The organism is Pseudomonas sp. W2I6 (assembly GCF_030815935.1).
In the GTDB taxonomy this organism is placed as follows: domain Bacteria; phylum Pseudomonadota; class Gammaproteobacteria; order Pseudomonadales; family Pseudomonadaceae; genus Aquipseudomonas.
The window spans coordinates 5,042,300-5,099,970 of the sequence record NZ_JAUSXJ010000001.1 but is presented as its reverse complement, the minus strand read 5'-3'; the positions used below and the strand labels follow the sequence as shown (position 1 = coordinate 5,099,970).

Annotated in this window: 49 protein-coding genes, 1 other RNA gene and 3 pseudogenes (2 of these 53 running past the window's edge); 32 read left to right on the top strand and 21 right to left on the bottom strand. The window is 62.1% G+C overall.

Translation table 11 applies throughout. From position 1 onward, the window contains the following. The 3 genes from QF039_RS23475 to QF039_RS23465 all read right to left on the bottom strand — a co-directional run. A protein-coding gene (locus QF039_RS23475; RefSeq protein ID WP_003216190.1) for a phosphoheptose isomerase crosses the window boundary here: on the bottom strand, positions 1–590 show its 5' portion. Its footprint begins 4 nt before the window's first position; the window shows 590 of its 594 coding nt (coding positions 1–590); it begins with the start codon at positions 588–590; its stop codon lies off the left edge, out of view. 92 nt (positions 591–682) lie between these two features. Then, complete coding sequence (locus tag QF039_RS23470) at positions 683–1,054, bottom strand: YraN family protein (protein ID WP_076014393.1); 372 nt, start codon at positions 1,052–1,054, stop codon at positions 683–685. Beyond that, positions 1,054–2,865, bottom strand: a complete 1,812-nt coding sequence (locus QF039_RS23465; RefSeq protein WP_307520973.1) for a penicillin-binding protein activator — start codon at positions 2,863–2,865, stop codon at positions 1,054–1,056. The genes QF039_RS23470 and QF039_RS23465 overlap by 1 nt, the downstream gene beginning before the upstream one ends. A gap of 176 nt (positions 2,866–3,041) precedes the next feature. Here QF039_RS23465 and rsmI point away from each other — a divergent pair, with 176 nt between their 5' ends. The 18 genes and pseudogenes from rsmI (at position 3,042) to lpxC (ending at position 22,551) form a co-directional block, all read left to right on the top strand. Further along, entirely contained in the window at positions 3,042–3,947 is a 906-nt protein-coding gene (rsmI, locus tag QF039_RS23460) for a 16S rRNA (cytidine(1402)-2'-O)-methyltransferase (RefSeq protein WP_307520971.1), read from the top strand. A 95-nt stretch (positions 3,948–4,042) separates the two neighbouring features. Next, an RNA gene (gene rnpB / locus QF039_RS23455) (RNase P RNA component class A) lies at positions 4,043–4,396 on the top strand. Between the two features lie 355 nt (positions 4,397–4,751). Beyond that, on the top strand, positions 4,752–5,207 hold the full coding sequence (gene mraZ / locus QF039_RS23450; RefSeq protein ID WP_003171868.1) for a division/cell wall cluster transcriptional repressor MraZ: 456 nt from the start codon (positions 4,752–4,754) through the stop codon (positions 5,205–5,207). Then, positions 5,204–6,152: pseudogene (rsmH, locus tag QF039_RS23445) on the top strand (16S rRNA (cytosine(1402)-N(4))-methyltransferase RsmH). Before mraZ ends, rsmH begins: the two are co-directional and overlap by 4 nt. Beyond that, positions 6,149–6,442, top strand: coding sequence for a cell division protein FtsL (gene ftsL, locus QF039_RS23440; protein ID WP_003216203.1), 294 nt, complete (start codon positions 6,149–6,151; stop codon positions 6,440–6,442). The pseudogene rsmH and the gene ftsL overlap by 4 nt, the downstream one beginning before the upstream one ends. Continuing rightward, complete coding sequence (locus QF039_RS23435) at positions 6,442–8,184, top strand: penicillin-binding protein 2 (protein ID WP_166742205.1); 1,743 nt, start codon at positions 6,442–6,444, stop codon at positions 8,182–8,184. The genes ftsL and QF039_RS23435 overlap by 1 nt, the downstream gene beginning before the upstream one ends. Next, on the top strand, positions 8,184–9,647 hold the full coding sequence (locus QF039_RS23430; protein WP_177008738.1) for a UDP-N-acetylmuramoyl-L-alanyl-D-glutamate--2,6-diaminopimelate ligase: 1,464 nt from the start codon (positions 8,184–8,186) through the stop codon (positions 9,645–9,647). The genes QF039_RS23435 and QF039_RS23430 overlap by 1 nt, the downstream gene beginning before the upstream one ends. Continuing rightward, entirely contained in the window at positions 9,640–11,010 is a 1,371-nt protein-coding gene (gene murF, locus QF039_RS23425; protein ID WP_307520967.1) for a UDP-N-acetylmuramoyl-tripeptide--D-alanyl-D-alanine ligase, read from the top strand. Before QF039_RS23430 ends, murF begins: the two co-directional genes overlap by 8 nt. After that, the gene (gene mraY, locus QF039_RS23420; protein WP_008434230.1) at positions 11,010–12,092 is read left to right on the top strand and encodes a phospho-N-acetylmuramoyl-pentapeptide-transferase; all 1,083 of its coding nucleotides are present in this window, start codon (positions 11,010–11,012) and stop codon (positions 12,090–12,092) included. Before murF ends, mraY begins: the two co-directional genes overlap by 1 nt. 6 nt (positions 12,093–12,098) lie before the next feature. Beyond that, positions 12,099–13,445 (top strand): UDP-N-acetylmuramoyl-L-alanine--D-glutamate ligase, encoded by a 1,347-nt coding sequence (gene murD, locus QF039_RS23415; RefSeq protein WP_307520966.1) that lies wholly within the window; start codon positions 12,099–12,101, stop codon positions 13,443–13,445. Further along, complete coding sequence (ftsW, locus tag QF039_RS23410) at positions 13,442–14,665, top strand: putative lipid II flippase FtsW (RefSeq protein WP_003216215.1); 1,224 nt, start codon at positions 13,442–13,444, stop codon at positions 14,663–14,665. Before murD ends, ftsW begins: the two co-directional genes overlap by 4 nt. After that, complete coding sequence (gene murG, locus QF039_RS23405) at positions 14,655–15,725, top strand: undecaprenyldiphospho-muramoylpentapeptide beta-N-acetylglucosaminyltransferase (RefSeq protein WP_134327307.1); 1,071 nt, start codon at positions 14,655–14,657, stop codon at positions 15,723–15,725. The genes ftsW and murG overlap by 11 nt, the downstream gene beginning before the upstream one ends. Further along, positions 15,718–17,163 (top strand): UDP-N-acetylmuramate--L-alanine ligase, encoded by a 1,446-nt coding sequence (gene murC / locus QF039_RS23400; RefSeq protein WP_003216219.1) that lies wholly within the window; start codon positions 15,718–15,720, stop codon positions 17,161–17,163. Before murG ends, murC begins: the two co-directional genes overlap by 8 nt. Further along, a complete protein-coding gene (locus QF039_RS23395) occupies positions 17,160–18,116 on the top strand; it encodes a D-alanine--D-alanine ligase (RefSeq protein ID WP_307520963.1) in 957 nt (318 codons plus the stop codon). Before murC ends, QF039_RS23395 begins: the two co-directional genes overlap by 4 nt. A 4-nt stretch (positions 18,117–18,120) precedes the next feature. Beyond that, the gene (locus tag QF039_RS23390) at positions 18,121–18,987 is read left to right on the top strand and encodes a cell division protein FtsQ/DivIB (protein ID WP_023659197.1); all 867 of its coding nucleotides are present in this window, start codon (positions 18,121–18,123) and stop codon (positions 18,985–18,987) included. Positions 18,988–19,002: 15 nt separating this feature from the next. Beyond that, a complete protein-coding gene (ftsA, locus tag QF039_RS23385) occupies positions 19,003–20,265 on the top strand; it encodes a cell division protein FtsA (protein WP_003216224.1) in 1,263 nt (420 codons plus the stop codon). 65 nt (positions 20,266–20,330) lie between these two features. Next, positions 20,331–21,527, top strand: coding sequence for a cell division protein FtsZ (ftsZ, locus tag QF039_RS23380; RefSeq protein WP_003216225.1), 1,197 nt, complete (start codon positions 20,331–20,333; stop codon positions 21,525–21,527). A gap of 112 nt (positions 21,528–21,639) precedes the next feature. After that, positions 21,640–22,551, top strand: a complete 912-nt coding sequence (lpxC, locus tag QF039_RS23375; RefSeq protein WP_003216227.1) for a UDP-3-O-acyl-N-acetylglucosamine deacetylase — start codon at positions 21,640–21,642, stop codon at positions 22,549–22,551. 103 nt (positions 22,552–22,654) lie between these two features. Here lpxC and QF039_RS23370 read toward each other — a convergent pair whose 3' ends face one another. From QF039_RS23370 to QF039_RS23360, 3 genes are all read right to left on the bottom strand, one after another. Then, positions 22,655–24,160, bottom strand: coding sequence for a diguanylate cyclase (locus tag QF039_RS23370; RefSeq protein ID WP_003216229.1), 1,506 nt, complete (start codon positions 24,158–24,160; stop codon positions 22,655–22,657). A gap of 51 nt (positions 24,161–24,211) precedes the next feature. Further along, on the bottom strand, positions 24,212–25,705 hold the full coding sequence (locus QF039_RS23365; protein ID WP_307520959.1) for a sensor domain-containing diguanylate cyclase: 1,494 nt from the start codon (positions 25,703–25,705) through the stop codon (positions 24,212–24,214). An 86-nt stretch (positions 25,706–25,791) separates the two neighbouring features. Continuing rightward, positions 25,792–27,114: an OprD family porin gene (locus QF039_RS23360; RefSeq protein WP_307520957.1), complete on the bottom strand. Its 1,323-nt coding sequence runs from the start codon at positions 27,112–27,114 to the stop codon at positions 25,792–25,794. A gap of 351 nt (positions 27,115–27,465) precedes the next feature. On the opposite strand from QF039_RS23360, the gene QF039_RS23355 reads away from it, so the two are divergent. From QF039_RS23355 to QF039_RS23335, 5 genes and pseudogenes are all read left to right on the top strand, one after another. Then, entirely contained in the window at positions 27,466–28,440 is a 975-nt protein-coding gene (locus QF039_RS23355) for a D-glycerate dehydrogenase (protein ID WP_307520955.1), read from the top strand. 28 nt (positions 28,441–28,468) lie between these two features. Then, positions 28,469–28,567: pseudogene (locus tag QF039_RS23350) on the top strand (outer membrane lipoprotein carrier protein LolA); the annotation flags it as partial. 51 nt (positions 28,568–28,618) lie between these two features. Continuing rightward, positions 28,619–29,521 (top strand): chemotaxis protein CheV, encoded by a 903-nt coding sequence (locus QF039_RS23345; protein ID WP_102369883.1) that lies wholly within the window; start codon positions 28,619–28,621, stop codon positions 29,519–29,521. Positions 29,522–29,524: 3 nt separating this feature from the next. After that, complete coding sequence (locus QF039_RS23340) at positions 29,525–30,007, top strand: N-acetyltransferase (protein WP_307520952.1); 483 nt, start codon at positions 29,525–29,527, stop codon at positions 30,005–30,007. Positions 30,008–30,115: 108 nt separating this feature from the next. After that, positions 30,116–30,859 (top strand): YkgJ family cysteine cluster protein, encoded by a 744-nt coding sequence (locus tag QF039_RS23335; protein WP_008434199.1) that lies wholly within the window; start codon positions 30,116–30,118, stop codon positions 30,857–30,859. 3 nt (positions 30,860–30,862) lie between these two features. Here the strand turns inward: QF039_RS23335 and QF039_RS23330 are convergent, their stop codons facing one another. From QF039_RS23330 to QF039_RS23320, 4 genes and pseudogenes are all read right to left on the bottom strand, one after another. Beyond that, positions 30,863–32,002, bottom strand: coding sequence for a methyl-accepting chemotaxis protein (locus QF039_RS23330; protein ID WP_373462082.1), 1,140 nt, complete (start codon positions 32,000–32,002; stop codon positions 30,863–30,865). 153 nt (positions 32,003–32,155) lie between these two features. Then, positions 32,156–32,437 (bottom strand): annotated as a pseudogene (locus QF039_RS33820) (PAS domain-containing protein); the annotation flags it as partial. Between the two features lie 107 nt (positions 32,438–32,544). After that, entirely contained in the window at positions 32,545–33,336 is a 792-nt protein-coding gene (locus QF039_RS23325; RefSeq protein WP_008434195.1) for a transporter substrate-binding domain-containing protein, read from the bottom strand. A gap of 169 nt (positions 33,337–33,505) precedes the next feature. Continuing rightward, positions 33,506–33,748 carry a hypothetical protein gene (locus QF039_RS23320; RefSeq protein ID WP_003216247.1) on the bottom strand — a complete coding sequence of 81 codons (243 nt, stop codon included), beginning with the start codon at positions 33,746–33,748 and terminating at the stop codon, positions 33,506–33,508. Between the two features lie 214 nt (positions 33,749–33,962). On the opposite strand from QF039_RS23320, the gene QF039_RS23315 reads away from it, so the two are divergent. From QF039_RS23315 to QF039_RS23300, 4 genes are read left to right on the top strand one after another with little or no spacing between them, the layout of a single operon-like run. Continuing rightward, positions 33,963–35,129, top strand: coding sequence for an efflux RND transporter periplasmic adaptor subunit (locus QF039_RS23315; protein WP_003216249.1), 1,167 nt, complete (start codon positions 33,963–33,965; stop codon positions 35,127–35,129). Further along, complete coding sequence (locus QF039_RS23310) at positions 35,126–38,221, top strand: multidrug efflux RND transporter permease subunit (protein WP_008434191.1); 3,096 nt, start codon at positions 35,126–35,128, stop codon at positions 38,219–38,221. The genes QF039_RS23315 and QF039_RS23310 overlap by 4 nt, the downstream gene beginning before the upstream one ends. Positions 38,222–38,252: 31 nt before the next feature. Next, entirely contained in the window at positions 38,253–38,930 is a 678-nt protein-coding gene (locus QF039_RS23305; protein WP_003216255.1) for a heavy metal response regulator transcription factor, read from the top strand. Then, positions 38,920–40,284: a heavy metal sensor histidine kinase gene (locus tag QF039_RS23300; RefSeq protein ID WP_307520944.1), complete on the top strand. Its 1,365-nt coding sequence runs from the start codon at positions 38,920–38,922 to the stop codon at positions 40,282–40,284. Before QF039_RS23305 ends, QF039_RS23300 begins: the two co-directional genes overlap by 11 nt. A gap of 12 nt (positions 40,285–40,296) precedes the next feature. On the opposite strand, the gene QF039_RS23295 is transcribed toward QF039_RS23300, so the two are convergent. Then, positions 40,297–41,265: a LysR family transcriptional regulator gene (locus tag QF039_RS23295; RefSeq protein WP_003216257.1), complete on the bottom strand. Its 969-nt coding sequence runs from the start codon at positions 41,263–41,265 to the stop codon at positions 40,297–40,299. 182 nt (positions 41,266–41,447) lie between these two features. Between QF039_RS23295 and QF039_RS23290 the strand changes: the two genes are divergently transcribed. Genes QF039_RS23290 through QF039_RS23275 form a run of 4 tightly spaced genes read left to right on the top strand, consistent with a single transcriptional unit; the run spans position 41,448 to position 46,214 of the window. Then, positions 41,448–42,959 carry an efflux transporter outer membrane subunit gene (locus tag QF039_RS23290; protein ID WP_307520941.1) on the top strand — a complete coding sequence of 504 codons (1,512 nt, stop codon included), beginning with the start codon at positions 41,448–41,450 and terminating at the stop codon, positions 42,957–42,959. Positions 42,960–42,969: 10 nt separating this feature from the next. After that, positions 42,970–45,153, top strand: coding sequence for an FUSC family protein (locus tag QF039_RS23285; protein ID WP_307520939.1), 2,184 nt, complete (start codon positions 42,970–42,972; stop codon positions 45,151–45,153). After that, positions 45,143–45,343, top strand: a complete 201-nt coding sequence (locus tag QF039_RS23280) for a DUF1656 domain-containing protein (protein WP_003216262.1) — start codon at positions 45,143–45,145, stop codon at positions 45,341–45,343. The genes QF039_RS23285 and QF039_RS23280 overlap by 11 nt, the downstream gene beginning before the upstream one ends. A 10-nt stretch (positions 45,344–45,353) precedes the next feature. Beyond that, a complete protein-coding gene (locus QF039_RS23275; protein ID WP_087692839.1) occupies positions 45,354–46,214 on the top strand; it encodes an HlyD family secretion protein in 861 nt (286 codons plus the stop codon). Positions 46,215–46,316: 102 nt separating this feature from the next. Here QF039_RS23275 and QF039_RS23270 read toward each other — a convergent pair whose 3' ends face one another. Both QF039_RS23270 and QF039_RS23265 read right to left on the bottom strand, forming a co-directional pair. Then, entirely contained in the window at positions 46,317–46,715 is a 399-nt protein-coding gene (locus QF039_RS23270) for a hypothetical protein (protein ID WP_008434185.1), read from the bottom strand. Next, the gene (locus QF039_RS23265) at positions 46,712–47,902 is read right to left on the bottom strand and encodes an MFS transporter (RefSeq protein ID WP_177049049.1); all 1,191 of its coding nucleotides are present in this window, start codon (positions 47,900–47,902) and stop codon (positions 46,712–46,714) included. Before QF039_RS23265 ends, QF039_RS23270 begins: the two co-directional genes overlap by 4 nt. Before the next feature lie 111 nt (positions 47,903–48,013). Here QF039_RS23265 and QF039_RS23260 point away from each other — a divergent pair, with 111 nt between their 5' ends. Then, positions 48,014–48,877 (top strand): LysR family transcriptional regulator, encoded by an 864-nt coding sequence (locus QF039_RS23260; protein ID WP_003216270.1) that lies wholly within the window; start codon positions 48,014–48,016, stop codon positions 48,875–48,877. 161 nt (positions 48,878–49,038) lie between these two features. On the opposite strand, the gene QF039_RS23255 is transcribed toward QF039_RS23260, so the two are convergent. The 8 genes from QF039_RS23255 to QF039_RS23220 form a co-directional block, all read right to left on the bottom strand. Further along, positions 49,039–49,851, bottom strand: coding sequence for an SDR family oxidoreductase (locus QF039_RS23255; protein ID WP_307520935.1), 813 nt, complete (start codon positions 49,849–49,851; stop codon positions 49,039–49,041). 20 nt (positions 49,852–49,871) lie between these two features. After that, positions 49,872–50,336, bottom strand: a complete 465-nt coding sequence (locus QF039_RS23250) for a hypothetical protein (protein WP_003216273.1) — start codon at positions 50,334–50,336, stop codon at positions 49,872–49,874. 154 nt (positions 50,337–50,490) lie between these two features. Continuing rightward, positions 50,491–51,942 (bottom strand): mannose-1-phosphate guanylyltransferase/mannose-6-phosphate isomerase, encoded by a 1,452-nt coding sequence (locus tag QF039_RS23245; protein ID WP_003216275.1) that lies wholly within the window; start codon positions 51,940–51,942, stop codon positions 50,491–50,493. Positions 51,943–52,091: 149 nt separating this feature from the next. Further along, positions 52,092–52,739 (bottom strand): alginate O-acetyltransferase AlgF, encoded by a 648-nt coding sequence (locus QF039_RS23240; RefSeq protein WP_008434181.1) that lies wholly within the window; start codon positions 52,737–52,739, stop codon positions 52,092–52,094. A gap of 16 nt (positions 52,740–52,755) precedes the next feature. Beyond that, on the bottom strand, positions 52,756–53,943 hold the full coding sequence (locus tag QF039_RS23235; protein WP_177122283.1) for an alginate O-acetyltransferase: 1,188 nt from the start codon (positions 53,941–53,943) through the stop codon (positions 52,756–52,758). An 11-nt stretch (positions 53,944–53,954) separates the two neighbouring features. Continuing rightward, entirely contained in the window at positions 53,955–55,520 is a 1,566-nt protein-coding gene (locus tag QF039_RS23230; RefSeq protein WP_008434176.1) for an MBOAT family protein, read from the bottom strand. A gap of 190 nt (positions 55,521–55,710) precedes the next feature. Then, on the bottom strand, positions 55,711–56,820 hold the full coding sequence (locus QF039_RS23225; RefSeq protein WP_008434173.1) for a mannuronate-specific alginate lyase: 1,110 nt from the start codon (positions 56,818–56,820) through the stop codon (positions 55,711–55,713). An 8-nt stretch (positions 56,821–56,828) separates the two neighbouring features. Continuing rightward, on the bottom strand, positions 56,829–57,671 hold the 3' portion of the coding sequence (locus QF039_RS23220) for an alginate O-acetyltransferase (protein WP_076014451.1). Its footprint extends 606 nt past the window's final position; the window shows 843 of its 1,449 coding nt (coding positions 607–1,449); the start codon falls outside the window, past its right edge; it ends in the stop codon at positions 56,829–56,831.

Here is a 57,671-nt window from a genome sequence, read left to right as displayed (position 1 = left end):
TCTTCACTCCCGAACAGTTGGCTGTCGATCAGATCGCACAGGCAGTGGATCGCCAGCAGGTGGACTTCCTGGATACGTGCGGTGACATTGGCCGGGACGCGGATTTCCACGTCTTCGGGCAACAGCAGCGAGGCCATGCCGCCGCCGTCGCGTCCGGTCAATGCTACGACAATCATTTCACGATCATGTGCGGCCTGGATCGCTTGAATAATATTCGCCGAGTTACCGCTGGTGGAGATCGCCAGCAGGACGTCCCCCGGCTGGCCAAGGGCGCGGATCTGTTTGGAGAAGATTTCGTTGTAGCTGTAGTCGTTGGCGATCGAGGTGATCGTCGAGGTGTCGGTGGTCAGGGCGATGGCCGGCAGGCTCGGGCGCTCACGCTCGAAGCGGTTGAGCAGCTCGGAGGAGAAATGCTGGGCATCGCCGGCCGAACCGCCGTTGCCGCACGAAAGCATTTTGCCTTCGTTGAGCAAGGCGTTGACCATGACCTGACTGGCTTGCTCGATGTGCGGTGCAAGTACGTCCATCGCCTGTTGCTTGGTATCGATACTGGCCTGGAAAAGCTGGCGAATTCGGGATTGCATGTCCATCTGTGTGACCTTAAGTAGCGCGGCTGTTTGGCACAGGAATGTGCAGCCCGCAAAGCAAAGAGCAAAAGTGTGCGGTGTAGATGTCCGGCGAATCAGCTGTCAAAGGCATCTTGCAGCCAGTTCAGATCGGCTGTTCCCCGGGGAGTGCTTTCTATGGCAACCACATCGAAACGGCAGGGATGATCGGCCCAGCGACGCTCCTTGAGCAGGAAAAACTGCGCGGCGAGTATCAACTTCTGGCGCTTGCGCCCGTCGATACTGGCGAGCGCGCCACCCCATTGTGCGTGTTTTCTGTAGCGGACTTCGACAAATACTACTGTATCGCCGTCAAGCATGACCAGATCAAGCTCGCCGCGTTTGCATAACCAGTTCTGCGCCAGGAGGCGCAGACCTTGTTGTTGCAGGTACTCGAGAGCTTGAAGTTCGGCGTCCTTGCCGCTTTGTGCGCTTGACCGCTCGGGCATCAGCGCGGGGTATCAGGCAGGCGCTGGATCTCGCCACCGACGAACTTCGCCCATGGCATCTGGCGGTCGACACGCTGGCTGGCGCTGACGCCCAGGTTGCCCGACAGGCCGTCGACACGAGTGTCCGGCAGTGCCTTGAGCTGCCCCAGGCGCGGCGCCAGGCGGTAGGCATCCACACCCATCGCATAAAGACGGCCAAGGCTGCCGTTGGCTTGTGGCCATTGGGCAGCGACCTGGTTGCGCAGCGGATCGGTGGTGTTCAGCAGCCAAGGGGTTTCGCAGAACATCACGTTGGTCATGTCCAGGTACTGGTTCTTGTCGCCACTGGCGCTGAACACGTGGGACGTCGCATACACCGGCACGTCGCCAGCGTATTGGAAGTTCAGGGTCGGCTTGATCTGCTGGGCCAGTTGCGGAGTCACGGCCAGGAAGATGAACTCAATGTCCTGGCGGCGCGATGGCTGGGCGGAAACATCCGAACCTACCGTGCTTTGCAGGCTCTTGGCGCGGCCTTCGCTCTTGCGCAACTGGAACAGGTCGGCAATCTGCTGGGCCAGGGCTACCGGCTGGTCAACGTACTCGACGCCCACCACGGTGCCGCCATTGGCTTCCCAATCCTGACGGAATGCCTTGTAGACGCGCTCGCCCCATTCGCCTTTCGGCACCATGGCGGCGGCGCGGTGCAGGCCATCGGCGCGAGCACGACGGGACACTTCACGGGCTTCGTCTTCAGCGGCCAGGCCAAACTGGAACAGTTGCGCCGGGTTCTGGTCGGCTTCGCTGTAGTTCAGGGCCAGGGTGGTGATCGGCAATTGCGGGCGTGCGCTGAGTTGCTTGACCAGCGGTTTCTCCAACGGGCCGACCACCAGTTGCACGCCGGCGGCCTGGGCCTTGGCGTAGAAGTCGTCGATGGAGGTCAGGCGCGAGCTGTCGTAGAACTCGATCACCGGCGGCTTCTGCCCGGCTTGTTCAGCCTGGTAGTGCGCGGCCATGAAGCCTTCGCGCAGCGCCTTGGCAACGCCGGCCAGCGGACCTTCCTGCGGCAGCAGCAGGGCGATCTTGTTCAGCGGCTGGCTGGCCAGTTCCTTGAGCTTGGTCAGCGGCTGCGGCAATTGCGAAGCTGCCGGGTGGCCAGGGTTCTGGGCGCGCCAGGTGTCGATGGCCGCCTGCTGTTGCTCCAGAGTACCGGCGCCCTTGACTGCCTGGGCCAGGCTGATCCAGCCGTCCAGCGTCGGGTTGCCGCTGGCTTGCAGTTGATCGGCAGGCAAGGCGGCAATCAGTGCCCAGATGGCTTCGTGGTTGTTGTTGTAGGCATCGCCCGTCAGCAGCGGGGCCATGGCGACGCGCTCGCGGGCGGCGGCCAGGGTCTGGCCGTCGGCCTCATAGGCGCGGGCATGCACGGTGCCCGTGCGGATCTGCTGTTCAGGCGGCAGTTCCTTGAGGCTTTGCAGGCTCGGGTGATTCAAGGCCGTCAACGCTGCCTTGGGCTGGTTGCGGGCCATCGCCAGTTCAGCCGACAGGGTGCTGGCAAATACCTGCGCCGCCGGTTTCAGGACATCCAGTGGCACCTGGGCAAGAATCTGCGCCGAGCGTCCCGGATTGTTTTGGTGGAACGCCAGGTCAGCCGCACTCAAGCGCAACAGCGCGGCTTTTTCCGGAGTCTTGGCCGAAGTCGCCTGTTCGAGCAGTTGCTCGATGCTGGCATCCGGAGTCCGGGGGAGGTCGCCAAGGCTGGACGAGGGCGAGCTGGCGCAAGCCGCCAACAGGGCAGCGAGGCAGAGGGCAGAGAACAGCCGCAGGCAAGCGATCATGTAAGTGTTCCTGATACCGATCAAATTAGCGTGGAATTGTACCCAAGCACTGGCCGGGGCGCGATGTTACTGGCGTGAAACCGTCTATTTAGGTCGTGTAAATGTTGCAGGACCCAATAGGCGGCTGAAATCGAACCCGCCCCGAGGGCATATATTCAAGGCGTCTACGCGCTACAATGTGGCTTTTGCCAACCATCGAGGTGTGCGTTTTGACTGCTCCAGGTCCTTTGAATTCCACTGCAGGCTCGCTTTTTGTCGTGGCGACGCCCATTGGCAACCTGGACGACATCAGTGCGCGTGCGCTGAAAGTGTTGCGCGACGTAAAACTGATCGCGGCTGAAGACACTCGGCACTCCCAGCGGTTGATGCAGCATTTCGGTATTCCGACCCCCTTGGCCGCCTGTCACGAACACAACGAGCGTGAAGAAGGCAGTCGTTTTATCACTCGTTTGCTGGCGGGTGATGACGTGGCGTTGATCTCGGATGCGGGTACGCCGCTGATTTCCGACCCTGGCTATCATCTGGTTCGCCAGGCGCGGGCGGCTGGTATCAATGTAGTGCCTGTTCCGGGAGCGTGCGCGCTGATTGCTGCATTGTCTGCTGCCGGCTTGCCGTCGGACCGGTTTATCTTCGAAGGCTTCCTGCCTGCCAAGGCCGTCGGGCGCCGGGCGCGCCTGGAACTGGTAAAGGAAGAGCCACGCACGCTGATCTTCTACGAAGCCCCGCACCGCATCCTTGAGTGCCTGCAGGATATGGAGCTGGTGTTCGGCGGCGATCGCCTGGCACTGCTGGCGCGGGAAATCACCAAGACCTTCGAAACCCTCAAGGGCTTGCCGCTGCAGGAACTGCGCGAATTCGTGGAAGGCGACAGCAATCAGCAGCGCGGCGAGTGCGTGGTGCTGGTAGCCGGCTGGTCGGCGCCGGAAAGCGAAGATGTCGTGGGCAGCGAGGCAATGCGCATTCTTGACCTGCTGCTCAAGGAGATGCCATTGAAGCGCGCCGCTGCATTGGCCGCGGAAATAACCGGCGTACGCAAGAACGTCCTGTATCAAGTGGCGCTGGATAAACAAAAGGGCGAATAGTTCCGGGTTCCAGCCTGCACTCCGTCTGAACATGATGGCATTAGTGTCTTTTAATACTTGTTCTAACGCCGCCGTGCCGTTAACCTGCGCGGCGGAGAGTCGATTGGACAGTCGCTGCCCTCTATGAAAATTAGAGGGGGGAGGAAAGTCCGGGCTCCATAGGGCGAAGTGCCAGGTAATGCCTGGGAGGCGTGAGCCTACGGAAAGTGCCACAGAAAATAACCGCCTAAGTACTTCGGTACCGGTAAGGGTGAAAAGGTGCGGTAAGAGCGCACCGCACGACTGGCAACAGTTCGTGGCTAGGTAAACCCCACTTGGAGCAAGACCAAATAGGGTCCCAAGGCGTGGCCCGCGCTGGGACCGGGTAGGTTGCTAAAGATGTCCAGTGATGGCCATCGTAGACGAATGACTGTTCAAGACAGAACCCGGCTTACAGATCGACTCTCCACCTTTTTTCCTTCTGTCCGAATCTCGGGCAGGAACCTGGTAGTAACGCGAGAATCCCTCCCTGCTGAATCGTCAGCAGATGCGTCTTCGTAATACCGAAAAAATCTTACTCTTAATAAATTACTTTAACTTTAAGCCTTAGCTCTTTGAGCTATTTGGTGTTGTTGAGTCAAAATCGCCGTCAAACTCTCGTTTCTCCTCCCTTTACCTTCCTAAATCTCCGTTCTGTAAGGCTTTTCCTTGAATCCGCGCCTTGACGGTGTGGTGGGCGCATTCCTATAGTGTGCGCAAGTGGCGGAAAGTGGCACAAAGTGGGTTTTTTGAACGTAAAACGCTAAAATTTGGAGAAACGCATCTGTGTTTCGCGGAGCTAACGCTATCAGTCTCGATGCAAAAGGCCGTCTCGCCATGCCGAGCCGGTATCGTGACGAGCTCATTTCGCGAAGTTCCGGGCAATTGATCATCACCATCGATGCCGTTGATCCCTGTTTATGTGTGTACCCGCTCGATGAGTGGGAGCTGATTGAAACCAAGTTGCGTGCACTGCCTTCACTGCGTGAAGAGAACCGCCGCCTGCAACGCTTGCTGATTGGTAATGCCGTCGACCTCGAACTCGATGGCAGTGGTCGTTTCCTGGTTCCACCGCGTCTGCGCGAATACGCCAAATTGGACAAGCGCGCGATGCTGGTAGGCCAACTGAACAAGTTCCAATTGTGGGACGAAGATGCCTGGGATGCTGTTTCTGCAGCTGACCTGGCTGCTATTCAACAACCGGGCGCCATGCCTGATGAACTGCGTGATTTGATCCTGTGACTATTGATAGCGGCTTTAACCACATCACCGTACTGCTTGACGAAGCCGTTGAGGCTCTCGCCGTACGCGCGGATGGCTGCTATTTAGATGGCACCTTCGGCAGGGGCGGGCACAGTCGGCTGATCCTCAGCCAGCTGGGTCCGGACGGTAAGCTCCTCGGGTTCGACAAAGACCCTCAAGCGATTGCCACCGGGCAAGCGCTAGCGGCCGAAGAACGGCCGCTTTGTCGTTGTGCAGCGCAGCTTTGCCGAGCTCGGTGCAGAAGTCGCCGAACGTGGCATGGCGGGCAAGGTGGCCGGGGTTCTGCTGGACCTGGGCGTGTCTTCCCCACAGCTGGACGACCCTGAGCGCGGCTTCAGTTTCATGAACGACGGCCCGCTGGACATGCGCATGGACCCAAGCCGTGGCATCAGCGCCGCGCAGTTCATCGCTACCGCTCCCCACGAAGAAATCACCCGTGTGTTCAAGGAATACGGCGAAGAGCGCTTCGCTGGCCGCATGGCGCGTGCCGTGGTCGAACGCCGGGAAATCCAGCCGTTCGAGCGCACGGCCGACCTGGCTGAAGTGCTGAAAGTCGCCAACCCTGCATGGGAAAAGGGCAAGAACCCGGCAACCCGTGCGTTCCAGGGCCTGCGTATTCACGTCAACAACGAATTGGGCGACCTGGAAGCCGGCCTCGAAGCCGCCCTGGAAGCCCTGGAAGTGGGCGGTCGCCTGGTGGTGATCAGCTTCCACTCCCTGGAAGACCGCATCGTCAAATTGTTCATGCGTCGCCTGGTCAAGGGCGAGTCCGACAACCTGCCGCGCAACCTGCCGGTGCGTTACGAAGCTTTTGTGCCGAAAATCAAAATCCATGGCAAAGCGCAGTTCGCTTCCGAAGCCGAACTCAAGGCCAACCCACGTGCCCGTAGCGCTGTCATGCGCGTTGCGGAGAAGTTGCGGTGAGCAAGCTTTTCGCCAAGCCCCTCCCGGGCGGCAGCTTCTTTATGTTGCTGCTATTTGTTGGCGTGCTGGTGTCCGCGATTGCGGTGTCCTACAGCGCCCATTACAACCGCCAACTGCTCAATACCCTGTACGGGGAGTTGAGCGTGCGCGACAAGGCGCAGGCGGAGTGGGGCCGGTTGATCCTCGAGCAAAGTACCTGGACGGCCCACAGCCGCATCGAAGTGCTGGCCACTGAACAACTGAAGATGCACATCCCGGGCGCTGCAGAAGTTCGCATGGTGGCGCCATGATGAAACTCGAGGGCGCACTCTACCCGTGGCGTTTCCGCGTAGTGCTGGGGTTGCTGGCACTGATGGTGGGCGCGATTGCCTGGCGGATTATCGACCTGCAAGTGGTGGACCGTGACTTCCTGATCGGCCAGGGCGATGCCCGTAGCCTGCGGCATATCCCGATTCCTGCACACCGCGGCCTGATCACCGACCGTAACGGCGAGCCCCTGGCCGTCAGTACCCCGGTGACCACCCTGTGGGCCAACGCCAAGGAAATGCAGACCGCCAAGGACAAATGGCCGGAACTGGCTGCCGCCCTGGGCCAGGACCCGAAAGCCCTGAGCGAACGCCTCGAAGCCCAGGCCAATAAAGAATTCATCTACCTGGTTCGCGGGCTCACCCCCGAACAAGGCCAGCAAGTACTCGACCTTAAAGTCCCCGGTGTCTACGGCATCGAGGAATTTCGGCGTTTCTACCCGGCCGGCGAAACCACCGCCCATATGGTGGGTTTCACCGACATTGATGATCACGGTCGCGAAGGCGTGGAACTCGCCTACGACGAATGGCTGGCCGGGGTTCCCGGCAAACGACAGGTCATCAAGGATCGGCGCGGCAGACTGATCAAGGATGTCCAGGTCACCAAAAACGCCAAGGCCGGTAAGCCCTTGGCGTTGTCGATTGACCTGCGCCTGCAATACCTGGCCAACCGTGAGCTGCGTAACGCGATCATCGAGAACGGTGCGAAAGCCGGCAGCCTGGTGATCATGGACGTGAAGACCGGCGAGATTCTCGCCATGGTCAACCAGCCGACCTACAACCCGAATAACCGTCGCAACCTGCAGCCGGCGATGATGCGCAACCGCGCCATGATCGACGTGTTCGAGCCGGGTTCGACCATGAAAGCCATTTCCATGAGTGCCGCCCTGGAAACCGGGCGCTGGAAACCGGCCGATAAGGTCGAGGTTTACCCGGGCACATTGCAGCTGGGCAAATACACCATTCGTGACGTGTCGCGCACCGAAGGTCCGGTGCTGGATTTGACAGGTATCCTGATCAACTCCAGTAACGTGGGCATGAGTAAAGTCGCCTTCGATATCGGCGGCGAAGCCATCTACCACCTCGCGCAGAAAGTCGGCCTGGGGCAACCCACCGGCCTGGACTTCCCGGGCGAACGTGTGGGCAACCTGCCGAACTACCGTGACTGGAAAAAAGCCGAGACCGCCACGCTTTCCTACGGTTATGGCCTGTCGGTAACAGCCATCCAACTGGCCCACGCCTTCTCGGTGCTGGCCAACAACGGCCGCATGGTGCCGCTGAGCCTGATCCACCTGGACGAGGCGCCGCCTGCGACCCAGGTGATCCCGGAAAACGTCGCGAAGACCATGCAAGGCATGCTGCAACAAGTGATCGAAGCACCGCGTGGCGTGTTCCGTGCCCAGGTGCCGGCGTATCACGTGGCAGGCAAGTCCGGTACCGCGCGTAAAACCGCCGTGGGCACCAAGGGCTACGCCGAAAACTCCTACCGCTCGCTGTTCGCAGGTTTCGGCCCGATGAGCGATCCGCGCTACGCCATCGTCGTGGTGATCGATGAGCCGAGCAAAGCCGGTTACTTCGGTGGCCTGGTATCGGCGCCGGTGTTCAGCAAGGTGATGTCCGGGACGTTGCGCCTGATGAACATCACGCCGGACAACCTGCCGGCTACCCAACAAGCGAACGCCGGCCCGCCGGCCGCTGCTGTAAAAGCCAATGGAGGGCGCGGCTGATGTCTCTGAGCCTGAACAAGATTTTTGCCCACGCCGGCCGCGATCTGCTGATTCGCGAGTTGACCCTGGACAGCCGTAATGTGCGTGCCGGCGACCTGTTCCTGGCAGTGCCGGGTGGCAAGTTCGACGGCCGTGACCATATCGCCGACGCGCTGCAACGCGGCGCTGCGGCAGTAGCCTATGAAGTGGAAGGCGCCACCGTGCTGCCGATCACCGACGTGCCTTTGATTCCGGTCAAGGGCCTGGCTGCGCAATTGTCGGACATCGCCGGGCGCTTTTATGGCGACCCGAGCCGCACCCTGAACCTGGTGGGCGTGACCGGTACCAACGGCAAGACCAGCGTGACCCAACTGGTCGCCCAGGCGCTTGACCTGCTGGGTCAGCATTGCGGCATCGTGGGCACCCTGGGCACCGGATTCTACGGCGCGCTGCAAAGCGGGCTGCACACCACGCCTAACCCGATTGCCGTGCAAGCGACCCTGGCCGACCTGAAAAAGGCCGGTGCCAAGGCGGTTGCCATGGAAGTCTCGTCCCACGGTCTGGACCAGGGGCGCGTGACTGCCCTGGCGTTCGACGTGGCGGTGATGACCAACCTGTCCCGCGATCACCTGGATTACCACGGGACCATGGAGGCCTACGCCGCCACCAAGGCCCGGCTGTTTGCCTGGAATGACCTGAAGTGCCGGGTGGTCAACCTGGACGACGAATTCGGTCGCCAACTGGCCGCCGCCCAAGGCGACGGCCGCCTGATCAGCTACAGCCTGGAAGACTCCAGCGCCTACCTGTATTGCCGTGAAGCCACCTTTGATGACGAAGGCGTGCGCGCCACGCTGGTTACGCCTCAGGGCGAGCACCATTTGCGCAGCACGTTGCTCGGGCGTTTCAACCTGAGCAACGTGTTGGCCGCTGTGGGTGCCTTGCTCGGCCTGGATTACGCCCTCGACGAAATCCTGCGGGTGTTGCCGAAGCTCGAAGGCCCGGCCGGTCGCATGCAGCGCCTCGGCGGCGGCTCCCAGCCGCTGGTGGTGGTCGATTACGCCCACACGCCGGACGCCCTGGAAAAAATCCTGCAGGCCCTGCGCCCCCACGCCAAGGGTAAATTGCTGTGCCTGTTCGGCTGTGGCGGTGACCGCGATCGCGGCAAGCGCCCGCTGATGGCGGAAATCGTCGAGCGCCTGGCCGACGGTGTGCTCGTGACTGACGACAACCCGCGCAGCGAAGACCCAAGCCAGATTTTCGATGACATTCGTGTCGGCTTTAAAGATGCGTCCAAGGCGACGTTCGTTGCCGGTCGCGGTGCAGCCATCGCCCAATTGATCGCCGGCGCAAGTGCTGACGACGTGGTGGTGCTGGCCGGTAAAGGCCACGAGGACTATCAGGAAATCAACGGCGAACGCCACGCCTTCTCCGATCTGGTCGAGGCTGATCACGCCCTGACCGCGTGGGAGGTGGCCCATGCTTAAGCCGCTTAAATTCAGCGAACTGACCCAGGCCTTGTCGGCGCGCGTGCTGTCGGCTGATTGCAGCTTTGATGGCGTCAGCATCGACAGCCGGACGATCAAGCCCGGGCAACTGTTTGTCGCCTTGGCCGGCCCGAGTTTCGATGGCCATGACTACCTGAATGACGTCGCTGCCAAAGGCGCTGTCGGCGCTCTGGTGCAGCGCGAAGTCGCTGACTCGACGCTGCCACAATTGCTGGTCGCCGACACCCGCCTGGCCCTCGGCCAACTGGGGGCGCTGAACCGTGCCGCCTTCACCATGCCTGTTGCGGCGATCACCGGTTCCAGCGGCAAGACCACGGTCAAGGAGCTGCTGGCCGGCATCCTGCGCACGCGCGGCCCGGTCCTGGCGACCCGTGGCAACCTGAACAATGACTTCGGCGCTCCGCTGACCCTGCTCGAACTGGCCCCGGAACACACGGCGGCCGTTATCGAGCTGGGTGCTTCGCGCATCGGCGAAATCGCTTACACCGTGGCCATGACCAAGCCTCACGTCGCGGTGATCAGCAACGCCGGTACCGCCCACGTCGGCGAGTTTGGCGGCCCTGAAAAGATCGTCGAAGCCAAGGGCGAAATCATCGAAGGCCTCGACGCATCCGGCACTGCCGTGCTGAACCTCGATGACAAGGCCTTCGAAACCTGGCGCGTACGTGCCGCCGGTCGCAAGGTTTTGAGCTTCGCGGTGCACAACGCCGCTGCCGATTTCCATGCCTCGAATATCAAGGCCGACGCCCGTGGCTGCCCGTCCTTCACCCTGCATACCCCGCAAGGTGACGAGCACGTACAGCTGAACCTGCTGGGCAACCACAACGTCGCCAATGCCCTGGCTGCCGCCGCCGCCGCCCACGTGCTGGGCGTGTCGTTGTTTGGCATCGCCACCGGCCTTGGCGCCGTGCAACCGGTCAAGGGCCGCACCGTCGCGCAACTGGCCAGCAACGGCATGCGCGTGATTGATGACACCTACAACGCCAACCAGTCCTCGATCTGTGCCGCCATCGACCTGCTGACCGGTTTCGCCGGTCGCAAGGTGCTGGTACTGGGGGATATCGCCGAGCTGGGCGAGTGGGCCGAACAGTCTCACCGTGAAGTCGGCGCGTACGCAGCCGGCAAGGTCGATGCCCTTTACGCCGTTGGCCCGAACATGCTGCACGCCGTGGACGCCTTCGGGCCGGGCGCCAGGCATTTCGCCAGCCAGGCCGAACTGATCCAGGCACTGAGTGCGGCTGAACAAGACAAACACACCACTATTTTGATCAAGGGATCGCGCAGCGCGGTGATGGAAAACGTCGTCGCGGCCTTGTGTGGCTCAAGTACGGAGAAACATTAATGCTGCTGCTGCTGGCTGAGTATCTGCAACAGTTCCACAAAGGCTTCGCGGTCTTTCAGTACCTGACCCTGCGCGGGATCCTGGGTGTGCTGACCGCGCTGTCGTTGTCGCTGTTCCTCGGGCCATGGATGATCCGTACCCTGCAAAACCTGCAGATTGGCCAGTCGGTACGCAACGACGGCCCGCAGTCGCACCTGTCCAAATCCGGCACCCCGACCATGGGCGGTGCGTTGATCCTGTCGTCCATCGGCATCAGTACGCTGCTGTGGGCTGACCTGCATAACCGTTATGTCTGGACCGTGCTGCTGGTGACCCTGCTGTTCGGCGCCATCGGTTGGGTAGATGACTACCGCAAGGTGATCGAGAAGAATTCCAAGGGGCTGCCAAGCCGCTGGAAGTATTTCTGGCAGTCGGTGTTCGGCCTCGGCGCGGCGATCTTCCTGTTCATGACTGCGCCAAGCGCGGTGGAAACCACCCTGATCATCCCGATGCTCAAGGACGCCAGCATTCCACTGGGCGTCGGCTTCGTGGTGCTGACCTACTTCGTGATCGTCGGCTCCAGCAACGCGGTCAACCTGACGGACGGCCTCGACGGCCTGGCGATCATGCCGACGGTGATGGTGGGCGGTGCCCTCGGCATCTTCTGCTACCTGTCGGGTAACGTGAAATTCGCTGAATACCTGCTGATCCCTTATGTACCGGGCGCGGGCGAACTGATTGTGTTCTGCGGTGCGTTGATCGGTGCGGGCCTGGGCTTCCTGTGGTTCAACACCTACCCCGCACAAGTCTTCATGGGCGACGTCGGCGCACTGGCGCTGGGCGCGGCCCTGGGCACTATCGCGGTGATCGTCCGCCAGGAAATCGTCCTGTTCATCATGGGCGGTGTGTTCGTGATGGAAACCCTGTCGGTGGTGATCCAGGTTGCCTCCTTCAAATTGACCGGGCGCCGCGTATTCCGCATGGCGCCGATTCACCACCACTTTGAACTCAAGGGCTGGCCTGAGCCGCGGGTGATTGTCCGTTTCTGGATTATCACCGTGATTCTGGTTCTGTTCGGCCTTGCCACCCTGAAACTGAGGTAGAAACGAGTGTCCCTGATCGCTTCAGACCACTTCCGCATCGTTGTCGGCCTCGGCAAGAGCGGCATGTCCCTGGTTCGCTTCCTGGCGAACCGGGGCACGTCGTTTGCCGTGGCCGATACGCGGGAAAATCCACCGGAGCTGGTCACGCTGCGCCGTGACTACCCGCACGTGGAAGTGCGTTGTGGCGAGCTGGATGTCGAGTTTCTGTGCCGTGCCGATGAGCTCTACGTGAGCCCCGGCCTGGCCCTGGCGACCCCGGCCCTGCAAGCGGCGGCGGCCCGTGGCGTGAAGTTGTCCGGCGACATCGAGCTGTTCGCGCGTAACGCGAAGGCGCCGATCGTGGCCATCAGCGGTTCCAATGCCAAAAGTACCGTGACCACCCTGGTGGGCGAGATGGCGGCTGCGGCCGGCAAGCGCGCGGCCGTGGGCGGCAACCTCGGCACGCCGGCGCTGGACCTGCTCAACGACGACGTCGAGCTGTACGTGATGGAGCTGTCGAGCTTCCAGCTGGAAACCACTGACCAGCTCAACGCCGAAGTGGCCACCGTGCTCAACGTCAGCGAAGACCACATGGACCGCTACAGCGGCCTGCCGGCGTATCACCTGGCCAAGCACCGGATCTTCCGTGGCGCGCGGCAAGTGGTGGTAAACCGTCAGGATGCCCTGAGCCGTCCGCTGATCGGCGAAGGTCTGCCGTGCTGGACCTTCGGCCTGAACAAGCCTGACTTCAAGGCCTTCGGCCTTCGGGAAGAGAACGGCGAGAAATACCTGGCCTTCGAATTCCAGAACCTGATGCCGGTGCGCGAACTGAAAATCCGTGGTGCCCACAACCAGGCCAACGCCCTGGCGGCGCTGGCGCTCGGTCACGCAGTTGGCTTGCCGTTCGACGCCATGCTCTCGGCCCTGCGCAGCTTTGCCGGCCTTGAGCATCGCTGCCAGTGGGTTCGCGAGCTGGATGGCGTTGGCTATTACAACGATTCCAAGGCCACCAACGTCGGTGCGGCACTCGCTGCCATCGAAGGTTTGGGTGCCGACATTCAAGGCAAGGTCGTGCTGATTGCCGGTGGCGACGGCAAGGGTGCCGACTTCAAGGACCTTAAAGGCCCGGTCGCCGCCAACTGCCGCGCCGTGGTGCTGATGGGCCGTGATTCCGGCTTGATCGCCGATGCCCTGGGCGACGCCGTACCGCAGGTGCGCGCGCAGTCCCTGGACGATGCCATTGCCCAATCCAAAGCCTTGGCTCAGCCGGGCGACGTGGTGCTGCTGTCGCCTGCCTGCGCCAGTTTCGACATGTTCAAGAACTACGAAGAGCGCGGCCAGCTGTTCGCCCGCGCCGTGGAGGCCTTGGCATGAGTATCAATTTCCGTAACATCATCAAGCCGTACCCGTCGCCGATCATTACCGGGCGCGGTATCGACCTTGATTTCCCGATGCTTGCCGGTTGCCTCGCGCTGCTGGGCCTGGGCCTGGTGATGATCACCTCGGCCTCCTCGGAAGTGGCCGCGGTGCAATCGGGCAACACCCTGTACATGATGATCCGTCACCTGGTGTACCTGGTGATCGGTCTCGGTGCCTGCATCGTCACCATGATGATCCCGATTGCCACCTGGCAGCGCCTGGGTTGGCTGATGCTGGTGGGCGCCTTCGGCCTGTTGGTGATGGTGATCCTGCCCGGCATCGGGCGTGAGGTGAACGGTTCGATGCGCTGGATCGGCTTCGGTGCGTTCAACGTGCAGCCCTCGGAAATCGCCAAGGTGTTCGTGGTGATCTACCTCGCTGGCTACCTGGTGCGGCGCCAGAAAGAAGTACGCGAAAGCTGGATGGGCTTCTTCAAGCCGTTCATCGTGCTGCTGCCCATGGCCGGCCTGTTGCTGATGGAGCCGGACTTCGGTGCCACCGTTGTAATGATGGGCGCGGCGGCGGCGATGCTGTTCCTCGGCGGCGTCGGCCTGTTCCGCTTCACCTTGATGGTGGTGCTGGCGGTGGCCGCCGTGACCATTCTGGTGCAGGCGCAACCCTACCGGATGGCCCGTCTGATTACCTTTACCGACCCGTGGTCCGATCAGTTCGGTTCCGGCTACCAGTTGACCCAGGCGTTGATCGCCTTTGGTCGCGGCGAGTGGCTGGGCGTGGGCCTGGGCAATAGCGTGCAGAAGCAGTTCTACCTGCCGGAAGCCCACACCGACTTCGTGTTCTCGGTACTCGCCGAAGAGCTGGGTGTGGTCGGTTCGCTGTGCACCGTCGCGCTGTTCGTGTTCGTGTGTGTTCGCGGCATGTACATCGGCTTGTGGGCCGAAAAGGCCAAGCAATATTTCGCCGCCTACGTGGCGTACGGCTTGTCGTTCCTGTGGATCGGCCAGTTCCTGATCAACATCGGGGTGAACGTCGGCCTGCTGCCGACCAAGGGCCTGACCTTGCCGTTCCTCAGTTACGGCGGCAGCTCGTTGGTGATTTGCTGCGCCTGTCTCGGGTTGTTGCTGCGTATCGAGTGGGAGAGTCGGACCCACCTGGGCAGCGAAGAGATGGAGTTCAGCGAAAGCGACTTCGCCGAGGAGCCGAACCATGGGCGCTAACGTGCTGATCATGGCAGGCGGCACCGGTGGCCACGTGTTCCCGGCGCTGGCCTGTGCCCGCGAATTCCAGAACCGCGGCTACAGCGTGCATTGGCTCGGTACGCCGCGCGGCATCGAAAATGATCTGGTACCGAATGCCGGCTTGCCGCTGCATTTGATCAACGTCACCGGCTTGCGTGGCAAGGGCAAATTGTCCCTGCTGAAGGCGCCGTTCGTGTTGCTCAAGGCCGTGTGGCAAGCGCGCAAGGTGATCCGCGAAGTGAAGCCGGTATGCGTGCTGGGCTTTGGTGGCTACGTGACCGGCCCGGGCGGTGTTGCGGCAAGACTCGCCGGCGTGCCAGTGATCGTCCACGAGCAGAATGCCGTGGCCGGCACTGCCAACCGCCTGCTGGTGCCCTTGGCTGCACGGGTATGCGAGGCGTTTCCGAAGACCTTTGGTGCCGCGGACAAGTTGCGTACCACCGGCAACCCGGTGCGTACCGAACTGTTCATGGACATCGCCCGCCAGCCATTGGCCGGTCGCAAGGCGCACCTGTTGATCCTGGGCGGAAGCCTGGGCGCCGAACCGTTGAACAAATTGCTGCCTGAAGCGGTGTCACAACTCCCCGTGGAGCTGCGCCCGGAGATCTTCCATCAGGCCGGCAAGAACCACGATGAAGTGACCGCCACGCGTTATCGCGATGCGGGTGTGGAGGCGAATGTGCAGCCCTTCATCAAAGACATGGCCCAAGCCTATGGCTGGGCCGACCTGGTGGTCTGTCGCGCAGGTGCGTTGACCGTCAGTGAACTGGCCGCCGCCGGTCTGCCGTCCTTGCTGGTGCCTTTGCCCCACGCGATCGACGATCACCAGACCCGCAACGCCGAATATTTGGCCGGGGAGGGCGCTGCCTTCCTGCTGCCGCAAAGAACGACTGGCGCCGCCGATTTGGCCGCACGCCTGACCGAGGTTTTGATGCAACCGGAACGACTGAACAGCATGGCGAGCACCGCAAGCCGCCTGGCCAAACCTGACGCAACCCGCACCGTGGTCGATATCTGCCTGGAGGTGGCCCATGGTTGAGAATCAGAAAGCCATGCCGCAACCGGAAATGCGCCGCATCCGTCGCATCCACTTCGTCGGTATCGGCGGCGTGGGCATGTGCGGGATCGCCGAAGTGTTGCTGAACCTGGGTTACCAGGTGTCCGGCTCCGACCTGAAAATGTCGCCGGTCACCGAGCGCCTGGAATCGTTTGGCGCAAAAATCTTTATCGGCCACCGCGCCGAGAACGCTGCCGAAGCCGACGTGCTGGTGGTCTCCAGCGCTGTGAACACCTCCAACCCGGAAGTGGCCACCGCCCTTGAACGCCGCATTCCCGTAGTGCCGCGTGCCGAAATGCTGGCTGAGCTGATGCGCTACCGCCACGGCATCGCCGTCGCCGGTACCCACGGCAAGACCACCACCACCAGCCTGATCGCCTCGGTGTTCGCCGCCGGTGGCCTGGACCCGACGTTCGTCATCGGTGGCCGCCTGAATGCAGCCGGCACCAATGCACAACTGGGGACCAGCCGTTACCTGATCGCCGAAGCCGATGAAAGCGACGCCAGCTTCCTGCACCTGCAACCGCTGGTGGCCGTGGTGACCAACATCGACGCCGACCACATGGCGACCTACGACGGTGACTTCAACAAACTGAAGAAAACCTTCGTCGAGTTCCTGCACAACCTGCCGTTCTACGGTCTGGCCGTGGTGTGCCTGGACGATCCGGTGGTGCGCGAAATCCTGCCGCTGGTGAAGCGTCCGACCGTGACCTACGGCTTCAGCGAAGACTGTGACGTGCGCGCGATCAATGTGCGCCAGCAAGGCATGCAGACTTTCTTCACCGTGCTGCGTCCTGACCGCGAGCCGCTGGATGTCTCGGTAAACATGCCGGGCAACCACAACGTACTCAACTCCCTGGCGACCATCTGCATCGCCTCCGACGAAGGCGTCAGCGATGAAGCCATCGTCGAAGGCCTGTCGGGTTTTGCCGGCGTGGGCCGTCGCTTCCAGGTCTACGGCGAACTGCCGGTGGACGGCGGCAACGTGATGCTGGTGGACGACTACGGTCACCACCCGACCGAAGTGGCAGCGGTGATCAAGGCCGTACGCGGTGGCTGGCCGGAACGCCGCCTGGTGATGGTGTACCAGCCGCACCGCTACAGCCGTACCCGCGACCTGTACGACGATTTCGTCAATGTGCTGGCGGATGCCAACGTGTTGCTGCTGATGGAAGTCTACCCGGCCGGTGAAGAACCGATCCCGGGTGCCGACAGCCGCAAGCTGTGCAACAGCATCCGTCAACGCGGCCAGTTGGACCCGATCTACATCGAGCGTGGTGTGGACCTGGCGCCGATCGTCAAGCCGCTGCTGCGTGCCGGCGACATCCTGCTGTGCCAGGGTGCCGGTGACATCGGTGGCCTCGCCCCTAAATTGCTGGCAAGCCCGCTGTTTGCCGCCGCACAGGGGAAGTCGAAATGACCACTGACTACGGCTCCCTGTTCTCGACCATTCAACCTGCCGACTTCGGCCGGGTTGCGGTGCTGTTCGGTGGCAAGAGCGCTGAGCGTGAAGTGTCGCTGAAGTCCGGCAATGCCGTGCTGGAAGCGCTGCAAAGTGCCGGTGTGAATGCGTTCGGCATCGACGTGGGAGATGACATCCTGTCGCGCCTGCAGGCCGAGAAGATCGACCGCGCCTTCATCATTCTTCACGGCCGTGGCGGTGAAGACGGCAGCATGCAGGGCCTGCTGGAGTGCCTGGGCATTCCGTATACCGGCAGCGGCATCCTCGCTTCCGCCCTGGCCATGGACAAGTTGCGCACCAAGCAGGTGTGGCACAGCCTGGGTATTCCGACCCCGCGTCACAGCGTGCTGTGCAGCGAAGACGATTGTATTTCTGCAGCCAAGGAACTGGGCCTGCCTTTGATCGTCAAACCAGCCCATGAAGGCTCCAGTATCGGCATGGCTAAAGTGAACTCAGCCGCCGAATTGATTGACGCATGGAAAGCGGCCAGTACCTACGATTCGCAAGTGTTGGTGGAACAGTGGATTCAAGGTCCCGAGTTCACCATCGCTACTCTGCGTGGCCAGGTATTGCCGCCCATCGCATTGGGCACGCCCCACACCTTTTACGACTACGACGCCAAGTATGTGGCCTCCGATACCCAGTACCGGATCCCGTGCGGCCTCGACGCAGCCAAGGAACAGGAATTGATGGACCTCACGGCGAAAGCCTGTGAGGCGCTGGGTATCGCCGGTTGGGCGCGGGCAGACGTGATGCAGGATGACCAGGGGAACTTCTGGTTCCTGGAAGTCAACACTGCACCCGGGATGACCGACCACAGCCTGGTACCCATGGCCGCTCGTGCCGCCGGCCTGGATTTCCAGCAGTTGGTGCTGGCGATCCTGGCAGCAAGCATAGAGCCACGAGGCTAAGACCATGAACGGCGCATCGCTTCGTCATCAGCAACCCGCTCCCGGCCGCAAGCCGGTGCCGCGTGGTGCCAGCCGAATGGTGGCTAAAGAGCCGATGTCGGCGCGCATGCCGAAAGCCAACTTTGGTTTTCTCAAGGCGCTGTTCTGGCCGGTGATCCTGGTGGCCCTGGGGTTTGGTACGTATGAAGGCGCCCAGCGCCTGCTGCCGTATGCCGACCGGCCGATCACCAAGATCAGCGTGCAGGGTGACTTGAGCTACATCAGCCAGCAAGCCGTGCAGCAGCGAATCGCCCCGTTTGTGGCGTCGAGCTTCTTCACCATCGACCTGGCAGGCATGCGCTCCGAGCTGGAACAGATGCCATGGATTGCCCACGCCGAAGTACGTCGCGTGTGGCCGGATCAAGTGACGATCCGCCTGGAAGAACAACTGCCCGTGGCCCGTTGGGGTGATGGTGCGCTGTTGAACAACCAGGGCCAGGCGTTTGCACCTCGCGAAGTGGCGAATTACGAGCACCTGCCGCAGTTGTTCGGACCGCAGCGGGCGCAGCAGCAAGTGATGCAGCAGTACCAGGCGTTGAGCCAGATGCTGCGGCCGTTGGGCTTCTCGATTGCGCGACTGGAATTGCGCGAGCGGGGCAGCTGGTTTTTGACCACGGGTGCAGGCAGTTCCGGCCCGGGCATCGAGTTGTTGCTGGGACGCGGCAATCTGGTGGAAAAGATGCGCCGTTTTATCGCCATCTATGAAAAGACCTTGAAAGAACAGATTACGAACATTGCGAGCATCGACCTGCGTTACGCCAACGGCCTTGCCGTCGGCTGGCGGGCCCCTGCGGCGCCCACGGCAGCGCAACCTGCTGTCGCGAAGAATTAAGAAGAGGCAGGACCCATGGCAAACGTGCAAAGCGGCAAAATGATCGTCGGTCTGGATATCGGCACCTCCAAGGTGGTGGCGCTGGTAGGCGAGGTCGCGGACGACGGCACGCTGGAAATCGTCGGAATCGGCACGCATCCGTCCCGGGGCCTGAAGAAGGGCGTGGTGGTGAATATTGAATCCACCGTGCAATCGATCCAGCGCGCCATCGAAGAAGCGCAGCTGATGGCCGGTTGCCGGATTCACTCGGCATTTGTCGGCGTTGCCGGCAACCACATCCGCAGCCTGAATTCCCACGGCATCGTGGCGATTCGCGACCGCGAAGTCAGCTCGGCCGACCTGGAGCGGGTACTCGACGCAGCGCAAGCCGTGGCGATCCCGGCTGACCAGCGCGTGCTGCACACCCTGCCGCAGGACTACGTGATCGATAACCAGGAAGGCGTTCGCGAGCCCCTGGGCATGTCGGGCGTACGTCTGGAAGCCAAGGTTCACGTGGTGACCTGCGCCGTCAACGCTGCACAGAACATTGAAAAATGCGTGCGCCGCTGCGGCCTGGAAATCGACGACATCATTCTGGAGCAGTTGGCTTCGGCTTACTCGGTACTGACCGACGACGAAAAAGAACTGGGCGTGTGCCTGGTGGACATCGGCGGCGGCACCACGGACATCGCGATCTTCACCGAGGGTGCGATTCGTCACACCGCGGTGATCCCGATTGCCGGTGACCAGGTGACCAACGACATCGCCATGGCGTTGCGCACACCGACCCAGTACGCCGAAGAAATCAAGATCCGTTACGCCTGCGCCCTGGCCAAGCTGGCCGGTGCCGGTGAAACCATCAAGGTGCCAAGCGTGGGCGACCGTCCACCGCGCGAACTGTCGCGCCAGGCATTGGCCGAAGTGGTCGAGCCGCGCTACGACGAACTGTTCACCCTGATCCAGGCTGAACTGCGCCGCAGCGGCTACGAAGATTTGATTCCGGCCGGCATCGTGCTGACCGGTGGCACCTCGAAGATGGAAGGCGCGGTCGAACTGGCCGAGGAAATCTTCCACATGCCGGTCCGCTTGGGCGTGCCCCATGGCGTGAAAGGCCTGGGCGACGTAGTGCGCAACCCGATTTATTCCACCGGTGTGGGCTTGCTGTTGTACGGGCTGCAAAAGCAGACCGACGGCATTTCCCTGTCGGGCCCGAGCAACCGCGACAGCTACAGAAGCGACGACGAAGCGAAAGCGCCGTTGTTCGAGCGGTTGCAGGCTTGGGTGAAAGGCAATTTCTAAAGATTTACCGCAACACCGTTTCAAGTAGTAGGCGAAAAAACTAGAGAAATGAAAGGAGAGGGAAAATGTTCGAACTCGTAGACAACATCCCCGCAAGCCCGGTCATCAAAGTGATCGGCGTCGGCGGTGGCGGCGGCAACGCTGTCAACCACATGGTCAAGAGCAACATTGAAGGCGTTGAATTCATCTGCGCCAACACTGACGCCCAGGCCCTCAAAAGCATCGGTGCACGCACCATCCTGCAATTGGGCACAGCCGTGACCAAGGGCCTGGGTGCCGGCGCGAATCCGGAAGTCGGCCGTCAAGCCGCCCTGGAAGACCGCGAGCGCATCGCTGAAGTGCTGCAAGGCACCAACATGGTGTTCATCACCACGGGCATGGGCGGTGGTACCGGTACCGGTGCTGCGCCGATCATTGCCGAAGTGGCCAAGGAAATGGGGATCCTGACGGTTGCCGTCGTGACCCGTCCATTCCCGTTCGAAGGTCGCAAGCGCATGCAGATCGCCGATGAAGGCATCCGTCTGCTGTCCGAAAGCGTCGACTCGTTGATCACCATTCCCAACGAGAAGCTGCTGACCATCCTCGGCAAGGACGCAAGCCTGCTGTCTGCGTTTGCCAAGGCTGACGATGTACTGGCCGGTGCCGTTCGCGGTATCTCCGACATCATCAAGCGTCCGGGCATGATCAACGTCGACTTTGCCGACGTACGTACCGTGATGAGCGAAATGGGCATGGCGATGATGGGCACTGGCTGCGCCAGCGGTCCGAACCGTGCACGTGAAGCTACCGAAGCGGCCATCCGCAACCCGTTGCTGGAAGACGTGAACCTGCAAGGCGCACGCGGCATCCTGGTGAACATCACCGCCGGTCCTGACCTGTCCCTGGGTGAGTACTCCGACGTGGGTAGCATCATCGAAGCCTTCGCTTCCGAGCACGCCATGGTCAAGGTCGGTACCGTTATCGATCCGGACATGCGCGACGAACTGCACGTGACCGTTGTTGCGACCGGCCTGGGTGCGAAAATCGAGAAGCCTGTAAAGGTCATCGACAACACCGTCCATACCAGCCACGCCAGCCAGCAAGCTGCCGCTCCAGCGCCTTCGCGCCAGGAACTGCCGTCTGTGAACTATCGTGACCTGGATCGTCCGACCGTGATGCGCAACCAGGCTCAGGCCGGTGCTGCTGCATCCCGCAGCCCGAATCCGCAAGATGACCTGGACTACCTGGACATCCCGGCTTTCCTGCGTCGTCAGGCCGATTAATGGAATGTATCAGGGCTATGAAGGTGATTGGTGTTCAGCAAAGGTCTGGTCTGCTATTATCGCCAGCCTTTGTTGATACCAGTTCGCAATTTGCGCTGAAGCGGTCCAAGCCATGATTAAACAACGCACCCTGAAGAATATTATCCGTGCCACAGGTGTAGGTCTGCACTCCGGGGAGAAGGTATACCTGACCCTCAAGCCCGCACCTGTCGACACCGGCATCGTGTTTGTTCGTGCCGACCTGGACCCTGTGGTGCAGATACCTGCTCGCGCGGAAAATGTTGGCGAAACCACGATGTCGACCACGTTGGTCAACGGTGACGTCAAAGTGGACACGGTGGAGCACTTGCTCTCGGCCATGGCCGGTCTGGGCATCGATAACGCCTACGTCGAGCTCTCCGCGTCCGAAGTCCCGATCATGGATGGCAGCGCCGGACCCTTCGTATTCTTGATTCAATCTGCCGGCCTGGAAGAACAGGACGCAGCCAAGAAGTTCATTCGCATTCTGCGGGAAGTGACAGTAGAAGACGGCGACAAGCGCGCCACCTTCGTCCCGTTCGAAGGCTTTAAAGTGAGCTTTGAGATCGATTTCGATCACCCGGTATTCCGTGACCGCACCCAAAGTGCAAGCGTGGATTTTTCCAGCACTTCGTTCGTAAAAGAAGTCAGCCGCGCCCGTACCTTTGGTTTCATGAGTGACATCGAGTACCTGCGCAAGCACAACCTCGCACTCGGCGGCAGCGTTGAAAACGCCATTGTGGTCGACGCGGATGGTGTACTGAACGAAGACGGCCTTCGCTATGAAGACGAATTCGTGAAGCACAAGATCCTCGATGCAATCGGTGACCTCTACCTGCTGGGCAATAGCCTGATAGGCGAGTTCAAAGGCTTCAAGTCTGGCCACGCCCTGAACAACCAACTGCTGCGCAAGCTGATTGCACAGACAGATGCCTGGGAAGTCGTGACCTTCGAAGATGCCAGCACCGCACCGATCTCTTACATGCGTCCCGTCGCGGCGGTGTAAGTAACAACTCTCTTTCCTTTTGTTTTTAAAGGCCGCCTTCGGGTGGCCTTTTTTTTGATCGTTCCCACGCTCTGCGTGGTAACGCCTCCTGTGACGCTTCGCGTCACGGCTTTAAAGCGCCGGCATCAACAACGCGATTACGCCCGGTATGCTTGGCCTCATACAGCGCCTGGTCGGCGTTGAGCAGTAATTCCTCCAGCGTGGTGCGGCTGTTTTTGGTCCAGGTACTGAGGCCGATGCTGACGGTAATCGGCACCGTATCCCCGCCCACTCGCGGCAGGTGTTCGACACTGCTGCGGATATGTTCAGCAATCACGCGTGCACCCTGGCTGTCGGTATGCGGCAGCACCACTGCAAATTCTTCCCCGCCATAGCGAGCAGCGAGGTCAGCCGGGCGGCGGATATTGCCCTCGATCACCTGCGCCACCGTGCGCAGTGCCTCGTCACCACCTTGATGACCATGTCGGTCGTTGAACGCCTTGAAGTGGTCCACGTCAATCATCAGCACCGTCAACGGCTCGGCCGAACGCTGGGCGCGGTCCCATTCCAGGCGCAGGCGCTGGTCCAGGGTGCGGCGGTTGGCCAAGCCGGTGAGCGCGTCGGTGGCTGCCAGTTCTGACAGCACCTGTTCGGCACGGTGGCGCCTGCGCAGTTCCATGCAGAGCATCCAGGTCAGCCACAAAAGGCCGATGCACAAAATCCCGGTAGCGCCGCTGATCACCAGTGCTGCGCGCTTCCAGGGGGCGAATATGTCATTCGTGGACAGCCCCACGACGACGATCAGCGGTAGATCGCCCACCGTTGAGAACGTATACAGGCGGTGCTCCTCATCCACACTGGAGGTGCCGCGAAAGTTGCCGTCGCGCTCGTGCAATATGCGCGCGACGTTGGGCCGCTGGCTGAGGTCCTTGTCGATCATGTCCCGTTCCAGCAGCGGCTGCTGGGCCAGCAGGATGCCTTGCCGGTTGATCAGGTTGATGGTGCTGTCGCTGCCGATATTCAGGCTGCGGAACAGTTGCTGAAAGTACGACAGGCGCATGGTGGCCACGGCCACGCCGAGGAATCGCCCATCCGGCCCGGAAACCCGGCGGCTGAATGCGATACGCCATTGGTCGTCACACACGCAGCGCGCCGTGAAGGGCCGGCTGATGAACAGGCCCAGGTCGGGATTCTGCCGATGGGCCTGGAAGTAGTCGCGGTCGGCGAAGTTGGCGGATTTGGGCGTCTGCAGGGCTGAGTCGGCGATCACGTTGCCATCCTTGTCCAACAACAGGATGTCGCCTTTGTAGGGCGCCGCTTCCGAACGGTCGAACAGCACCAGGTGACGGATGCCGGCCGATACCCCAGCCAAATCAGTGCGTTCGGTGGCGGCGATCAGGCCTTTGATCGACAAGTCGTACAGCTCGACGTTGCGCAGCACGTCGGCGTCGATCAGTTGGGTGATGTTATTGGCCGTGCGCTGGGCCGCCTGCAACGTGTTGGCGTGTTCGCGAATCAGCAGCACCGCGACCACCAGCATGATCAGCAGCACCGTGACGCAACTGCCGATGATCAGCAGCAGCTCCGGGCGGTGGGTGGGGCGGGGCGGGCGGGTAGTGCCTGGGCTCATCGGGCGTACTTCTGCTTCGAGGATGCCCTTAGCGTAGTTGCTGATAACGGCTTATGTGGCCTGGCTGTGAACGATGCGGTTGCGCCCGGAATGCTTGGCGTCATACAGCGCCCGATCGGCACTCAGCAGCAGCTCTTCCAGCGAGCCACGGCTGCGTTTGTCCCAGGTACTGAGCCCGACGCTGACGGTGACCGACAGCGCGTCGCCGTCCGCCGGTGGCAAGTGTTCCACCGCACTGCGGATATGTTCGGCGATGGTGCTCGCACCCTCGCCGTCGGTATCCGGCAGGATCACCGCGAACTCTTCGCCGCCGTAGCGCGCGGCCAGGTCGGCGGGGCGACGAATATTGCTGCCGATGACCCGGGCCACGTTGCGCAAGGCCTCGTCGCCTCCCTGGTGACCATGGCGGTCGTTGAAGGCCTTGAAGTGGTCGACATCAATCATCAGCAAGGCCAGTGGCTCGCCTGAGCGTTGCGCGCGCTCCCATTCCAGGCGCAGGCGCTGGTCGAGGGTGCGGCGGTTGGCCAGGCCGGTGAGGCCGTCGGTGGCTGCCAGTTCCGACAACACCTTCTCGGCGCGATAGCGGCGGCGCAGTTCCAGGCGCAGCATCCAGGTCAGCCACAACAGCCCCACACACAGTACGCCGGTGGCGCCACTGATCAGCAGGGCGGAGCGCTTCCAGGCGGCAAACACGTCATCGCTCGACAACGCCACCACCACAATCAGCGGCAGCGCGCCGACGCTGGTGAAGGTGTACAGCCGTTGCGCGCCACTGATGGCGGAGATGGCGCTGAAACTGCCGCTGCCTTCGCGCAGCATTCGCTTGAAGTTGGGCCGCGCGCTCAAGTCCTTGTTGATCATGTCTCTTTCCAGCAGCGGCTGCTGGGCCAGCAGGATGCCGTCGTTGTTCAGCAGGTTGATGCTGCTGCCGCTGCCGATGGTCAGGCTATTGAACAGCTGGTCGAAATACGCCAGGCGCATGGTTGCCACCGCCACACCGGCAAACTCGCCATTGGGTCCGGGCACCCGGCGGCTGAAGGCGATGCGCCAGACTTGATCGCAGTCGCAACGAATCTTGAAGGGCCGACTGATGAACAGCCCGGCATCGGGGTTCTGCTGGTGGATCTGGAAATAGTCGCGATTGGCGAAGTTGCGGGGTGTGGGCGCCAGCGTGGAAGAGTCGGCGGTGACCGCGCCGGTTTTGTCCAGCAGCAGGACTTCGCCTTTGAAAGGGGCGGCCGTGGACTGGTCGAACTGCACCATATGCAGGACTTCGGCGGAAACCTGGGGCAGGTCATCGCGAGTGGTTGCGGTGATCAGGCCGTTCAGCGCCAGGTCGTAGAGCTCGACGTTGCGCAGCACATCGGCATTGATCAGTTGGGTGATATTGCTGGTGGAGCGCTTGGCTGCCTGCAAGGCGCTGGCGTGTTCGCGGATCAGCAGTACGGCAACGATGACCACGATCAGCACGACAGTAAGGCCACTGCCCAGAATCAGCAAAAGCTCCGGGCGTGCAGGCAGGGTGAAGGCGCGGCGTTGACTCATGGGACTGGCTTCGGCACTCAAGATGCTGGCAGTTTAGTTCCATGCTGTGAAAAATAAGTCGTCGCCGCTAAAAGAAAGCCTGAAGGTTAAAAAACGTCAATCGGATAGTCGACGATCACGCGGTACTCATCCACGTCCCGGTCCACTGCCGCGTAGCCATTGCCGCCGCGATTGGTCGCCCATTGCAGGCGCACGGCCAGGTCCTTGGCCTTGCCGCCTTGCACCACGTACTTGAGGTCGATGTCCCGTTCCCAGTGCTTGGCGTTCTTGCCGTCGGCACTGTACCAGGATGAGTAACCACGGCTGTCCGGATCGACCGTGGTCAGGTCGGTCTTGCCGCTGATATACGACACCGCCGAGGTCAGGCCCGGCAGGCCCAGCCCGACGAAGTCATAGGCGTACTTGAGCTTCCACGAGCGCTCGTTGGGGCCGTTGAAGTCGGAGTATTGCTGGGAGTTGTCCAAGTAGATGCTGTCGCCCTGGCTGATGTAGTCGAACGGCGTGTTGCCGTTGACCCGCTGGTAGGCGGCGGTAACGCTGTGATTGCCCACGCCCACGGTGAAATGCAGGCTGTAGGTGTTGTTGTCGATGTCGCCCAGCAAGGCTTTGCCGGTCTCCTGGGTGTGGTAGTAGTGCAGGCCCGGGTTCAGGCTGACCAGCTCGTTCAACTGCCAGGTGTAGTCCAGGTCGTAGTAGTACTGGTTCCAGATGTCCTTGAGTTCGGACGCGTACAGGTTGCTGGTCAGCCCCGGCACGCCGCTGAAGGACACGCCGGCCCAGTCCAGGTGGCGGCTGTCTTCGCCATTGGGCAATGCGCCGTAGCTGGTGCCGATGCGGCGACGGCCGCTCTGGTTGTAGAGCTTGGTGAAGCTGGCCTGGCCGCCCTCGAACATCCAGCCGTCCAGGCTGTGGTTGGTCAGGCTCACGCCGCGGAAGGTCTGGGGCAGCATGCGGGTCATGCCGCCGGCAATCACCGGGTTGTTGAGGAACAGGTCGCCGGCTTTCAGTTCGGTGTCGAAGGCGCGCATTTTCAGGGTGGCGCCGGCGGTGGAGAACGAGCCGGGCGCTTTGCCGTTGCCGGAGCTTACCGGCAGGATGCTCGAGCCATCGGTGCCGCCACCGCCGTCGAGCTTGAGGCCGAGCATGGCGTTGGCGTCCAGGCCGAAGCCGACGGTGCCGGGGGTGTAGCCGGATTCGAAGATGCCGATGAAGCCCTGGCCCCATTCCTTGCTGTCATCGGTGTGAATGTCGCGACGGTCGCGGTTCATGTAGTAGTTGCGGGTGTTGATCTTGAAGCTGGAACCTTCGACGAAGCCGTCGGTGGCCGGGGTGTCTGCCGCGTGGGCAAGGGGAACGATCGTTGCAGCAATCGCGAGGAATAACGGGGTGAACGTCAGCGAGGTTTTCACCGGTGGAGCTCCTTTGGGTCAATCGAAACCGGCCAGTGTTGTTGGGGTTCCTGGCCTTTTTTCAGCGCAAAAAAAAGCCGCTGAACTCAGCGGCTTTAAGACAGATTCCCAGTGTAGAGCCCTGGAAATAAGTCGAGGGAAATCGGGGGAGAGCGGGTCGGTCTTAACCGCTGCGCTCATCGATGCGACAAATTAGCGCAGGTGAGCGGTGCGATACAGAGTGTAACAAGATAATGACTGTTGCCCAAATCGCAACAGTCTGGCAGTGGGGTGTGAGGGGCGGCCTGACAAGCCCTACCCAAGAATGTTAGCGTGCTTGCCATTCCCACGTAGTCGATGAGCCCGCCTTCCATGAAAAAGACCGTCCTCGCCTTCAGCCGCGTCACCCCGGAAATGATCGAACGCCTGCAACAGGATTTCGATGTCATCGCCCCCAACCCCAAGCAGGGCGACATCAACGCCCAGTTCAACGAAGCCTTGCCCCATGCCCACGGCCTGATCGGCGTAGGCCGCAGACTGGGCCGCGCGCAACTGGAAGGTGCGAGCAAACTGGAAGTGGTTTCCAGCGTGTCGGTGGGCTACGACAACTACGACCTGGCGTACTTCAATGAGCGCGGGATCATGCTCACCAACACCCCGGATGTGCTCACCGAAAGCACCGCCGACCTGGCATTCGCCCTGCTGATGAGCAGCGCCCGCCGCGTTGCCGAACTGGACGCCTGGACCAAGGCCGGCCAGTGGAAAGCCAGCGTCGGCGCGCCGCTGTTTGGCTGTGATGTACACGGCAAGACCCTGGGCATCGTCGGCATGGGCAACATCGGCGCGGCCGTCGCCCGTAGGGGTCGCCTGGGTTTCAATATGCCGATTCTGTACAGCGGCAACAGCCGCAAGACCGAACTGGAACAGGAACTCGGCGCGCAGTTTCGCAGCCTCGACCAGTTGCTGGCCGAAGCCGATTTCGTCTGCCTGGTGGTGCCACTGAGCGAGAAAACCCGCCACCTGATCAGCCATCGCGAGCTGGGGATGATGAAGTCCAGTGCGATCCTGGTGAACATCTCCCGTGGCCCGGTGGTGGATGAGCCGGCGCTGATCCAGGCCCTGCAAAACCACACAATCCGTGGTGCCGGCCTGGATGTGTACGAGCAGGAGCCGCTGTCCGAGTCGCCGCTGTTCCAGCTGAGCAATGCGGTGACCCTGCCGCATATTGGCTCGGCCACCAACGAGACCCGCGAAGCCATGGCCAACCGTGCCCTGGAAAACCTGCGCAGCGCCTTGCTGGGCGAGCGTCCGCAGGATCTGGTAAACCCGCAGGTGTGGAAGGGCTGACGACTGCTTGTTGTAGGTAGGAGCGAGCTTGCTCGCGAAACGCGTCAACGATAACGCGGGCAGCCTGGATAAACACAGCGCCCTCAGGTTCTTCGCGAGCAAGCTCGCTCCTACAGTTTTTCGCGTGCAAGTCGATAACGGTCTATAGATCGTCATCCCTGATCCACAGAAGGTTTTTATGTCCACCACCAAAGCCCGCGCAGATTCACTCTCGCTTCTGCTCTTTACCTTGCGCAGCGGCAAGCTGATGGCGATCAACCTGCTGAAAGTCAGTGAAATCATTCCCTGCCCGCCGCTGACCAAGCTGCCGGAGTCGCACCCCCACGTCAAAGGCATCGCCACCTTACGCGGCACCGCGTTGTCGGTGATCGACCTGAGCCGCGCCCTGGGGGAAATGCCCCTGCAAGACCCGGACGGCGGCTGCCTGATCGTCACCGATGTAAGCCGTTCCAAGCAGGGCCTGCATGTGCAGGCGGTAAGCAAGATCGTGCACTGCCTGACCACCGACATTCGCCCGCCGCCGTTTGGTTCCGGTGGTACGCGTTCGTTTATCACCGGTGTGACCCAGGTCGAAGGCGCCCTGGTGCAAGTGCTGGACATCGAGAAAGTCATCCACGGCATCGCCCCGGCGCAGATCGAAGCGGCGCCCACCGACCTGACCATGGAAGAGGCCGAAGTGCTGGGCAACGCCCGAATCCTGGTGGTGGACGACAGCCAGGTAGCGCTGCAGCAGTCGGTGCACACCCTGCGCAACCTCGGCCTCACCTGCCACACCGCCCGCAGCGCCAAGGAAGCCATTGACCGTTTGCTGGAGCTGCAAGGCACCGTCGAGCAAATCAACGTGGTGGTCTCGGACATCGAAATGTCCGAAATGGACGGCTACGCCTTCACCCGTACCCTGCGGGAAACCCCGGACTTCCAGGACCTCTACGTGCTGCTGCACACCTCCCTGGACAGTGCGATGAACAGCGAAAAAGCCCGCCTGGCCGGCGCCAATGCGGTACTCACCAAGTTTTCTTCGCCGGAACTGACCAAGTGCCTGGTGGTAGCCGCCCAGACCGTGGCGCAACAGGGCCTGTGACCGGTGGGTGAATATTTCCAGCTGCTGCGCCGCGACCTCACCGGCAGCCTGCCCGCCCCGGAGTGGCCGGCGGATATCCAGCTGGATCATTACCGCGAAGCCATGGCCCCGGCGATCCACGCGGTATTGAGCCTGGCCCAGGAACAAGGCGGCGGACGCGTCGGCTCCCTTGAGCACTGGCGCCAGCAGTTCGTTACCGATGCCGAGTTCGACCCAAAACTGTGCCTGGTGGCGAGTAACGCCAGCGGCATTCTGGGTGTGTCCCAATGCTGGACCAGCGCCTACATCAAGAACCTGGCCATTCACCCCTGTGCCCAGGGCATGGGGTTGGGCCGTGCGTTATTGCTGCACACCTTCCAGGTGTTCAAGCAACGCGGCGAAGCGTTTGTCGACCTCAAGGTGCTGGAGTCCAACTTGCGGGCACGGCGGCTGTATGAACGTGCGGGCATGGTGTTTGTGCTTCGCGACCTTGTCCCCGAGGAATGACGGCGCTGGCGCATAACTTGCTTTGCACAGAGGCAGAACGGTGAACAGAGGCAAAAACCCGCCACCGTTCATGAGTGCCTTCTGACCTTGCCTGGTGACAGATCCTCCATGAATACCCATTTTTCCTGCGTCGGTTGCGGTAAATGCTGCACCGACCACCATGTGCCCTTGACCCTCGAAGAAGCCCGCAGCTGGGCGGCTGACGGCGGTAATGTCATCGTGCTGGTGGAAGGTTTCCTGGGCAGTGGCCTGGGGCTGCCCGAGTTGCAACGTGACCACGCACAACGCCGTTCCGCCATCGTGCCCAGCGGCAATACCGAGGCGTATGTGGCAATCACCTTTGCCGCCTATAACGCCGGGCGCTGCCGGAATCTTGACGAAGACGACCGTTGCCGCATTTACGAGCGGCGGCCGTTGGTGTGCCGCATCTACCCCATGGAGATCAACCCGCACATCCCGTTGAACCCCGGTGCCAAGGACTGTCCGCCGGAATCCTGGGAGCAGGGGCCGGCGCTGATCGTGGGGGGCGAGTTGATGGACAAGGAGCTGGCCGAGTTGATCCGCCGCTCACGCCAGGCTGACCGCGATGATATCCAGGCCAAGGAAGCCGTGTGCGGGTTGCTGGGCATCCATACCACGGCGCTCAAGGGCGATGGGTTTACCGCGTACTTGCCCGACATGGGCCTGTTTGCCCAGGCGATCGAGTTGGCGACGCAAGAAGTCGTGCAGGCCAATGAGTGGGTGTTTCATGTGTCCGGGATGGACATTGCCGAGCAACTGCTGGATGCCGGCGCCCGGATTGCCACCGAGGTGCCGGCCAACTATGCGTTCATTTCATTGCGGGCGGCTTAAGCGCTAGCGGCGCTTGCCCCAGAATTCCTCCGCCAACCGCCGCAAGTCATCCGCCAGCCCCGCCACGTCCCCTGAGCTGAGCTGGCTCTGCTGGCCAGCGCTGACCGTCACTTCCCCGGCATTGCGAATGCCGATGATGTTGCGGTTGATGTCTTCGCTCACCGCACTCTGTTCTTCCACCGCCGCCGCAATCTGCTGGCTCATGGCGGTAATCCGGGTCACTCGCTGGCTGATCCCATCCAGTGCGGCAGCGGCGCGCTGGGCCTGATCGACGCTGGCCTCCACATGCTGGCTGCTTTGCGCCATCGCCTGCACCGCATCCCGGGCGCCGCCTTGCAGGGTGCTGATCATGCGCTGGATCTCATTGGTCGAATCCTGCGTACGCTGGGCCAGGCCTCGTACCTCATCGGCCACCACGGCAAACCCGCGTCCTTGCTCCCCGGCCCGCGCCGCTTCGATGGCGGCATTCAGCGCCAGCAGGTTGGTCTGTTCGGCAATCGCCCGGATCACTTCCAGCACCCCGGAAATATCGCCGCTGTGGCTTTCCAGTTGATGGATCACTGCGGTGGCCCGCGCCAGTTCCTCGGACAAACGCAGCACCGCGTCGCGGCTTTCATCCACTCGTTGATGGCCCTCGCGGGTTTCGCTGCCGGCCTGGTCTGCGGCCCTGGACGCCTGCAGCGCGTGCTCGGCGACTTGCGCCACGCTGGCGGCCATTTGATTGATCGCAGCGGCGACCTGATCCGTCTGGGTCTGTTGGCCGAGGCTGCTGGTGTGGCTGCTGTCCAGTTGTTGCACCAGCGCCGCGGCATGGCCGGACAGACGTTGCGATGCATCGCCAATCCGGCCGACCACCGCGCCCACCTGGGCCTCCAGCATCTGCATGGCAAACTCGATACGCCCGAACTCGTCCTTGCGCCCGGTGTAGATCGCCTGGCTCAGCGGGTTATCGGCAATCAGCCGTGCCCGCTGGTTCAACTGTGCCAGGGGCCGTAACAAGCCATGCACACCCGCTACCCCCACGGCGCAGGCCGCCGTTCCCGCCAGCAGTTGCCAGGTCAGCGGATAAGTCGCCAGCCCAAGGCCCAATGCCCAGGTTGTGGCGCAAGCCCCCAGGACCCATGCCGACAGCTTGAAGGTCATGCCCACCACGGGCCGTGCTCGCCGAGTGCCGGCACGCAGGCGGGCATAGGCCCGTTCGGCCCGATGCACCCGCCGTGCATCGGGCTTGGTGCGCACCGATTGATACTCCACCGTCACGCCGTCCCGGGTGACCGGCATGGCATAGGCACTGACCCAATAGTGATCGCCGTTCTTGCAGCGATTTTTCACCATACCCATCCACGAGCGACCGCTTTTCAATACCTGCCACATGTGCGCAAACGCCGCGGCCGGCATGTCCGGGTGACGCAGCAGGTTGTGCGGCGTGCCCAGCAGCTCCTCGCGGGTGTAGCCGCTGATATCGATGAAGTCCTGGTTGGCGTAGGTAATTGCGCTGGTCAGGTCGGTGGTCGAGAGGATATTGGCGTCGGGGGCAAAATCCACATTTCGACCGGTGACCGGCAGATTGATCTTCATGGAAAAGCGCGCTCGTGATTGTTGGAGGAGTCGGCAGGGCGTCGACTCTAAGCGCACCGGTTGGGCAAATACTGATCCAGCTCATGTTCCGCGCAATTAATTGGCCATTACGGTCTGGAGAGCGGCGCGTCCAGCCGGTAGGGCTCGATGATGCGTTGGTATTCGCCGCTCTGCTTCAGTTGCTCGAGGGCGTGATTGAGGGCGCTGCGCAAAGCGGTGTCGGGCTTGCGCAGTGCGATCGCCACGCCGTTACCCAGCAGTTCGGTGGAGACGTGAGGGCCGAGGAAGTCGAAAACCTGACCATCAGCGGTGTCGAGCAGCGCCTCACGGATTTCCACGGTGCCTTGCAATGTTGCATCGATGTCGCCTGCCAGCAGGCTGCGGATCAGCTCGTCATTGCGCCAGAATGCCTTGACGATTACCCCCTTGGGCGCCCACTTCGACAGGGCGAAGGCTTCGCGGTTGCTGCCCACCAGAACGCCCACGCGCTTGCCCTTCAGTGACCGTGGGGTCGGCTTCAACCCCGATGTCTTGCGGGCCACCAGGCGAGTGGTGATCGGATAAAGGTTATCGGTGAAATTCACCCGCTGGCGCCGTTTCAGTGTAGGGGCCATGCCCATGATCGCGTCGAATTGCCTGGCTTCAAGGGCGGGGAAGTTTTCCACAAGGACCTGGTCGACCCAGGTACACCGCACATTGAGCTGTATGCACAGGGCATTGCCCAGCTCGATGTTCAGCCCTGCAAGCTGGCCATGTTGATTGCGGCTTTGGAAGGGTGGAAATTGCGCAGCAACGGCGAAACGAATTTCATGCCGTGGTTGACCGCTGGCCGCAGTGGTGGAGAAAACGCTGGCCATCAGCGACAACAACAGCACGACACAGGTGCGTATCAGAACCACAGGGGACGTCCTTTTCCAGAAAACCAGCTTTACCACGTCCAGCCCCGAGCGAAAGAGTCGGGGCAAGCGGGTGTCATGCAAGCTTTCAAGAATTGGCCGCAGGCCTACAAGGCGAAACGTCAGTAACTGTTGTAGGCATAAATCTCCATTACGGAGGATTTATTACCGGTCAGCGCTTGCCCATCGAGCGACGGGTGCCGGGAGGCGCCATGCCCGGGCTCTTGGTGTGGCCGTTCTTGGCGCCGTTTTTGTACCACGGCTGGCTGGCGTTTTTCGCCCCGGCCAGTTCGCCCGGCTTGAACGGAAACTTGAACGCCGGGATCTCGGCCTTGGTTTCGCCTTCGACGCTGTCAGGGTTGGCCTGTTGGTCGATGTCGACCGCTTCAACAGCGGGTTGTGTCGGGGAATTCATGGTGGCTCCGGGGAGTACTGAAAATGACGCGGGCCCGACTTGCAGGCCACACCGCCGCGCAGTATACCTGCGCGCCTTGGATCTTTAACCACTGCTCGTACGAATGGTCGGACTTTACTGACGGCGCTGTCAGTTAGCAGTCACTTTGCTGACCCGGTTGGCGGGCTATAAAGAGCCTTCATTCTTCCGATCCTTTGCCCTGGCGCCTCACCCCATGCACATTCAACGAAAACCTGCCTTGATCGTGGGCGTCCTTGTGGTACTGGCCGTGGTTGCCTGGGTGGTGACCCGCCCGGCCAAGACCAAACTGACCGCATCGTCGGCGATCCCGGTGCGGGTGATCAGCGTCAAACAGCAGGACATCCCGCGGTTTGTCAGCGGCATCGGCTCGGTGCTGTCGTTGCACAGTGTGGTGATTCGCCCGCAGATCGACGGCATCCTTACCAAATTGCTGGTCAAGGAAGGTCAACTGGTGAAGGCCGGCGACCTGCTGGCGACCATTGATGACCGCTCGATCCGCGCCAGCCTGGACCAGGCCAAGGCGCAACTCGGGGAAAGCCAGGCGCAACTGCAAGTCGCGCTGGTCAACCTCAAACGCTACAAGGAACTGAGCATCGACGACGGCGTGTCCAAGCAGACCTATGACCAGCAACAAGCCCTGGTCAACCAGCTCAAGGCCACGGCCCAAGGCAACCAGGCCGCGATTGATTCGGCCCAGGTGCAGCTTTCCTACACCCAGATTCGCTCGCCGGTTACCGGTCGCGTCGGGATTCGCACAGTGGATGAAGGCAACTTCCTGCGCATGAGCGACACCCAGGGCTTGTTCTCCGTGACCCAGATCGACCCGATTGCCGTCGAGTTCTCCCTGCCGCAACAGATGCTGCCGACCCTGCAAGGCCTGATCGCCGCGCAACTGCCCGCCGACGTCAACGCCTACATGGGCGCCGACACCGACGGCCAGACCGGCGACCTGCTGGGGGAGGGCCGCCTGAGCCTGATCGACAACCAGATCAGCGGCACCACCGGCACCATCCGCGCCAAGGCCGAGTTCAGCAACGGCGCTCAGAAACTCTGGCCGGGGCAGTTGGTGACGATCCGCATCCAGACCGCCCTGCACAAGAATGCCCTGGTGGTGCCGCCTACCGTGGTGCAACGCGGCCTGGATTCGCACTTCGTGTACCGGCTCAAGGGTGACAAGGTTGAGGTGGTGCCGGTGCAGGTGCTGTACCAGAACAGCGACATGAACATCCTCCAGGGTGTGCAGGCCGGCGATGTGCTGGTCAGCGACGGCCAGTCCCGGCTCAAGGCCGGCGCCCAGGTCGATGTGCTCAAGGAGCCGCCGCAGGTGATCCAGACCGTTGATGCCAAGGTGCAGCCATGAGTGGTAGTCGTTCGCCGTCGGCCTGGTGCGTCGACCACCCGGTCGCCACCTTGCTGCTGACCTTCGCGCTGGTATTGCTCGGGATGATTGCCTTTCCACGCCTGGCCATCGCCCCACTGCCGGAAGCGGAATTTCCGACGATCCAGGTCAGTGCCACGCTGCCGGGCGCCAGCCCGGACACCATGGCTTCATCCGTGGCAACGCCGCTGGAGGTGCAATTCAGCGCCATCCCCGGCATGACCCAGATGACTTCCAGCAGTGCCTTGGGCTCCAGCCTGCTGACCCTGCAATTCACCCTCACCAAGAGCATCGACACCGCCGCCCAGGAAGTGCAGGCGGCGATCAACACCGCGTCCGGCAAACTGCCCAGCGACATGCCGAGCCTGCCGACCTGGAAGAAGGTCAACCCGGCGGACAGCCCGGTGCTGATCCTCAGTGTCAGCTCCGACAGCATGCCCAGCACCGAGCTGAGCGACTACGTGGAAACCCTGCTGGCCCGGCAGATCAGCCAGATCGACGGGGTCGGCCAGATCAACATTACCGGCCAGCAACGCCCGGCCATCCGGGTGCAGGCGTCGGCCGATAAACTCGCGGCCATCGGCCTGACCCTGGCGGACGTGCGCCTGGCGATCCAGCAATCGAGCCTGAACCTGGCCAAGGGCGCGATCTACGGCGAGAACAGCGTGTCGACCCTCTCGACCAACGACCAGTTGTTCCACCCCGAGGATTACGCCCAACTGATCGTGTCCTACAAGGACGGGGCACCTGTACAGCTGCGGGATATCGCCAAAGTCATCAACGGCTCGGAAAACGCCTACGTGCAGGCCTGGTCCGGCGACACCCCAGGGGTCAACCTGGTGATCTCCCGCCAGCCCGGCGCGAATATCGTCGAGACCGTGGACCGCATTCAAGCCGAACTGCCGCGCCTGCAAGCCATGCTGCCGGCCTCGGTGCAGGTCAGCGTGTTGACCGACCGCACCAAGACCATCCGCGCGTCCCTGCATGAAGTGGAAGTGACCCTGCTGATCGCCATCCTGCTGGTGGTGGCGGTGATGGCGCTGTTCCTGCGCCAGCTGTCGGCCACGTTGATCGTGTCCAGCGTGCTCGGCGTGTCGCTGGTCGCCAGTTTTGCCCTGATGTATCTGATGGGCTTCAGCCTGAACAACCTGACCCTGGTGGCGATCGTGATCGCCGTGGGGTTTGTGGTGGACGATGCCATCGTGGTGGTGGAAAACATTCACCGCCATCTGGAGGCGGGCCTCGACAAGCGCGAAGCGGCGATCAAGGGCGCGGGTGAAATCGGCTTTACCGTGGTGTCCATCAGCTTCTCGCTGGTGGCGGCGTTTATTCCGCTGCTGTTCATGGGCGGAGTGGTGGGGCGGTTGTTCAAGGAGTTTGCCTTGACAGCCACCTCGACCATCCTGATTTCGGTGGTGGTCTCGCTGACCCTGGCGCCGACCCTGGCCGCGTTGTTCATGCGCGCACCAACCCATCATGCCCACGACAAACCCGGTTTCAGCGAACGCCTGCTGGCCGGCTATGCGCGCAATCTGCGCCGCGCCCTGGCCCACCAACGCACCATGGCCGCGATCTTCATGGTGACCCTGGCCCTGGCCGTGGTCGGCTACGTGTTTATCCCCAAGGGTTTCTTTCCGGTACAAGACACCGGCTTCGTCCTCGGCACCAGCGAAGCGGCGGCCGACGTGTCGTTCCCGGACATGGTCGCCAAGCACAAGGCAATCGCCGAGATCGTCAAGGATGACCCGGCGGTGGAAGCGTTCTCCCATTCGGTGGGTGTGACCGGCAGCAACCAGACCATCGCCAACGGCCGGTTCTGGATTGCCTTGAAAGATCGCGGGGATCGCGACGTGTCGGCCAGCCAGTTTATCGACCGGATCCGCCCGAAACTGGCGAAAGTGCCGGGCATCGTCCTGTACCTGCGGGCCGGCCAGGACATCAACTTGAGCTCCGGCCCCAGCCGCGCCCAGTACCAGTACGTGCTCAAGAGCAATGACGGCCCGACCCTGAATACCTGGACCCAGCGCCTCACCGAAAAACTGCGGGCCAACCCGGCGTTCCGCGACCTGTCCAACGACTTGCAACTGGGCGGCAGCATCACCCACATCAGCATCGACCGTCAGGCCGCCGCGCGGTTTGGCCTCACCGCCACCGATGTGGACCAGGCACTGTACGACGCATTCGGCCAGCGCCAGATCAACGAGTTCCAGACCGAGATCAACCAGTACCAGGTGGTGCTGGAACTGGACACCCAGCAACGCGGCAAGGCCGAAAGCCTGAACTACTTCTACCTGCGCTCGCCGCTGACCAACGAGATGGTGCCGCTGTCGGCGGTGGCCAAGGTCGACCCGCCCACCGTCGGGCCCTTGTCCATCAGCCATGACGGCATGTTCCCGGCGGCCAACCTGTCGTTCAACCTGGCACCCGGCGTCGCGTTGGGCGATGCGGTGATCCTGCTCAACCAGGCGAAGAATGAAATCGGCATGCCGACCACCATCATCGGCAACTTCCAGGGCGCGGCCCAGGCGTTCCAGAGTTCATTGGCCAGCCAGCCCTGGCTGATCCTCGCGGCACTGGTGGCGGTCTACATTATCCTGGGTGTGCTGTACGAAAGCTTCGTGCACCCGCTGACGATCATTTCCACCTTGCCGTCGGCGGGGTTGGGGGCGCTGATCATGCTGTCACTGATGGGCCAGGACTTTTCGATCATGGCGTTGATCGGCCTGGTGCTGCTGATCGGGATCGTGAAGAAGAACGGTATCCTGATGATCGACTTCGCCCTGGACGCCCAGCGCGTACGCGGCCTGCCGCCCGAGGAAGCGATTTATGAGGCGTGTGTCACGCGGTTCCGGCCGATCATCATGACCACCCTGGCCGCCCTGCTGGGTGCGGTGCCGCTGATGCTGGGCTCCGGCCCCGGCGCGGAAATGCGCCAGCCGCTGGGTATCGCGGTGGTGGGCGGGTTACTGGTGAGCCAGGCGCTGACGCTGTTCACCACACCGGTCATATACTTGTACCTCGAGAAGTTTTTCCACAGACCCAAACCAGCTCCCCAGCTGGCAATCACACACTGAGGCTGAGGCCCCGTCCTGGAACAAAAGGCTCATGCGTGTACTGATTATTGAAGACGAAGAAAAAACCGCCGACTACCTGCACCGCGGCCTGACGGAGCAAGGCTATACCGTCGACGTCGCCCGTGAAGGCGTCGAAGGGTTGCACCTGGCCCTGGAGAACGATTACGCGGTCATCGTGCTCGACGTGATGCTGCCCGGCCTGGATGGCTTTGGCGTATTGCGCGCGCTGCGGGCGCGCAAGCAGACGCCGGTGATCATGCTCACCGCCCGCGAGCGCGTGGAAGACCGTATTCGCGGCCTGCGCGAAGGCGCGGATGATTACCTCGGCAAGCCGTTCTCGTTCCTCGAACTGGTGGCGCGCCTGCAAGCCCTTACCCGTCGCAGTGGCGGGCATGAGCCGGTGCAGGTGACCATCGCCGACCTGTGGATCGACCTGATCAGCCGCAAGGCCAGTCGCAACGGCGTTCGCCTGGACCTGACCGCCAAGGAGTTCTCGCTGCTCAGCGTATTGGCCCGGCGCCAGGGTGAAATCCTGTCCAAGACCTCGATTGCGGAAATGGTCTGGGACATCAATTTCGACAGTGACGCCAATGTGGTGGAAGTAGCGATCAAACGCCTGCGGGCCAAGCTCGACGGGCCGTTCGAACAGAAACTGCTGCACACCATCCGTGGCATGGGTTACGTGCTGGAGAACCGCAGTGTCGGCTAACTCCATCGCCCTGCGCCTGAGCGGCATGTTCACCCTGGTCGCGCTGCTGATCTTCCTGTTGATCGGCGGCGCGCTGTACCAGCAGGTGGACAAAGGCCTGGGCCTGCTGCCCGGGGCCGAGCTGGATGCGCGCTACAGCGTGCTGGAGTCTTCGGTCAATCGCTTCGGTACGCCGGACCATTGGGCGAAGATCACCGCCAAGCTCAAGTTGTTGGGAGAGGAAGACAAGCGCATTCGCTTCTGGGTGGTGAGCAGCGACCCGACCTACGAATACGGCAACCCGGACGCGCAGATTCGCGCCTTCGCCGGCGGCCCGACCGGCAAGCGCGACTTGCGCCTGCCGGGCCATGCCTACCCGTTCAAAGTATTGGTCAGCCAGTTTCCAGCCAAGGAGCAACGCCCGCCGCTGCGTTTCCTGATCGCGGTCGACACCGAGAACTTCCGCGCCACCCAGCATCAACTGCTGGTGGCGCTGATCGGCCTGGCGTTTGTCGGCGTGCTGCTGGCCTCGCTGCTGGGGTTCTGGGTGGCGCGCATCGGTCTCAAGCCGCTGATCAAGCTGTCGGACGAGGCGCAGAAACTTGCACCGCCGAAACTCTCCGGGCGCCTGCAATTGTCGCCATTGCCGCCGGAGCTGAAGCAGTTCGTCAACTCCTTCAACTCGACCCTCGACCGGGTGGAGCAGGCCTATTCGCGCCTGGAGTCATTCAACGCCGATGTGGCCCATGAGCTGCGCTCGCCGCTGACCAACCTGATCGGCCAGACCCAGGTGGCGCTGACCCGTGGGCGTTCGGCCGAGCATTATTTCGAGGTGCTGCAATCGAACCTCGAAGAGCTGGAACGGCTGCGCTCGATCATCAATGACATGCTGTTCCTGGCCAGTGCAGACCAGGGCAGCAAGGCCACCAAGCTGATCACCAGTTCGCTGGCGGATGAAGTGGCGACCACCCTGGACTACCTGGACTTTATCCTCGAGGACGCCCAGGTGCAGGTGCGTGTGACCGGCGATGCCCAGGTGCAGATCGAGAAGGCGCACTTGCGCCGGGCGTTGATCAACCTGTTGAGCAATGCGGTGCAGCATACGGCGCCTGGCCAGGTGATCGAGGTGAAGATCGAAGTGCTGGCGAATCACGTGGCGATCGGGGTGACCAACCCGGGCGATGAGATTGCCAGCGAGCATCTGCCCCGGTTGTTCGAGCGGTTCTATCGGGTGGACGCGTCCCGCAGCAATAGTGGGGCGAATCACGGGTTGGGACTGGCGATCGTCAAGGCGATCGCGTTGATGCACGGCGGAGATGTGTTTGTGCGCAGCGAGGGCGGCGGCAACACCTTTGGCATTACGCTGCCGGTGTAGTGGCTGCCCCCCTCAGTTACTCAGTCGTACCCCGCCCAAACTGCCACTTAGCTCATAGGCCGCCAGTTCCGCCTGATGCGCGGCCATGATTTCCGGCAGGGAGCTGCGCAGGTATTCCACCCACGTCTTGATCTTCGCATCCAGGTATTGGCGCGACGGGTAGATGGCGTACAGGTTGAGCTCCTGGGAGCGGTAGTTGGGCATCACCCGCACCAGGGTGCCGTTGCGCAGCCCTTCAATCGCCGCATACACCGGCAACAGGCCAACGCCCATGCCGCTGGTGATCGCGGTCTTCATCGCATCCGCCGAGTTCACCAGGAACGGTGAGCTGTTGATCGCCACACTTTCCTGGCCTTCCGGGCCATTGAACGACCATTTATCCAGCTGAATCACCGGGCTGACCAGGCGCAGGCACGCGTGGTTGAGCAGGTCGCTGGGCCGTTGCGCGCAGCCGTTGGCCTTGACGTAGGCCGGCGAGGCACAGGCGATGCTGTAAGTTATCCCCAGGCGCTGCGAGACAAACCCCGAATCCGGCAGCTCGCTGGCGAGCACGATGGACACGTCGTAACCCTCATCCAGCAGGTCCGGCACGCGGTTGGCCATGGTCAGGTCAAAGGTCACGTCCGGGTGGGTGCGGCGGTAGCGGGCAATCGCATCGATCACGAAGTGCTGGCCGATGCCGGTCATGGTGTGCACTTTCAACTGCCCGGCCGGGCGGGCGTGGGCGTCGCTGGCTTCGGCCTCGGCTTCCTCGACGTACGCCAGGATCTGCTCGCAACGCAGCAAATAGCGCTTGCCGGCCTCGGTCAGGGCGATGCGGCGGGTGGTGCGGTTGAGCAAACGGGTTTGCAGATGGGCCTCAAGGTTGGAGACCGCGCGCGAGACGTTGGCCGTGGTGGTATCCAGTTGCACGGCGGCGGCGGTGAAGCTGCCGGCTTCGGCCACACAACTGAAGGCGCGCATGTTTTGCAAGGTGTCCATTAAGGTGCTCTCAGGGGAGATGGCAAATTGTGACACGAAGTTGCAGGATCCAGTGATCCCTACGAACGGATTATCGCCTGAACGGTAACAAAGATTCACAAGAATCCCACCTTATCGCCATCCGGCCCGCCCCTTAGAATTGCGCCACCTTCCCCGCAACACCCTCTCAGGAATTCGCAGCAGTGCCGCGTCGCATCAGCAGAGAGCTGAAGACTCTCAGTGTTTGGGCCTTATCGTTAGCAATCAGCGGCTGCATCGGAACCGGAGGAATTGCCCCTCAAGGCCAGTCACTCGTCGCCAGTTCATTGGCCACCGACGAGGCGATCAAAAGCGCCGCCCAGGACGCCCACTGGCCCACCGCGCAATGGTGGCAAGCCTACGGCGACCCGCAACTCAACCACTGGATCGACCTCGCCGTGCAAGGCAGCCCGAGCATGGCCATGGCCGCTGCACGTGTGCGTGAAGCCCGGGCCATGGCCGGGATCGCCGAGTCGGCCGAGTCGTTGCAGATCAATGGTGATGCCACGCTCAAGCGCCATAACTGGCCGAGCGACCAATTCTACGGCCCGGGCGCGCTGGACAACTCCACCACCTGGGACAACAACGCGTCCCTGGGCTTGAGCTATGCCCTCGACCTCTGGGGCCGCGAAAGCAACGCCACCGAGCGCGCCGTGGACATGGCCCACATGAGCGCCGCCGAAGCGCGCCAGGCGCAGCTCGAATTGCAGAACAACGTGGTGCGCGCCTATATCCAGCTGTCGTTGCACTTCGCCCAGCGCGATATCGTGGCCGCCACCCTGGCCCAGCAACAACAGATTCTCGACCTGGCGCAAAAGCGTTTGAATGGCGGGATCGGCACCCACTTCGAAGTCAGCCAGGCTGAGACGCCGCTGCCGGAAACCCATCGCCAGCTGGACGCCCTGGATGAACAGATCGCCCTGAGTCGCAACCAGTTGGCCGCGCTGGCGGGCAAAGGGCCGGGGGCGGGCGCGCAGTTGCAGCGGCCCACCTTGTCCCTGGCCGCGCCGCTGAAACTGCCGTCGAGCTTGCCCGCCGAACTGCTCGGCCAGCGCCCGGACGTGGTCGCCAGCCGCTGGCAAGTGGCGGCCCAGGCCCGTGGCATTGATGTGGCCCACGCCGGTTTCTACCCCAACGTCGACCTGGTGGGCAGCCTCGGCTACGTCGCCACCGGCGGCGGAATGCTGAGTTTCCTCACGGGTAAAAAGCTCAACTACACCGCCGGCCCGGCCATCAGCCTGCCGATCTTCGACGGTGGCCGCCTGCGCTCGCAACTGGGTGAAGCCAGCGCCGGCTACGACATCGCCGTCGCGCACTACAACCAGACCCTGGTCAACGCGCTCAAGGGCATCAGCGACCAGTTGATCCGCCGTGAGTCGATGGACAAGCAGCAAGCCTTCGCCGCCGAATCCGTGGCCTCGGCGCAGAAAACCTATGACATCGCGATGATCGCCTACCAGCGCGGCCTCACCGACTACCTCAACGTGCTGAATGCCCAGAGCCTGTTGTTCCGCCAGCAGCAGGTGCAGCAGCAGGTCCAGGCTGCACGCCTGAGTGCCCACGCCGAACTGGTGACCGCGTTGGGCGGTGGCCTCGGTGCCGGCAGCGATGTGCCTCAGGACAGCCAGACCTTACCGAGCAAGACCCCGGCGGCCCTCGCCGTGTTTGATCACTGAGTAGGATGCGATGACTCCCTTGCCTGCACCGCTGCGCTGGTTGCACTCGCTTGAGTGGCGCCGTGGTTTCTTCGATTGGGCGCGCAGTGATGGCGTGACCTGGGTCTATATCTTCAAGGTGCTGATCGCGGCGTTCCTGACGCTGTGGCTGGCCATGCGCCTGGAATTGCCGCAACCGCGTACCGCGATGATCACGGTGTTTATTGTGATGCAGCCGCAAAGCGGCCAGGTGTTCGCCAAGAGTTTCTACCGCTTCCTGGGCACCCTGGCGGGCTCGGCGGTGATGGTGTTCCTGATCGCGTTGTTTGCGCAGAACACTGAACTGTTCCTCGGTTCGCTGGCGATCTGGGTCGGCATCTGCACTGCTGGCGCGACCCGCAATCGCAACTTTCGCGCCTACGGTTTTGTGCTGGCCGGCTACACCGCGGCGATGGTCGGCTTGCCGGCCCTGGCCCATCCCGACGGCGCGTTTATGGCGGCGGTGTGGCGAGTCCTGGAAATTTCGTTGGGGATTGTCTGCTCCACGCTGGTCAGCGCCGCGATCCTGCCGCAAACCTCCAGCGCTGCGATGCGCAACGCCCTGTACCAGCGCTTCGGTGTGTTCGCGCTGTTCGTCACCGACGGCCTGCGCGGTCGCAGCGAGCGCGAAGGCTTTGAACGCAGCAACGTGCGCTTTATCGCCGAAGCCGTGGGCCTGGAAGGGCTGCGCAGCATCACCGTGTTCGAAGACCCGCACATGCGTCGGCGCAATGGCCGGCTGACGCGCTTGAACAGCGAGTTCATGGGCATCACCACGCGCTTCAACGCCTTGCACCAATTGCTCGAGCGCCTGCGCAGCCAGGAGGCCGATCACGTGGTGGCTGCGATCAAGCCGGGCCTGCAAGACCTGGCGGAACTGCTCGACGGGTTTTCCGGCCGTGCGCTCACCAGCCCCGATGCGGCGCGCCTGGCCAATCAGTTGAACGCCTACAAGGAAGGCCTGCCCGCCAAGGTGCGCAGCCTGCGCACCCGCTTCCAGGAAAGCGCCCCCAGCGACGCCGAACTGTTGGACTTTCACACCGCCTATGAGCTGCTGTACCGCTTCGTCGACGACTTGCACAACTACGCCCAGACCCACGCCTCCCTGGCGGATCACAGCCACGAGCGCGAACACTGGGACGAACCCTACACCCCCAAAACCAACTGGCTGGCCTGCGCCGCCTCGGGGATTCGCGCCTCGTTTATCCTGATCGTGCTCGGCAGTTACTGGGTGGCCACGGCCTGGCCCAGTGGCGCCACCATGACCCTGATCGCCGCGGCGACGGTGGGTTTGTCGGCCGCCACCCCCAACCCCAAGCGCATGGCCTTTCAAATGGCTTGCGGCACCTTGATCGGGGCGCTGGTGGGCTTTGTCGAAATGTTCTTCGTGTTTCCCTGGATCGACGGTTTCCCGTTGCTGTGCGTGATGCTCGCCCCGGTGATCATCTTCGGTTCGTTCCTGGCTTCGCGCCCGCAGTACGCCGGCGTTGGCGTCGGGTTGCTGATCTTCTTCAGTACCGGCTCGGTGCCGGACAACCTCACGGTCTATAACCCCTACACCTTCATCAACGACTACATCGCGATGGTCATCGGCATGCTGGTGTGTGCGGCGGCAGGCGCGATCATCCTGCCGCCCAACAGCCGCTGGTTGTGGCGCCGGCTGGAGCAGGACTTGCGCGAGCAAGTGGTGTTCGCCATCAGCGGCAAGCTCAAGGGCCTGGCGTCAGGTTTCGAAAGCCGCACCCGCGACCTGCTGCACCAGGCCTATGGTTTCGCCGCCGGGCAACCCCAGGTGCAACGCAACCTGCTGCGCTGGATGTTCGTGGTGCTGGAAGTCGGCCACGCGATCATCGAATTGCGCAAGGAACAGGCAATCCTGCCGGTGCACCCGGCGTATGCCGAGTCCCAGCCGTGGCGTCAGGCGATCCGGGTGATGGGCCGTTCGCTGGTGCGGCTGTTCCTGCAACCCAGCGCCAGCAACCTGGAACGCAGCCTGATCGCCGTGGACCACGCCATCAGCCGCGTGCAGACCACCGACGAACCCTTCGCCCCGCACTTCGACACCTCGGCCCTGCGCCGGGTGAAAAGCTACCTGCACTTTATCCGCACCTCATTGCTGGACCCGCAATCACCCCTGGCTGCCCTCAAGCCCGAAGGACCCGCCCATGCCTCGTGAAATCGCCTTCCACGGCGTCTACATGCCCACCATGACCCTGATGTTTCTGATCGCGGCGGGCCTGGCCTGGGCCCTTGACCGGTTTCTGGCCGGCTTTGACCTGTACCGTTTTTTCTGGCACCCGGCGCTGCTGCGCCTGAGCCTGTTCGCTTGCTTGTTCGGCGCCCTGGCGCTGACCGTCTACCGTTGAGAATGCCCCGATGAAAAAGTTTTTCAGCCTGCTCGCGACCTTGCTGGTACTGGCCCTGGCGATCTGGATTGGCCGCACGTTGTGGGTGCACTACATGGAAACTCCCTGGACCCGCGATGGCCGGGTGCGCGCCGACATCATCAACGTCGCCGCCGACGTCACCGGCGAAGTGGTCAACGTTCCGGTGCGTGACAACCAGTTGGTGAAAAAGGGCGACCTGCTGATGCAGATCGACCCCGAGCATTACCAGATTGCGGTCAAGCAGGCGCAATCCCTGGTGGCTTCCCGCAAGGCCACCTGGGAGATGCGCAAGGTCAACGCCCACCGCCGCGCCGACCTCGACGCCCTGGTGATCTCCAAGGAAAACCGCGACGACGCCAGTAACATCGCCGACTCGGCCCTTGCCGACTACCAACATGCCCTGGCCCAGCTTGAAGCGGCGCAACTGAACCTCAAGCGCACCCAGGTGGTGGCGGCGGTCGACGGCTACGTCACCAACCTCAACGTGCACCGTGGCGACTACGCGCGTATTGGCGAGGCGAAGATGGCGGTGGTGGATATGAACTCGTTCTGGGTCTATGGCTTCTTTGAAGAAACCAAGCTGCCCCACGTCAAAGTCGGGGACAAGGCCGACATGCAGTTGATGAGCGGCGAAACCCTCAAGGGGCACGTGGAAAGCATTTCGCGCGGCATCTACGACCGGGACAACCCGGAGAGCCGCGAGTTGATCGCCGATGTGAACCCGACGTTCAACTGGGTGCGCCTGGCCCAGCGGGTGCCGGTGCGGATTCACATCGATGAAGTGCCGGAAGGTGTGCTGTTGGCGGCGGGGATCACCTGCACCGTGATCGTCAACCAAACACAGAACTGAATGTGGGAGCGGGCTTGCTCGCGAAGGCAGTTTGTCAGTCAACGAAAATATCGACTGATCCACCGCATTCGCGAGCAAGCCCGCTCCCACATTTTGACCGTGTCAGGCCTGTAGAAACGTCTCGTGCAAGTGGCGCCACAGCAGGGCGCCACTGGCCTGTTTTTCAAACACCACGGTCGATCGCCGATCGGTTTGGGCACCGCTGCCATCCACCTGCTGTTCGCGATAACTTACCGTTGCGCCACGGGCGTGTCGGTCAATCCCGGCAAACTCGCTGAGGCTGATCCTGAACCCGGGCCGCTTGCCGCCAGCCTGGCTGAACAGCTGGTTGAGCAGTGCAAAATCCAGTTGTTTGCCCGCCGGGGTGATCATGGAAAAGTCCGGTGAAAAACGCCTCAGCAAAACCTCCAGTGTTCCCTCGGGGGCTGTGCCGGCAAACCATTGCTCGATCTCGACATGGGCCTGGATCACTTCATCAAAAAAATCGCGGTAGTCAATCATCGTGTGGGCTCGCTGGCAGGGTGAAGCAGTGTCCGTACCTTGGACGCATCCAGGCACAGTACGGCAAATAACGGAAACAGGGTCAACGCCGCGGCAATCGCGAAGGTGACGGTGAACGAGTCCAGCGCAGCCAGCACCCCACTGAGCACGGCGGCACCGAGGCAAAAACTCAATTGCCGATTGATGTTCCACAAGGCGCTGGCATGCCCCATGCGCTCGGCCGGAATGTCGAGAAAGGCCAGGGTTTGCGCGGTGCTGCTGCACAGGCTGCCACCCAGGCCCATCAGGAGGTAGGCGAGCACCACGACAACCGGGTGCGGCTCGATCAGCAACAGGATGCCGAGGGCTTGCAGCAGCATGCCCGCCAGCAGCAGCGGCCTCGGCCCGCAGCGATTGAACAGTTTTTTGCTCAAGGCAATCGCCAGCCCCGAGGCCAGCGCCCACGGCAGCATCAGCGCGCCGATGTGGCTGGCGGTAAAGCCGAGGCCGTGCAGATAAAGAATCGCCACCAGGCTGGTGCCGATAAACACCCCCGGGATGAACAGGTAAACCAGCATCGCGACCCGCAGCATCGGGCGGCGAGCCTGGCCCAATACGTGACCGAGCTCCAGCGCCGGGCGTGTGGACGCGGGCGTGTCTGCCACCAGCCAGCGCAAGGTCAGCATCACGGTGATCAGCGCCAGCGGCAGGTTGGCGAAAAAGATCCAGCGCCACGACACGCTGTCCACCACCAGGCCGCCCAATGCTGGCGACAACGCCGGAATCAGCAGCGCCACCAGCATGACCCTGGCTGTCAGTTGGCTGCGTTCTGCCGGCGGAAAATGCCGATAGGCCAAGGCTTGCCCCACCGGAATCAACAAGCCGCCACCCAAGCCCTGCAACAGGCGCCAGCCGATCAGCGCTTCAATCGAGGCGGCCTGGCCCACCAGCACCGAGGCTACGCCGAACAGCAACAGGCTGACGGCAATCAACCGGCGCTCACCCAGCAGCGCCGCCAGCCAAACACTCAGGGGAATGACGACGGTCAGGCCGAGCATGTAGGCGTTGCCGATCCATGCCAGTTGCGTGACCGAGGCGTGCAACTCGCGGGCGATGTCCGGGTAAGCGATGGTGGCGACAAACATGTTCACCAGGTCGAGGGCGAAGCCCAGTAGAAAGATCCAGGTGACTTTCGAGCGGTAGGTCATTGCGCAGTTCCTGCTGTGGATGGCGGCAGGGTAGGCGGGTGCGGGCACTTGGGAAACAGCGGTTTGACTGTTAGATTGTCAAAAATATTTTGACAAAGGAGCGCGTGGCATATGGTCAGCCTGGATCGTTTCGACACCTTCAAGGCCGTGGTCGAGGCCGGTTCGTTGACGGCAGCCGCGGATGTCCTCGGGCAGACGCGAGCGGTGGTGAGCTTCAACCTCAAGCGCCTGGAAGCCGAGTTGGGCGTGACCCTGCTGACCCGCAGTACTCGGCAACTGGCACTGACCGATGCGGGCGAACGCTTTTACCTGCGCTGCACGCGCATGCTGGAAGAAGCGCGCCTGGCGGTGGAAGAAGCCCGTTCGGAGCACAGCCAGCTCAAGGGCACATTGCGGATCACCACCACCGTCGAATACGGATTGGCGGTGGTGGTGCCGGCAGTGGAAACCTTTCGCGGCCTGCACCCGGAATTGAACATCCAGTTATCCACCTCCTCCAGCCACGCCGACCTGATCTCCGAGCGCTTCGATGTGGCTATTCGATTGGGGCGGATGCTCGACTCCAATCATCGGGCGGTGCAGCTGTCGAGCTACGAAATCCTCGCTGTGGCTGCACCGGGGTTTGCCGGGGTCGCCACGCTGGAAGAACTGGAGCAACTGCCCAAGCTGGGGCACGGGCGGCTGACGGAGTTGACGGTGCTCGACCCGGCCGGCCATGAGCACCTGTACCGTCCAGGCCCCGGCAAGGCTTCACTGGTTGCCGACAGTGCCGCCATTCTCCAGGCGTTTGCCGTGCGCGGGCATGGCGTGGCGATCCTGCCCCAGTGGCTGGTGCAGGAAGACCTGGATGCGGGGCGTTTGGTGCGGTTGCTGCCGGGGTATCGATTTGCGCCGCAGGGGGTGTACGCGTTGTACCCGGATACCCGGCATTTGCCCCTGAAAGTGCGGGCCTTCATTGATTTCATGAAAGGCTGATCAGCCGAGAAACCGTGTGGCGAGGGAGCTTGCTCCCGCTGGGGGGCGAAGCACCCCTGAAAAGGTCAGCGCATTCTTTCAGGAAACTTGGATGGGTGGTTTTGGGGCTGCTGCGCAGCCCAGCGGGAGCAAGCTCCCTCGCCACGGGGAGGCGGGGGCTCTTAGAGCTGGCCGCTCAGGCCAAAGCGTTTTTTCAAGACAGTCTCCAGCAAGCCCTTGGGCAGCAACGCCGCCATCAATGGCAGTGCCCGGCAACCATTACCCGAGCGCAACAGGCGCGGCGGCGTGCCCTGTTGCACGGCCTTGAGCACGTCCGCGGCAAAATCGCGAGCGGGCGTAGGCCGATCCTGGGAGGCCTTGGCCCGGGCGCGGATGCTTTCGCGCAGTGGCCACCAGGGCGACTTTTCATTGATCAACAGTTCGGCCTGGGTGCCGGCGTTTTTTGCAAAACTTGTATCGATGGCGCCTGGCTGCACTTCCATCACCCGCACGTCAAACGGTGCGAGCTCCATGCGCAACGCATCACTCAAGGCATGCACTGCAGCTTTCGAGGCGCAATACGCACCGGCGAACGGTGTGACCAACACGCCGGACACGCTGCCGATATTCACCACCAACCCTTTACGGCGACGCAGGGCCGGGAACAGCGCTTGAGTCACGCCGACCACTGAGAATACGTTGGTCTCGAATTGCTGCTGCATCGCCTGGGTGCCGCCGTCGAGCAACGGGCCCATGGCGCCGTAGCCGGCGTTGTTGATCAGCACATCCAGCTCGCCGACCTGCCCGGCCAACTGCGCCAGTGCAGCGCTGCCGTTGACGTCCAGTTGCACCGCGTTAAAGCCGGCGCTGGCGAGTGCCGCCACATCCTCGCTGCGCCGGGCGCTGGCCCACACGTCAAAGCCGGCTTGCTTGAAGGCGTCCGCCAGGGCACGGCCAATGCCACTGGAGCACCCGGTGATCAGTACGTTGGGCATGGATCAGTCCTTTGTCGTTATCAGTCAGAGAAGCTGCCTTGCAAATGCTCGGCACGAAATTCCAGGGTTTGCGGGCGGTAGCCGGGGCGCAGCGGCGGCACTGGCAGGCAGTCTTCCCAGGTGGCGCCGGCCTGCAGTTCGCCGGGGCCGCGATAGCGCGGGGCAGCGTACACGTTGTCTGCCAGGTTGACCGTATCGCCCGGCGCATACGCGGCGATGCGCCAACGCAGTTCGGTCAGCGGTACGTTGTTGCCGTTGTTCAAGGTGAGCTTGAGCGGGCGGTCTGCCGGGCATTCTTTCGGCGCGTAGACGGTACGCAGTTCCAGGCGTGCCAATTGCTGGGCCTCGCGGTTGTCCAGCCACACCACCCATACCGCCACCAGGCCCAGGCCGACGGCGGCCGCGAGGGAAACCGGCAACGCCCTGGCGGGGTAGCGCAGCAAGAGGATCAGCCAGGTGATAATCAGCAAGACACCAAAGAACATGGCAACAACCTCGAAAACGGAACGGGCATCCTAACCAAGCGTAGGTGGAGTTGACCATCTTCGGGTTCCCCGGCCCCAAAGAAAAAGCCCCCGGCCCACCGGCTGCGGATAGGGGACGCAGTCGGTGGGGCGGGGGCTTGTTGTGCTGCTCTGTTTACTGCGCGATGGTTTTCACCGAAACGCCACGCTCGATTGGCGTGGATCGACCGTAGATATCTTCAAAGCGTTCGATATCGTCTTCACCCAGGTAGCTGCCGGACTGCACCTCGATAATCTCCAATGGGATCTTGCCCGGGTTACGCAAACGGTGCACCGAGGCAATCGGGATGTAGGTGGACTGGTTCTCGGTAAGCAGGAACACGTTCTCGTCACAGGTGACTTCGGCAGTGCCGCTGACCACGATCCAGTGTTCGGCGCGGTGGTGGTGCATCTGCAACGACAGGCATGCGCCCGGCTTGACCGAGATGTGCTTGACCTGGAAGCGGCCGCCCATGTCCACCGAGTCATACGAGCCCCACGGACGGTAGACCTCGCAGTGGTTCTGGGTTTCGCTGCGGCCCTGTTCGTTGAGGGTGTTGACCATCTGCTTGACGCCCTGGACCTTGTCTTTGTGGGCAATCATCATCGCGTCCTTGGTTTCTACCACCACGATGTTTTCCAGGCCGATCACCGACACCAGCTTGCCGTTGCCGTGGATCATGCAGTTCTTGCTGTCCTGGATCACCACGTCGCCCTTGCTGACGTTGCCGTTGGCGTCTTTTTCATTCACGTCCCACAACGATGCCCAGCAACCCACGTCGCTCCAGCCGGCAGTCAACGGCACCACGCAGGCCAGTTGGGTTTTTTCCATCACGGCGTAGTCGATGGAGTTGTCCGGGCAGCAGGCGAAGGTGGATTCGTCGATGTCGATGGTGTCGGCGGTTTGGTTGCTGCGTTCCAGGGTCAGCAGGCAGGTGTCGTAGATGTCCGGGTCGTGTTTTTTCAGCTCTTCGAGGAAGCGGCTGGCACGGAACAGGAACATGCCGCTGTTCCAGAAATAACCACCGCTCTTGACGAATTCGGCGGCGCGTTTTTCATCGGGTTTTTCCACGAACTGTTGCACGCGGCTGACGCCTTCGGGCAGCAGCGAATCGTTGGTCGACTTGATATAGCCGTAGCCGGTCTCCGGACGGGTGGCCGGTACACCGAACAGCACCATTTCGCCACGCTCAGCCGCCACAGTGGCCAGGGCCAGGGCGCGTTGCAGGGCTTTCTGGTCATCCAGCACATGGTCGGCGGGCAGCACCAGCATCAGCTCGTCGCGGCCTTCGTTGACCAGCATCATCGCCGTCAGGGCCACGGCCGGCGCGGTATTGCGGCCGAACGGCTCCATCAGGATGCGCTGGGTTTCCAGTTTGCGGGCAGCCAGTTGCTCGTTGACGATAAAGCGGTGGTCCTTGTTGCACACCACGATGGGCGCGTCCATGCCGTCGAACACCAGGCGCTCCAGGGTTTGCTGGAACAAGGTGTGCTCGCCGGTCAGGGCCAGGAACTGCTTGGGAAACTGTTTACGCGAAAGCGGCCAAAGACGTGAGCCGCTACCACCGGATAGGATTACTGGGATCATGGTGTTTCTCCTTGAATCAAATTTGGTTAGAGCCTGTGGGAGCCGGGCTTGCCCGCGATGGCATCACCTCGGTGTACCTGATACACCGAGTTGTCTGCATCGCAGGCAAGCCAGCTCCCACAGGGGGCAGCGTCAATCTGAAAATCTAATCAGCGGGTCGACACAGGGCGTTTCACCCACACTGGCGACAGGTTGGCGCCGGTGCCGGTGACGTACAGCACTGCGGCCTCACCGCGTTCCAGAGCTACCGGCTTCACGTCGCCGACTTTTTTATCGCCTTCATACAGCGCCAGGCTGACCTTCACCGGGTTGATCTCGCGCTCGCCACGGCCCTTGGCGGCCACGGCCTGGACCACGTCGGTCTTGCCATCGGCGGTTTTCAGGGTCAGCGACTTGTCACTGAGGTTCTGCACGCGCACCAGGGATTTCTGCTTGTTCTTGAACGGCGGTTCTTCGATCAGTTGCGGTTGGCCGCTGCCGCTGCTGACCAGGGTGTAGTAGTGGTCGGCGGCGAGCTTGACCGGCAGGGTCTGGCTGCCGACCTTGGCGCTGTAGTCACCGCCCGGCATGAAGCTGAAGTCACTGCTGGCCAGCGGTGCAACCTCGTTGAGGTTGGTGCTGCCGACGGTGGCGCTGACTTCCTGGTTGCTGGCGTTGTACACCCGCACAAAGCTCGAGCCTTTTGGCGCGACGGGACCGTAGAGGGCGGCGTCGCCACCGGCGAAGGCGGACATCGAAACAACGCTCATGCCGGCGACGAGGGCAAAAGTTTTTGCGAGGTTAGTAGTGAAAGTCATGTGAGTTACCTCTCTTTCAGTTTTGCGCCCGGTCGGGCGTCTCGGAGTTCATGTTTTTAACGGTGGGGGTGTTGATAGCCATGTTCTGTTGGCGCATACCGGCTTGTTTGAGCTGCGCAACCCACTGCGGGTCGGCATCACCGATTTCGTTGTTCACAGGCAGATAACGCTCGGGAAACTCCCAGATCAGCACCTGTGGCGGGCTGTTCTTGAAGTCGTCGCTTTTCAGGTAGCTGAGCATCGGCAGGATCGGGCCGTGGCCGTCTTCGGAGTAGTTGATGACGTCGCTGCCCAGGGCTTGCTTCAGCGCGCCGACAAAGTTCCAGTTCGGGTTGGCGCTGTAACTGGTGCCCACCAGGGCCACCGGGGTTTCACTGTCGGTGAACAGCGCATCGTCGCCTTTGGTTTCAGCCAGGTGCGTCACGCGTTTTTGCAGTGGCTCCTTGGGCGGCATCAGGTTTTCGAACAGCGGGTCCAGCGGCAGGAACAGGCGCAGGTCGCCCTTGTGTGGCTCGGTCTTCTCGGCTTCGGTGACAAAGCGTTGAGGCTCGCCGCTCAGGGGCGTCTTGTTGGCAATTGTCTTGGCCAATTCTTTGGCCGCCACTTCAGCGCCGTCCGGGGTCCAGTGGGTGTCGGTGCGCAGGAACACTTGTTGGCCGTGCAGCTTGGCCTGTTGCAGCGGACCCATCAGGTCAGGGGCGACGATCTTGTCGGCGGCCATGCGGGCATGGAAGTCCTGGTACAGACCGGCGTGGATGCTCGCCGGCTGCACTTCACCCAGGTGTTCCGGGTACAGCCGCACCTTGGCCGGCACGATCGCCATCACCAGTTGGATACCCTGGGCCTTGAGCTTCTGGCGCACGCCTTCCACCAAGGCATAGTTGCCTTGCAGGTTCTGGTCTTCGTTGACGATCGGGTTGAATTCCTCGTCGCTGTACAACCAGTGGTCGCGGCCAATCACCACGCCAGGGCGGCCTTCGTTGAACAGCTTGTAGTCCAGCGCTGCCCAGAGGTTGGTGCCCAGGCGCTTGATCGGGAACTGGTCGTCGTAGTGGGTCTCGACGGCCTTGGTCCAGCGGCCGTTGAGCACGGTGGCGTCGGCGTTGGTGCTGAAGCCGAAGAAACTGCGCATCGACCAGGCGCCCAACGCCAGCAGCACGGCGAGGAACAAGGCGATGTAGAGGACGCGTAATGAACGGGTCATGGTCGGCTCCCTCAGAACTGGAAGTAAAGGAACGGCGAGAAGCTCTGCGCCGAAAGTTTGAGAATCGACGCCACGAACAGCAGCAGTACTGCGGCGCGCATGGCGTAGCGTGGCCAGGTGGCGCTCCAGTAGGCCGGTTGCACGGTGGCCTCGGTGCCCACGGTGTAGCCGGGCTCATGGATGCTGCCCGGGTTGTCGCCCGGTACGGCCTTGATCAAGCCCGGTTGCGCAGTCGCCGGGCCGTCGGCCTGGGTGTTCACCGCAGGCTTGGTTTTTTCCGGTGGGCGGTTGCTGTAGAAGTCCCGCAGGCCGAAGAACGCCAGGGTTGCGTACGCCACCACCAGGGTTGCCACTTGCAGGCCGGTGAGGCTGGCGCGGTTGAGTTCCGACAGCGACCACTCGCCGAAGCTGAACATCGCGCCGTACATACGGCCGGCGACGTGCAGGTTTTCCGAGCGGAAGATCACCCAGCCCATCACCACCAGCAGGAAGGTGAAGGCCCAGCGCACAACGTTGAAACTGCGCGGTGCGGTGTTGAGGCCGATGGCTTTTTCAATCGCCAGCCACATGCCGTGCCAGGCGCCCCACACGATGTAGGTGATGTTCGCACCGTGCCACAGGCCACCGAGGAGCATGGTCAGGAACAGGTTGCGGTAGGTGGTCAGCGTGCCTTTACGGTTGCCGCCCAGGGTGATGTACAGGTAGTCACGCAGCCAGGTGGACAGGCTGATGTGCCAGCGCCGCCAGAACTCGGTGATCGACTGGCTGATGTACGGCTGCTTGAAGTTTTCCATGAAGCGAAAACCCATCATCAAGCCCAGGCCGATGGCCATGTCGCTGTAGCCGGAGAAGTCGAAGTACAGCTGCGCGGTGTACGCCAGTGCGCCGAGCCAGGCGTCACCCGTCGTAGGGTTTTGCAGGGCGAAGCAATGATCGGCGACCACCGCCAGGGTGTCGGCGATAAACACCTTCTTGATGAAACCCTGCATGAACCGCGTGCAGCCCTCGGAGAATTTATCGAGGGTGTGGGTGCGGTTGTTGAACTGGTCGGCCAGGTCGCGAAAGCGCAACACCGGGCCGGCAATCAGATGCGGGAAGATCGCCACGAACGCCGCAAAGTCGATCAGGTTGCGGGTGGCCGGGGTGTCGCCGCGGTACACGTCGATGATGTAGCTGATGGACTCGAAGATGTAGAACGAGATCCCGATCGGCAACAGCACGTGGGTGAGGATGAAGGGTTCCAGGCCCGCCGACTTCATCATCAGGTTGATGCTGTCGACACCGAAGTTGGCGTACTTGAAGTAGCCGAGGATGCACAGATCGACCGCCACGCCCAGCAGCAGCCAGCGCTGGGCGGGCTTGGTGCGCACGCCTGCCGCACCCACCTTGAGCCCGATCCAGTAGTTCCACAGCGTCACGGCGGCGAACAGCGCCAGGAAGTCCACTCGCCACCAGGCGTAGAACACATAACTGGCAACCAGCAGCAGCAGATTGCGATAGCGTTGCCCGCTCAAATAGTACAAGCCGAGGAAGATCGGCAAGAACAGGAACAGGAACACATTGGACGAGAAAACCATCCCGATCTCTCCATGTTTAACCAACAGTCAAGGGCCAACGGCCCCCCCAAACCCCCCACCGAAATGAGAGGGCTATGTGATCGTTCCCACGCTCTGCGTGGGAATGCCTCACTGGACGCTCTGCGTCCGCTTTTGGGACGCGGAGCGTCCCTGGCTGCATTCCCACGCGGAGCGTGGGAACGATCAGCGACTAGCTGCCTTTGTTGCCTTTCTCATGCGCCGGGTCGTAGACCTTGGTCAGGTCACCCCCCAGGCGGAACGTCTTGAACGGCTGCATCCCGTGCTTGCGCTCGATCACATCCGGGGCGCAGGTGTAGAGGGTGCAGAAGGGCTCAAGCCAGGCAAATTTCATGTCTTCCTTGAGGTCCTTCATGTCCTGTTCCTTGCCGTTCTTCTGCTCGAAGATCTCCGGGTCTTTCACCCCGGCCAGCACCTTGTCACCCAGGCGTTTCAACGCGCCGTTGTTTTCCTGGCGCAGGTCCACACCGTTCACCAGGGCAAAACTGGCGATCATCGCCAGCGGCGGCAGGGCGTAGTTGTGGTACGACAGGGCCCGTTGCTGACGCTTCAATTCGTTGGGCAGGAAGCCTTGGGCATCCACCTGGTTGGCGCCGACCTTGTATTCCTTCACGGCCCAGTCAAACAGGTCGCGGCGGTTCACGGCGACGGAGGTCGCCATCACCGACCAGGCAGCCCAGTAGGAGTGGTTGTTGGTTTTATCCAGCGGCAGGTTGTCCCAGTCGCTCACCACCTGGTCGGCCATTTTGCTGAACCAGGCTTCGATCAACTGCGACTCCTGCTGGTGGTTGGCCAGCGGATGAGAGTCGGAGAACTTCAGGCGCACATAGGCCGACGCCATGCTGCCCAGTGCCCATTTGCGCATGGACTTGCCGGTGTGGTTGAAGTCCTTGGACATCAATGCATCGGCCTTGGCCCAGCTCGTGAGCCAGTTCAGCGTGCATTCCAACTGCTCCGGACGGCCGTCGCGCATGAATTGCATCACGCGCTTGCTGGTGTCTTTTTCCAGCTTGGTGATGTCGGCGGTGCTGTCGCGAAAGGCTTTTTCGGACTGCACATTCAGGGTGGAACGAGCCTTGTCCGAACCTTCGTACTTGCTGCGAAATTGCAGCGAGCCGGTGTACGGCGCGGGCATGGCGTCGCAGTCATTCTTGAAGTCGCCGGTCTTGAATGCTTCCACCGGGGCGAAATAACCCTGGGGCGGACGCAGTGGTGCGGCGGCGTTGACTTGGCCGGCAAACATCGCCAGGCCCAGCAGCGTTGGAATCAATAACTTCTGCATAAGTAACCTCATTGCCCCGTTGAAGCAGTCTGTTGACCACCGGCGGGGAATACGTTGCGTGTGCAAATTTTCGCTTCGACTTTCTGCGCGGCCTGGCCCGCTTCAGGGCCCTGCACTTCCACGGCCAGCAGGTTTTGCGTGGCCCAGTCTTCATCGGTGCGCAGTTCAAAGGCGAAACGCCCGTCTGTATCGGATGTTTCGGGTTTCTCGATCTTGATGTCCTCGTGGCGCCCGTTCATGTACCAGAGGGTGGCTTGCAGGGTTTTCACCGATGGGTCGGCGAAGCGGATGTCGACCTGGTGACTGCTGTTGCGCAGGTCTTTGTTCGAACTGTTCACCAGCAATTCGTTCTTGCCGGGTTTCAGCGTGGTGCTGGCGCTCATCTGGGCGGTCTTGCCTTCACAGCCGTTGTCCAGCAGCGACATCATCTGGCGGTAGATGGTCTCCTGGTCCAGGCGATACAGCGGCGAGAATTCCCAGATCAGGATCTTCGGCGGGGTCTTCTGGAATTCTTCGCTGCCCAGGTACTGGATCATCGAGCCTTCCAGGCCACCACCGGGGAAGGCGACGTTAAGGATGTCGGCACCGATTTCCTGTTCCAGGAAGCCGGCGAAATTGTAGTTCTTGCCACTGTGGCTGGTACCCACGAGGGTGATCTGCGGGTTGCCGGAATCACCGAACAGGTCGCCGTCTGCCGCTTCGCCCTTGGGCTCGGTGGTGAACTGGTCCATGTACTGGATCGCGTAGCTGGTGCCGCACAGTTGCCCGGCCATGTTGTGCAGGGTGCCGGTCTTGCCCATGCGCCCGGACCGTTTGGTCTCGAATTCGCGCTGCGGGATGCCGGCAAATTC

What these genes read in the sequence shown, in the direction of transcription:
- QF039_RS23470 (WP_076014393.1), bottom strand. Translation starts at nt 1,054, where the DNA reads ATGCCCGAGCGGTCAAGCGCACAAAGCGGCAAGGACGCCGAACTTCAA.
- QF039_RS23465 (WP_307520973.1), bottom strand. Translation starts at nt 2,865, where the DNA reads ATGATCGCTTGCCTGCGGCTGTTCTCTGCCCTCTGCCTCGCTGCCCTG.
- rsmI (WP_307520971.1), top strand. Translation starts at nt 3,042, where the DNA reads ATGTGGCTTTTGCCAACCATCGAGGTGTGCGTTTTGACTGCTCCAGGT.
- QF039_RS23435 (WP_166742205.1), top strand. Translation starts at nt 6,442, where the DNA reads ATGAAACTCGAGGGCGCACTCTACCCGTGGCGTTTCCGCGTAGTGCTG.
- QF039_RS23430 (WP_177008738.1), top strand. Translation starts at nt 8,184, where the DNA reads ATGTCTCTGAGCCTGAACAAGATTTTTGCCCACGCCGGCCGCGATCTG.
- murF (WP_307520967.1), top strand. Translation starts at nt 9,640, where the DNA reads ATGCTTAAGCCGCTTAAATTCAGCGAACTGACCCAGGCCTTGTCGGCG.
- mraY (WP_008434230.1), top strand. Translation starts at nt 11,010, where the DNA reads ATGCTGCTGCTGCTGGCTGAGTATCTGCAACAGTTCCACAAAGGCTTC.
- ftsW (WP_003216215.1), top strand. Translation starts at nt 13,442, where the DNA reads ATGAGTATCAATTTCCGTAACATCATCAAGCCGTACCCGTCGCCGATC.
- murG (WP_134327307.1), top strand. Translation starts at nt 14,655, where the DNA reads ATGGGCGCTAACGTGCTGATCATGGCAGGCGGCACCGGTGGCCACGTG.
- murC (WP_003216219.1), top strand. Translation starts at nt 15,718, where the DNA reads ATGGTTGAGAATCAGAAAGCCATGCCGCAACCGGAAATGCGCCGCATC.
- QF039_RS23395 (WP_307520963.1), top strand. Translation starts at nt 17,160, where the DNA reads ATGACCACTGACTACGGCTCCCTGTTCTCGACCATTCAACCTGCCGAC.
- QF039_RS23390 (WP_023659197.1), top strand. Translation starts at nt 18,121, where the DNA reads ATGAACGGCGCATCGCTTCGTCATCAGCAACCCGCTCCCGGCCGCAAG.
- ftsA (WP_003216224.1), top strand. Translation starts at nt 19,003, where the DNA reads ATGGCAAACGTGCAAAGCGGCAAAATGATCGTCGGTCTGGATATCGGC.
- ftsZ (WP_003216225.1), top strand. Translation starts at nt 20,331, where the DNA reads ATGTTCGAACTCGTAGACAACATCCCCGCAAGCCCGGTCATCAAAGTG.
- lpxC (WP_003216227.1), top strand. Translation starts at nt 21,640, where the DNA reads ATGATTAAACAACGCACCCTGAAGAATATTATCCGTGCCACAGGTGTA.
- QF039_RS23370 (WP_003216229.1), bottom strand. Translation starts at nt 24,160, where the DNA reads ATGAGCCCAGGCACTACCCGCCCGCCCCGCCCCACCCACCGCCCGGAG.
- QF039_RS23365 (WP_307520959.1), bottom strand. Translation starts at nt 25,705, where the DNA reads ATGAGTCAACGCCGCGCCTTCACCCTGCCTGCACGCCCGGAGCTTTTG.
- QF039_RS23355 (WP_307520955.1), top strand. Translation starts at nt 27,466, where the DNA reads ATGAAAAAGACCGTCCTCGCCTTCAGCCGCGTCACCCCGGAAATGATC.
- QF039_RS23345 (WP_102369883.1), top strand. Translation starts at nt 28,619, where the DNA reads ATGTCCACCACCAAAGCCCGCGCAGATTCACTCTCGCTTCTGCTCTTT.
- QF039_RS23335 (WP_008434199.1), top strand. Translation starts at nt 30,116, where the DNA reads ATGAATACCCATTTTTCCTGCGTCGGTTGCGGTAAATGCTGCACCGAC.
- QF039_RS23330 (WP_373462082.1), bottom strand. Translation starts at nt 32,002, where the DNA reads ATGACCTTCAAGCTGTCGGCATGGGTCCTGGGGGCTTGCGCCACAACC.
- QF039_RS23320 (WP_003216247.1), bottom strand. Translation starts at nt 33,748, where the DNA reads ATGAATTCCCCGACACAACCCGCTGTTGAAGCGGTCGACATCGACCAA.
- QF039_RS23315 (WP_003216249.1), top strand. Translation starts at nt 33,963, where the DNA reads ATGCACATTCAACGAAAACCTGCCTTGATCGTGGGCGTCCTTGTGGTA.
- QF039_RS23310 (WP_008434191.1), top strand. Translation starts at nt 35,126, where the DNA reads ATGAGTGGTAGTCGTTCGCCGTCGGCCTGGTGCGTCGACCACCCGGTC.
- QF039_RS23305 (WP_003216255.1), top strand. Translation starts at nt 38,253, where the DNA reads ATGCGTGTACTGATTATTGAAGACGAAGAAAAAACCGCCGACTACCTG.
- QF039_RS23295 (WP_003216257.1), bottom strand. Translation starts at nt 41,265, where the DNA reads ATGGACACCTTGCAAAACATGCGCGCCTTCAGTTGTGTGGCCGAAGCC.
- QF039_RS23285 (WP_307520939.1), top strand. Translation starts at nt 42,970, where the DNA reads ATGACTCCCTTGCCTGCACCGCTGCGCTGGTTGCACTCGCTTGAGTGG.
- QF039_RS23280 (WP_003216262.1), top strand. Translation starts at nt 45,143, where the DNA reads ATGCCTCGTGAAATCGCCTTCCACGGCGTCTACATGCCCACCATGACC.
- QF039_RS23275 (WP_087692839.1), top strand. Translation starts at nt 45,354, where the DNA reads ATGAAAAAGTTTTTCAGCCTGCTCGCGACCTTGCTGGTACTGGCCCTG.
- QF039_RS23270 (WP_008434185.1), bottom strand. Translation starts at nt 46,715, where the DNA reads ATGATTGACTACCGCGATTTTTTTGATGAAGTGATCCAGGCCCATGTC.
- QF039_RS23265 (WP_177049049.1), bottom strand. Translation starts at nt 47,902, where the DNA reads ATGACCTACCGCTCGAAAGTCACCTGGATCTTTCTACTGGGCTTCGCC.
- QF039_RS23260 (WP_003216270.1), top strand. Translation starts at nt 48,014, where the DNA reads ATGGTCAGCCTGGATCGTTTCGACACCTTCAAGGCCGTGGTCGAGGCC.
- QF039_RS23255 (WP_307520935.1), bottom strand. Translation starts at nt 49,851, where the DNA reads ATGCCCAACGTACTGATCACCGGGTGCTCCAGTGGCATTGGCCGTGCC.
- QF039_RS23250 (WP_003216273.1), bottom strand. Translation starts at nt 50,336, where the DNA reads ATGTTCTTTGGTGTCTTGCTGATTATCACCTGGCTGATCCTCTTGCTG.
- QF039_RS23245 (WP_003216275.1), bottom strand. Translation starts at nt 51,942, where the DNA reads ATGATCCCAGTAATCCTATCCGGTGGTAGCGGCTCACGTCTTTGGCCG.
- QF039_RS23240 (WP_008434181.1), bottom strand. Translation starts at nt 52,739, where the DNA reads ATGACTTTCACTACTAACCTCGCAAAAACTTTTGCCCTCGTCGCCGGC.
- QF039_RS23235 (WP_177122283.1), bottom strand. Translation starts at nt 53,943, where the DNA reads ATGACCCGTTCATTACGCGTCCTCTACATCGCCTTGTTCCTCGCCGTG.
- QF039_RS23230 (WP_008434176.1), bottom strand. Translation starts at nt 55,520, where the DNA reads ATGGTTTTCTCGTCCAATGTGTTCCTGTTCCTGTTCTTGCCGATCTTC.
- QF039_RS23225 (WP_008434173.1), bottom strand. Translation starts at nt 56,820, where the DNA reads ATGCAGAAGTTATTGATTCCAACGCTGCTGGGCCTGGCGATGTTTGCC.